Source organism: Bacillus sp. FSL W8-1127 (genome assembly GCF_038006725.1).
Classification (GTDB): domain Bacteria; phylum Bacillota; class Bacilli; order Bacillales; family DSM-4216; genus Bacillus_O; species Bacillus_O smithii.
In genome coordinates this window covers 1-56,783 of sequence record NZ_JBBOVU010000002.1, presented here as the reverse complement: position 1 = coordinate 56,783, position 56,783 = coordinate 1, and the positions used below count along the sequence as shown (strand labels likewise).

75 protein-coding genes are annotated in these 56,783 nt (G+C 35.6%); 15 read left to right on the top strand and 60 right to left on the bottom strand.

Annotation, left to right across the window (positions count from 1 at the left end):
* Positions 1-48: 48 nt before the first annotated feature.
* Positions 49-267 (bottom strand): hypothetical protein, encoded by a 219-nt coding sequence (locus NST12_RS16715; protein WP_341102518.1) that lies wholly within the window; start codon positions 265-267, stop codon positions 49-51.
* A 127-nt stretch (positions 268-394) separates the two neighbouring features.
* A complete protein-coding gene (locus NST12_RS16710) occupies positions 395-1,177 on the bottom strand; it encodes a hypothetical protein (protein ID WP_341102515.1) in 783 nt (260 codons plus the stop codon).
* A gap of 504 nt (positions 1,178-1,681) precedes the next feature.
* Here NST12_RS16710 and NST12_RS16705 point away from each other — a divergent pair.
* Both NST12_RS16705 and NST12_RS16700 read left to right on the top strand, forming a co-directional pair.
* Complete coding sequence (locus NST12_RS16705; protein ID WP_341102512.1) at positions 1,682-2,179, top strand: hypothetical protein; 498 nt, start codon at positions 1,682-1,684, stop codon at positions 2,177-2,179.
* Positions 2,176-2,634 (top strand): hypothetical protein, encoded by a 459-nt coding sequence (locus NST12_RS16700; RefSeq protein ID WP_341102510.1) that lies wholly within the window; start codon positions 2,176-2,178, stop codon positions 2,632-2,634. The genes NST12_RS16705 and NST12_RS16700 overlap by 4 nt, the downstream gene beginning before the upstream one ends.
* A gap of 218 nt (positions 2,635-2,852) precedes the next feature.
* Here the strand turns inward: NST12_RS16700 and NST12_RS16695 are convergent, their stop codons facing one another.
* From NST12_RS16695 to NST12_RS16610, 18 genes are all read right to left on the bottom strand, one after another.
* On the bottom strand, positions 2,853-3,287 hold the full coding sequence (locus NST12_RS16695; RefSeq protein WP_341102508.1) for a hypothetical protein: 435 nt from the start codon (positions 3,285-3,287) through the stop codon (positions 2,853-2,855).
* 146 nt (positions 3,288-3,433) lie between these two features.
* On the bottom strand, positions 3,434-3,673 hold the full coding sequence (locus NST12_RS16690) for a hypothetical protein (RefSeq protein ID WP_061778536.1): 240 nt from the start codon (positions 3,671-3,673) through the stop codon (positions 3,434-3,436).
* 35 nt (positions 3,674-3,708) lie between these two features.
* Positions 3,709-3,930, bottom strand: coding sequence for a hypothetical protein (locus NST12_RS16685; protein ID WP_341102503.1), 222 nt, complete (start codon positions 3,928-3,930; stop codon positions 3,709-3,711).
* 129 nt (positions 3,931-4,059) lie between these two features.
* On the bottom strand, positions 4,060-4,374 hold the full coding sequence (locus tag NST12_RS16680) for a hypothetical protein (RefSeq protein ID WP_341102500.1): 315 nt from the start codon (positions 4,372-4,374) through the stop codon (positions 4,060-4,062).
* A gap of 155 nt (positions 4,375-4,529) precedes the next feature.
* Positions 4,530-4,796 (bottom strand): hypothetical protein, encoded by a 267-nt coding sequence (locus NST12_RS16675; RefSeq protein WP_341027945.1) that lies wholly within the window; start codon positions 4,794-4,796, stop codon positions 4,530-4,532.
* Positions 4,797-4,835: 39 nt separating this feature from the next.
* Positions 4,836-4,988: a hypothetical protein gene (locus NST12_RS16670; protein WP_157404840.1), complete on the bottom strand. Its 153-nt coding sequence runs from the start codon at positions 4,986-4,988 to the stop codon at positions 4,836-4,838.
* A gap of 103 nt (positions 4,989-5,091) precedes the next feature.
* Positions 5,092-5,517, bottom strand: coding sequence for a hypothetical protein (locus NST12_RS16665; protein ID WP_341102495.1), 426 nt, complete (start codon positions 5,515-5,517; stop codon positions 5,092-5,094).
* The gene (locus NST12_RS16660) at positions 5,514-6,203 is read right to left on the bottom strand and encodes a hypothetical protein (RefSeq protein WP_341102490.1); all 690 of its coding nucleotides are present in this window, start codon (positions 6,201-6,203) and stop codon (positions 5,514-5,516) included. Before NST12_RS16660 ends, NST12_RS16665 begins: the two co-directional genes overlap by 4 nt.
* The gene (locus NST12_RS16655) at positions 6,200-6,352 is read right to left on the bottom strand and encodes a hypothetical protein (RefSeq protein WP_341102486.1); all 153 of its coding nucleotides are present in this window, start codon (positions 6,350-6,352) and stop codon (positions 6,200-6,202) included. The genes NST12_RS16660 and NST12_RS16655 overlap by 4 nt, the downstream gene beginning before the upstream one ends.
* 117 nt (positions 6,353-6,469) lie before the next feature.
* Complete coding sequence (locus tag NST12_RS16650) at positions 6,470-6,817, bottom strand: hypothetical protein (protein WP_341102484.1); 348 nt, start codon at positions 6,815-6,817, stop codon at positions 6,470-6,472.
* Between the two features lie 4 nt (positions 6,818-6,821).
* Positions 6,822-7,247, bottom strand: coding sequence for a hypothetical protein (locus NST12_RS16645; RefSeq protein WP_061778527.1), 426 nt, complete (start codon positions 7,245-7,247; stop codon positions 6,822-6,824).
* 185 nt (positions 7,248-7,432) lie between these two features.
* Positions 7,433-7,708, bottom strand: coding sequence for a hypothetical protein (locus NST12_RS16640; RefSeq protein WP_061778526.1), 276 nt, complete (start codon positions 7,706-7,708; stop codon positions 7,433-7,435).
* Positions 7,709-7,774: 66 nt separating this feature from the next.
* A complete protein-coding gene (locus tag NST12_RS16635) occupies positions 7,775-7,951 on the bottom strand; it encodes a hypothetical protein (protein WP_157404839.1) in 177 nt (58 codons plus the stop codon).
* 200 nt (positions 7,952-8,151) lie between these two features.
* Positions 8,152-8,301, bottom strand: a complete 150-nt coding sequence (locus NST12_RS16630) for a hypothetical protein (protein WP_341102478.1) — start codon at positions 8,299-8,301, stop codon at positions 8,152-8,154.
* 38 nt (positions 8,302-8,339) lie between these two features.
* Complete coding sequence (locus NST12_RS16625) at positions 8,340-8,501, bottom strand: hypothetical protein (protein WP_341102474.1); 162 nt, start codon at positions 8,499-8,501, stop codon at positions 8,340-8,342.
* Positions 8,502-8,514: 13 nt separating this feature from the next.
* Positions 8,515-8,961: an ArpU family phage packaging/lysis transcriptional regulator gene (locus NST12_RS16620; protein ID WP_341102471.1), complete on the bottom strand. Its 447-nt coding sequence runs from the start codon at positions 8,959-8,961 to the stop codon at positions 8,515-8,517.
* Positions 8,962-8,984: 23 nt separating this feature from the next.
* Positions 8,985-9,104, bottom strand: coding sequence for a DUF3789 domain-containing protein (locus tag NST12_RS16615; protein WP_341102468.1), 120 nt, complete (start codon positions 9,102-9,104; stop codon positions 8,985-8,987).
* 126 nt (positions 9,105-9,230) lie between these two features.
* Positions 9,231-9,416 (bottom strand): helix-turn-helix transcriptional regulator, encoded by a 186-nt coding sequence (locus NST12_RS16610; protein WP_341102562.1) that lies wholly within the window; start codon positions 9,414-9,416, stop codon positions 9,231-9,233.
* A gap of 273 nt (positions 9,417-9,689) precedes the next feature.
* Between NST12_RS16610 and NST12_RS16605 the strand changes: the two genes are divergently transcribed.
* Positions 9,690-10,085, top strand: coding sequence for a helix-turn-helix domain-containing protein (locus NST12_RS16605; RefSeq protein ID WP_341102465.1), 396 nt, complete (start codon positions 9,690-9,692; stop codon positions 10,083-10,085).
* A gap of 251 nt (positions 10,086-10,336) precedes the next feature.
* A complete protein-coding gene (locus tag NST12_RS16600; RefSeq protein ID WP_341102461.1) occupies positions 10,337-10,876 on the top strand; it encodes an ImmA/IrrE family metallo-endopeptidase in 540 nt (179 codons plus the stop codon).
* A gap of 155 nt (positions 10,877-11,031) precedes the next feature.
* Here the strand turns inward: NST12_RS16600 and NST12_RS16595 are convergent, their stop codons facing one another.
* The 4 genes from NST12_RS16595 to NST12_RS16580 all read right to left on the bottom strand — a co-directional run bounded on the left by NST12_RS16595 (position 11,032) and on the right by NST12_RS16580 (position 14,773).
* Entirely contained in the window at positions 11,032-11,859 is an 828-nt protein-coding gene (locus NST12_RS16595; RefSeq protein WP_341102459.1) for a hypothetical protein, read from the bottom strand.
* A 499-nt stretch (positions 11,860-12,358) separates the two neighbouring features.
* Positions 12,359-12,898, bottom strand: coding sequence for a MerR family transcriptional regulator (locus NST12_RS16590; protein WP_341102457.1), 540 nt, complete (start codon positions 12,896-12,898; stop codon positions 12,359-12,361).
* A 247-nt stretch (positions 12,899-13,145) separates the two neighbouring features.
* Positions 13,146-13,565, bottom strand: a complete 420-nt coding sequence (locus NST12_RS16585; protein WP_341102455.1) for a hypothetical protein — start codon at positions 13,563-13,565, stop codon at positions 13,146-13,148.
* On the bottom strand, positions 13,562-14,773 hold the full coding sequence (locus NST12_RS16580; RefSeq protein WP_341102452.1) for a ParM/StbA family protein: 1,212 nt from the start codon (positions 14,771-14,773) through the stop codon (positions 13,562-13,564). The genes NST12_RS16585 and NST12_RS16580 overlap by 4 nt, the downstream gene beginning before the upstream one ends.
* A 484-nt stretch (positions 14,774-15,257) precedes the next feature.
* Between NST12_RS16580 and NST12_RS16575 the strand changes: the two genes are divergently transcribed.
* Positions 15,258-15,602 (top strand): hypothetical protein, encoded by a 345-nt coding sequence (locus NST12_RS16575; RefSeq protein ID WP_341102450.1) that lies wholly within the window; start codon positions 15,258-15,260, stop codon positions 15,600-15,602.
* Positions 15,603-15,748: 146 nt separating this feature from the next.
* Here the strand turns inward: NST12_RS16575 and NST12_RS16570 are convergent, their stop codons facing one another.
* Positions 15,749-16,111 (bottom strand): YolD-like family protein, encoded by a 363-nt coding sequence (locus NST12_RS16570; protein WP_341102447.1) that lies wholly within the window; start codon positions 16,109-16,111, stop codon positions 15,749-15,751.
* Between the two features lie 175 nt (positions 16,112-16,286).
* Here NST12_RS16570 and NST12_RS16565 point away from each other — a divergent pair, with 175 nt between their 5' ends.
* From NST12_RS16565 to NST12_RS16520, 10 genes are all read left to right on the top strand, one after another.
* Positions 16,287-16,625 carry a hypothetical protein gene (locus tag NST12_RS16565; protein ID WP_341102444.1) on the top strand — a complete coding sequence of 113 codons (339 nt, stop codon included), beginning with the start codon at positions 16,287-16,289 and terminating at the stop codon, positions 16,623-16,625.
* Positions 16,626-16,639: 14 nt separating this feature from the next.
* Positions 16,640-16,987, top strand: coding sequence for a hypothetical protein (locus tag NST12_RS16560; protein WP_341102441.1), 348 nt, complete (start codon positions 16,640-16,642; stop codon positions 16,985-16,987).
* A gap of 282 nt (positions 16,988-17,269) precedes the next feature.
* Complete coding sequence (locus tag NST12_RS16555) at positions 17,270-17,857, top strand: hypothetical protein (protein ID WP_341102438.1); 588 nt, start codon at positions 17,270-17,272, stop codon at positions 17,855-17,857.
* A gap of 14 nt (positions 17,858-17,871) precedes the next feature.
* Entirely contained in the window at positions 17,872-18,204 is a 333-nt protein-coding gene (locus NST12_RS16550) for a hypothetical protein (protein ID WP_341102435.1), read from the top strand.
* Between the two features lie 4 nt (positions 18,205-18,208).
* Positions 18,209-18,592 (top strand): hypothetical protein, encoded by a 384-nt coding sequence (locus NST12_RS16545; protein ID WP_341102433.1) that lies wholly within the window; start codon positions 18,209-18,211, stop codon positions 18,590-18,592.
* Between the two features lie 63 nt (positions 18,593-18,655).
* Positions 18,656-19,018, top strand: a complete 363-nt coding sequence (locus NST12_RS16540) for a hypothetical protein (protein ID WP_341102430.1) — start codon at positions 18,656-18,658, stop codon at positions 19,016-19,018.
* A 133-nt stretch (positions 19,019-19,151) separates the two neighbouring features.
* Entirely contained in the window at positions 19,152-19,370 is a 219-nt protein-coding gene (locus NST12_RS16535) for a hypothetical protein (RefSeq protein ID WP_341102427.1), read from the top strand.
* 140 nt (positions 19,371-19,510) lie between these two features.
* Positions 19,511-20,890 (top strand): DUF2325 domain-containing protein, encoded by a 1,380-nt coding sequence (locus tag NST12_RS16530; protein WP_341102423.1) that lies wholly within the window; start codon positions 19,511-19,513, stop codon positions 20,888-20,890.
* 61 nt (positions 20,891-20,951) lie between these two features.
* Entirely contained in the window at positions 20,952-21,155 is a 204-nt protein-coding gene (locus NST12_RS16525) for a hypothetical protein (protein WP_341102420.1), read from the top strand.
* 94 nt (positions 21,156-21,249) lie between these two features.
* Positions 21,250-21,417: a hypothetical protein gene (locus NST12_RS16520; protein ID WP_341102417.1), complete on the top strand. Its 168-nt coding sequence runs from the start codon at positions 21,250-21,252 to the stop codon at positions 21,415-21,417.
* Positions 21,418-21,460: 43 nt separating this feature from the next.
* Here the strand turns inward: NST12_RS16520 and NST12_RS16515 are convergent, their stop codons facing one another.
* The 35 genes from NST12_RS16515 to NST12_RS16345 all read right to left on the bottom strand — a co-directional run bounded on the left by NST12_RS16515 (position 21,461) and on the right by NST12_RS16345 (position 56,720).
* Positions 21,461-22,096: a hypothetical protein gene (locus NST12_RS16515; RefSeq protein ID WP_341102414.1), complete on the bottom strand. Its 636-nt coding sequence runs from the start codon at positions 22,094-22,096 to the stop codon at positions 21,461-21,463.
* A gap of 179 nt (positions 22,097-22,275) precedes the next feature.
* Positions 22,276-22,737: a hypothetical protein gene (locus NST12_RS16510; RefSeq protein WP_341102411.1), complete on the bottom strand. Its 462-nt coding sequence runs from the start codon at positions 22,735-22,737 to the stop codon at positions 22,276-22,278.
* A gap of 28 nt (positions 22,738-22,765) precedes the next feature.
* A complete protein-coding gene (locus tag NST12_RS16505; RefSeq protein ID WP_341102408.1) occupies positions 22,766-24,274 on the bottom strand; it encodes an LPD25 domain-containing protein in 1,509 nt (502 codons plus the stop codon).
* A 24-nt stretch (positions 24,275-24,298) separates the two neighbouring features.
* A complete protein-coding gene (locus tag NST12_RS16500; protein ID WP_341102405.1) occupies positions 24,299-25,096 on the bottom strand; it encodes a hypothetical protein in 798 nt (265 codons plus the stop codon).
* A gap of 3 nt (positions 25,097-25,099) precedes the next feature.
* Positions 25,100-25,360: a hypothetical protein gene (locus tag NST12_RS16495; RefSeq protein ID WP_341102402.1), complete on the bottom strand. Its 261-nt coding sequence runs from the start codon at positions 25,358-25,360 to the stop codon at positions 25,100-25,102.
* Positions 25,357-25,905, bottom strand: coding sequence for a hypothetical protein (locus NST12_RS16490; RefSeq protein ID WP_341102397.1), 549 nt, complete (start codon positions 25,903-25,905; stop codon positions 25,357-25,359). Before NST12_RS16490 ends, NST12_RS16495 begins: the two co-directional genes overlap by 4 nt.
* A 146-nt stretch (positions 25,906-26,051) precedes the next feature.
* Positions 26,052-31,358 carry an SNF2-related protein gene (locus tag NST12_RS16485; RefSeq protein WP_341102395.1) on the bottom strand — a complete coding sequence of 1,769 codons (5,307 nt, stop codon included), beginning with the start codon at positions 31,356-31,358 and terminating at the stop codon, positions 26,052-26,054.
* Between the two features lie 119 nt (positions 31,359-31,477).
* Complete coding sequence (locus NST12_RS16480; RefSeq protein WP_341102392.1) at positions 31,478-31,846, bottom strand: TnpV protein; 369 nt, start codon at positions 31,844-31,846, stop codon at positions 31,478-31,480.
* Positions 31,847-32,623: 777 nt separating this feature from the next.
* Complete coding sequence (locus NST12_RS16475) at positions 32,624-34,705, bottom strand: type IA DNA topoisomerase (protein ID WP_341102389.1); 2,082 nt, start codon at positions 34,703-34,705, stop codon at positions 32,624-32,626.
* A gap of 36 nt (positions 34,706-34,741) precedes the next feature.
* Positions 34,742-35,194, bottom strand: a complete 453-nt coding sequence (locus NST12_RS16470; protein ID WP_341102387.1) for an ATP-binding protein — start codon at positions 35,192-35,194, stop codon at positions 34,742-34,744.
* 115 nt (positions 35,195-35,309) lie between these two features.
* Positions 35,310-36,167, bottom strand: coding sequence for a hypothetical protein (locus NST12_RS16465; protein WP_341102385.1), 858 nt, complete (start codon positions 36,165-36,167; stop codon positions 35,310-35,312).
* Positions 36,168-36,189: 22 nt separating this feature from the next.
* Positions 36,190-36,450, bottom strand: coding sequence for a hypothetical protein (locus NST12_RS16460; RefSeq protein ID WP_328201326.1), 261 nt, complete (start codon positions 36,448-36,450; stop codon positions 36,190-36,192).
* Positions 36,451-36,499: 49 nt separating this feature from the next.
* Complete coding sequence (gene mobP2 / locus NST12_RS16455) at positions 36,500-37,717, bottom strand: MobP2 family relaxase (RefSeq protein WP_445662353.1); 1,218 nt, start codon at positions 37,715-37,717, stop codon at positions 36,500-36,502.
* Between the two features lie 20 nt (positions 37,718-37,737).
* Entirely contained in the window at positions 37,738-38,145 is a 408-nt protein-coding gene (locus tag NST12_RS16450; protein WP_341102379.1) for a hypothetical protein, read from the bottom strand.
* Between the two features lie 16 nt (positions 38,146-38,161).
* A complete protein-coding gene (locus NST12_RS16445; RefSeq protein WP_341102376.1) occupies positions 38,162-38,419 on the bottom strand; it encodes a ribbon-helix-helix protein, CopG family in 258 nt (85 codons plus the stop codon).
* 362 nt (positions 38,420-38,781) lie between these two features.
* On the bottom strand, positions 38,782-39,639 hold the full coding sequence (locus NST12_RS16440) for a hypothetical protein (RefSeq protein WP_341102373.1): 858 nt from the start codon (positions 39,637-39,639) through the stop codon (positions 38,782-38,784).
* Positions 39,640-39,672: 33 nt separating this feature from the next.
* Complete coding sequence (locus NST12_RS16435) at positions 39,673-40,335, bottom strand: hypothetical protein (RefSeq protein WP_341102370.1); 663 nt, start codon at positions 40,333-40,335, stop codon at positions 39,673-39,675.
* A gap of 27 nt (positions 40,336-40,362) precedes the next feature.
* Positions 40,363-41,352, bottom strand: coding sequence for a C40 family peptidase (locus tag NST12_RS16430; RefSeq protein ID WP_341102367.1), 990 nt, complete (start codon positions 41,350-41,352; stop codon positions 40,363-40,365).
* On the bottom strand, positions 41,352-43,322 hold the full coding sequence (locus tag NST12_RS16425; protein WP_341102364.1) for a VirB4 family type IV secretion system protein: 1,971 nt from the start codon (positions 43,320-43,322) through the stop codon (positions 41,352-41,354). Before NST12_RS16425 ends, NST12_RS16430 begins: the two co-directional genes overlap by 1 nt.
* A gap of 18 nt (positions 43,323-43,340) precedes the next feature.
* A complete protein-coding gene (locus NST12_RS16420; protein WP_341102363.1) occupies positions 43,341-44,003 on the bottom strand; it encodes a hypothetical protein in 663 nt (220 codons plus the stop codon).
* A 2-nt stretch (positions 44,004-44,005) separates the two neighbouring features.
* Positions 44,006-44,326, bottom strand: a complete 321-nt coding sequence (locus tag NST12_RS16415; RefSeq protein ID WP_341102360.1) for a DUF5592 family protein — start codon at positions 44,324-44,326, stop codon at positions 44,006-44,008.
* 5 nt (positions 44,327-44,331) lie between these two features.
* Complete coding sequence (locus tag NST12_RS16410) at positions 44,332-46,545, bottom strand: pLS20_p028 family conjugation system transmembrane protein (RefSeq protein WP_341102358.1); 2,214 nt, start codon at positions 46,543-46,545, stop codon at positions 44,332-44,334.
* A gap of 17 nt (positions 46,546-46,562) precedes the next feature.
* The gene (locus NST12_RS16405; RefSeq protein ID WP_341102356.1) at positions 46,563-47,306 is read right to left on the bottom strand and encodes a hypothetical protein; all 744 of its coding nucleotides are present in this window, start codon (positions 47,304-47,306) and stop codon (positions 46,563-46,565) included.
* 68 nt (positions 47,307-47,374) lie between these two features.
* Positions 47,375-47,869, bottom strand: a complete 495-nt coding sequence (locus NST12_RS16400; RefSeq protein WP_341102354.1) for a hypothetical protein — start codon at positions 47,867-47,869, stop codon at positions 47,375-47,377.
* 191 nt (positions 47,870-48,060) lie between these two features.
* Positions 48,061-49,182: a CpaF/VirB11 family protein gene (locus NST12_RS16395; protein ID WP_341102351.1), complete on the bottom strand. Its 1,122-nt coding sequence runs from the start codon at positions 49,180-49,182 to the stop codon at positions 48,061-48,063.
* A 17-nt stretch (positions 49,183-49,199) separates the two neighbouring features.
* Complete coding sequence (locus NST12_RS16390) at positions 49,200-49,910, bottom strand: flagellar assembly protein FlaJ (RefSeq protein ID WP_341102348.1); 711 nt, start codon at positions 49,908-49,910, stop codon at positions 49,200-49,202.
* Between the two features lie 18 nt (positions 49,911-49,928).
* Positions 49,929-52,208, bottom strand: coding sequence for a VirD4-like conjugal transfer protein, CD1115 family (locus tag NST12_RS16385; protein WP_341102346.1), 2,280 nt, complete (start codon positions 52,206-52,208; stop codon positions 49,929-49,931).
* 14 nt (positions 52,209-52,222) lie between these two features.
* On the bottom strand, positions 52,223-52,576 hold the full coding sequence (locus NST12_RS16380) for a hypothetical protein (RefSeq protein ID WP_341102559.1): 354 nt from the start codon (positions 52,574-52,576) through the stop codon (positions 52,223-52,225).
* A 29-nt stretch (positions 52,577-52,605) separates the two neighbouring features.
* Positions 52,606-53,010 carry a hypothetical protein gene (locus NST12_RS16375; protein WP_341102342.1) on the bottom strand — a complete coding sequence of 135 codons (405 nt, stop codon included), beginning with the start codon at positions 53,008-53,010 and terminating at the stop codon, positions 52,606-52,608.
* 24 nt (positions 53,011-53,034) lie between these two features.
* A complete protein-coding gene (locus NST12_RS16370; protein ID WP_341102340.1) occupies positions 53,035-54,291 on the bottom strand; it encodes a toprim domain-containing protein in 1,257 nt (418 codons plus the stop codon).
* Positions 54,292-54,302: 11 nt separating this feature from the next.
* Complete coding sequence (locus NST12_RS16365) at positions 54,303-55,265, bottom strand: hypothetical protein (RefSeq protein WP_341102337.1); 963 nt, start codon at positions 55,263-55,265, stop codon at positions 54,303-54,305.
* The gene (locus tag NST12_RS16360) at positions 55,253-55,828 is read right to left on the bottom strand and encodes a hypothetical protein (protein ID WP_341102334.1); all 576 of its coding nucleotides are present in this window, start codon (positions 55,826-55,828) and stop codon (positions 55,253-55,255) included. The genes NST12_RS16365 and NST12_RS16360 overlap by 13 nt, the downstream gene beginning before the upstream one ends.
* A 36-nt stretch (positions 55,829-55,864) precedes the next feature.
* A complete protein-coding gene (locus tag NST12_RS16355; RefSeq protein ID WP_341102331.1) occupies positions 55,865-56,188 on the bottom strand; it encodes a hypothetical protein in 324 nt (107 codons plus the stop codon).
* 111 nt (positions 56,189-56,299) lie between these two features.
* Positions 56,300-56,533: a TrbC/VirB2 family protein gene (locus NST12_RS16350; RefSeq protein WP_341102329.1), complete on the bottom strand. Its 234-nt coding sequence runs from the start codon at positions 56,531-56,533 to the stop codon at positions 56,300-56,302.
* 1 nt (position 56,534) lies between these two features.
* Positions 56,535-56,720 carry a hypothetical protein gene (locus NST12_RS16345; protein ID WP_341102327.1) on the bottom strand — a complete coding sequence of 62 codons (186 nt, stop codon included), beginning with the start codon at positions 56,718-56,720 and terminating at the stop codon, positions 56,535-56,537.
* Positions 56,721-56,783: the final 63 nt, after the last annotated feature.

Here is a 56,783-nt window from a genome sequence, read left to right as displayed (position 1 = left end):
TTTTGGACAGTTGGTCAAAAAAAAGATCCCTGACGTCAGTCAAGGATCTTAGTTTTTTTTATTACTTCTAATTCCCTTAAGCTCATAATTATAGATGAATTCCGACGAATATTTATCTTTATCCCAAACATCAATACGATTTTCGTCTACATCTACATCTCTTACTTGTACAATATCACCATTTTCCCATGTTTCATCACCTCGTTCTATTAACTCAACATTAATAATCTCAATGAAATCATTTACTTTAAAATCCTTAATATCCACGATTATTACCTCCTTGTGTCACAACATGAATAATCTACATTAGATTGCCTGATTTTTAATTATCCTTGCACTTTACACAAAGTCATATCAAATTATAGAGTTTTTATTTTTTTTAATAGATATCCTTTCATAAATTATTCAAGTAATTCAGGAGCTTATTTTTAAGACGCATGTTTCCATACACTTTTCTGTACTCTTCTAAAGCATTATTTAAAAGATCATCAATTTTTTTACTTTGAGATTCATTGGATATGAAATCAATGAGCTGATTTACCACGTCCCTCATGATAGCACTTCTTGAAACACCTTTATTTTGATACTTACCTACATAGTAATCGAGTAAATGAAAGGCTTTTTCGCTTATATAAATGTGTAAAAATTCTGGATTTTTAGGTTTTTCCTGAAGAACTTCAATAGGACTAGGAATATATTTTTCTAAGATAAAGTCCTCGATGACCGTATTTCTTTCTTTATATTGAGTAAGCAAATCTAAAGTGTAATTAATTTTTTTTTCAAGTACAACGGGAAGAGCCCTTTTTCTTTTTGATTCCGATTTTGATTTTGTGTATAGTTCTGTTATTTTTATTTGCTTATTATTCAGCCGGTTGATTAAGTCATCAATGAGATGCCGAATAATCAAAGAACGGTTACATGGAAGCTCATCCTCTTTTACTATTTTTACTAAATGATTCAGTCTTTCATTTGCTTCATTATTAAATATAAATTTTACCGATTTAGGTTTAGTTCCCCTTTTCATTTCATAAAGCTGCAATATGCTTAAATCTTCGGGTAATCGATAATGATATAAAAGATAATTTCTCAAAACGGTTGACTTTATTTTTTTGTCAACAAAAGATAGATATTTTTCCATCTGACCAGGAAAAAGAGAAAAGGATACTTGAATAGACATGAGTACCTCCCTTTCACAAACCTATAGTTTAATTATACCGTATAAAAATATAAAAACCAAGTGAAATTCCATATAATTCATGGTATAATATAAATATAATAGATATGGGAACTCAAGGGTGGTCGGCTAACCTACCCCTAAGAAGGGGGGTGATGCCGATGACAGTGTTTGAAGCACTAATGTTTAGTGTCGCTTTTGCGAGCTTAGTTGTTTCTATACTGTCTTACAATCAAAAAAATAATCCACCCTTGAGTTTATAGGCCACGGGTGGATTATTCTGCCTAAGCCGATCCCCTTGTAGGGACCGTATCTATTACGTGACCGATGGTGTTGCAGCACCGTCGGTCATTTTATTTATACGAACTTTCTGTATTTATTATACATCCTTTTACTCATTTTGTCCAAAGTCCATTTTTTTAATTTTTTGTTGACTAGGTACGAATTCGTATCATATAATAAAGACAAGAAACGATACTAATTCGTATCAAAAAGGAGTGTAGACGGATGAAAAATATAATGAAACGCGCTTGGGAAATCGCTCGTGAAGGTGTTAAGAAGTTCGGCGGAAAAGTTAAGGAATATTTTGTAGTTGCTCTAAAATTAGCGTGGAAAGAATTTAAAGACACAGTTGCAAACGAAAATGGGTACGTGAAACTCGTTGGTTCAGAAAAACAAGTAAAATGGGCTAATGATATTCGCGAAGATATTAGCAAAATGGTTCGCACGGTTCTCGATTACTATAGCGTTAACGGACGCAACATCGATAAACAAAGAGACCGATTCAATAAAGTAGTTGAACTAATTGAAGAAAAGGTTTTAAATAACGAAAAAGCCGACTTTTTTATCGGTAATTTTGCTTACACGCGTGATTGGGATTCAATCGGAATTATTTTCGAGGACCTTGAGTGGATGACTGGTATTAAAGAAGATGAAAAACTACTTATTATGCTCCGTAAAATTGCGCGCAGCGTTAAACATATCAACAAGGAGGATTTGAGATGAAGCAGGCTCTATACAAAGTGGCGACACTTAAAGAAATTGAAGAGGAGTTAAACCTTCCCGAAACTACCGTAAGACGTGACATTTCTCGAAATCGTTTTTGGTCCCATGAGCTACGAAAAAGTGGGTCAACATGGTTAATTATGAAAAGAGAGGCATATCGAGTGTATAAAAAAGAATATGAAAACGTTAAGGTTAAATGTGACTTGAGAGCAATCAATGAGTACGTTTATTCAATATTAAACGATGACGATGAACTATATGAATTAGCGTCAGATCTTTTCAAGGAACAAGACATTAAACAGCTTTGCAAACTCGTTTCCGAATCTTATGCTGATGCGATTAATGACGCTGGCTTATACGAAGATGGGAAAGTGGTTGAGTATATATGCGTTGAACAATATTTGTTTTTGTTAAATGAAGAAGAAAAGAGCGCAAGCAATTTCAAAAGGAATTAGAATAAAGTTAAGTCATTCAATTACACAAAAGATAACGCCCCGACTAACAACTGAGGCGTTTTTCTTTTTAAAACGGTATTCTTGCGATTTGTTTATACTGATCCTTGTTACAAGCGATATGAATTTCGTGTTCCGTTCCGTCCTCGTCGACTTCTTTATTTTTCCTATCTCTTAATCCAGTTTTGTATAATCATTTAGCCCACCCCTATTTTGATAAACTAACGCAAAGTTGACATAGGAAAAAAGATAGGTGTAAATATTGATGTGGAATAAGTGGCTCCGTACATGTTTTCTTCAAAATCCTTATTTTTCTCTTGGCTTTCCAAAGTTTTGACTACTTGAGGAGACACTTTTTCAACTCCGCTGATTTTATCGTCTGCAGCAAACGAAACTAAATAATTTTGATGATCTTTTGCTGCAATCACATCTCCGTTACTTAAAAATTGGCTGACAACAGCTTCATTTCCCAGTTTACTGACGATAGCTTTTTCTTTGGACTCCCTTTCTTTTTGATATTCTTTGGCTAATTGTTGAAAATCATGTTCTTCAATTTTAAAAGTTTTGTGTACTTCAAATAATCCCCAAGCAAAAACAGCTAAGATAATCAATAGAAATGTGATAACTAAAATGCTAATACTTTTCATAGAATCCATTAATGATCATCTCCTTAAATGATGGTTCAATAGGATTACCTCCTTCGATTCCTTTCAGTTCTCACTGTCAACTTCTGTAAAGCTATCATTAATTGCCTTCATAACAGTATCATCGATCATTTTTGCAAAGAACATTTTGATACGTTTCATTTTGAATCCTCCAATACTTGTTCCGCCCATTTTCTGACTTGCAACCGATCTTCCATTCTTTTTCTTTTTTCCTTCTCAATTTCATCACTGGTGGCCATTCTACATTTATCCAGTAAAAATACGTCGCCACAGTCTATATAATTATCCCTTAACACACAATCACCCCATATTTTTTCTACTCGAAAAACATCACCTGTAGGTTCGTGTGTTAACCAATCACCAATTTTGTAACTCATACATAACCTCCTTTTTATTCTCCACGGAAGGGCAGCTAAACCGATTCTAAAAAACCGTCTAATAAGTTTGTTGACTTAATAAGCCCATCTTTTTCGGATCGATATATTACTTCATACCAAACACCATTCCGATCTAACCTAATACTATTGACATAGCCTTTAATTGGATAACCTCCGTTGATTCCCTCAAATTCTCTTTTTAGCTGGACTTTTTGGTCCACTTTAAATCGAATTAAAGGACTATCTTGTATCTTCATTGATTTTTGCACCGGAGTTAATTTCAAACCATTCACCCCTTTTTAGACAATGGCCATAACTACATATCCTTCTTGTTGAGCGTAGTCTGTTATATAAGTGACTTTTCTTTCAACAATTCGACCAGTTAATTACAACGATTTAATTAGCTTATATAACCCAACAACCATCACAACCATCAAAGCGAGAGAAATAATAATACATGCCAATCCTATTTGATAACTGAAATCATTGTCATCGCTGTTTCCACTTGAATGGGTTACATGTGCAGATGTTGCAGTAGAATGAGTTGCGATATGATTTATTGTTGGATGATGAATTGGAACACTATGGCTAGTCGAATGAAAACTTTCTGATTCTTCAACATGCGGTGTAGTAGTAGTTACATGAGGTTCGGAAGGCACTGAAACTGGATGTGCCCCCGAAACAGCAATTCCTAATTTCATTTTTGATCTTTCCCTTCTCCGATTTTCATTTTGTAATAATCAGGTTATTCTATAGTTTTGCTATATCGCGCTTTGCCTTTTCGATAATCCCCTCATGGTAAAATGAGATTGGGCAGCCAGGAGAGATCCTGGCGTTTTTGTACATTAACAGTTCGTCAGACCAATGCAGGATCAATCAATAAAACCGAACTTTCCTCACTTTGAAAATCATCAAGAATTTCTGAAATAGGAATTTCTTTTCCGTCTTCTGATAACCCTCTGCTATACTTTGCAAGAGCGTAATCGCGCTCAACCTCTTTCATTTCTAAGTGCAACGTACCATCATCATCTGCAACAAACTTTACATATGTTTTCATAGCATCCTCTTTATTCTCATCCTTAACTAGTGCGTAATATGGATAATATGTTTCAAAATATTTCATTGTTTAACAACTCCTTTTTTAAAATGTTCCTGGCGTTTTTTATTCAATTAATAGAATTTCTTTTATTCGATAATGTGCTGTTTCTGGATTCAATCGAATTTTTTCTTCTGCATCCGTTGTACTGTCTGCATTTATTTCTGTATGAAAAATCCCTCTCATGGGTGGAACTTCATACACAACTAAAAACTTCATTCTCCCTCCACTTCCTTGTGTTCAACGTAATACCCGCAACAGATCTTGATCACCGGTTTAAAGTCCCAAACTTCCCACCCGCAGTCGGGGCAATAGGAGATGATCACTTTTCTACCTCCAATGCTTGTCTCGCTATATCAAAACACCGTTGTACTCCTTTTTGTGTTCCTAATTCATTCAAATCTTTTGGCACTGGTTGAGAAAAATCGAAATAGGTATTCCAATGATTCAACACCTTTTCATACTGTTCCACTTTGCCTTGTGTTTGTCGGAGTTGTCTTTGTAATTCATACATTTCCTTTGTTTGATTCAGCCCAGCTTCCCAACTTGCGAGATCTTCTCGTAAATGTTCAATCTCTTGTTGTTGCTGTTCAGCTATATTCATAAATTTTGTTAACCCATCGACAATTCGATTAGCTACATCAGGATAGATTTCGTTAGTCGAATAGTAGTCGATTATGACTTTTTCGTAATATCTTTTTTCTTTCCACAATTCCACTTCATCATTCAAATACCTTTTATTACTCATTCCGCCGCCTCCAATTCAATGTTCACCCCTACCGAAGGCTTCTTGTGCTTGTTGAAGTATTCCATTCCCTCCTCTTTGAAATCCAACAAATCTGCAATATTATCTAAATATTGTCCTGTTTCTTTCTCTGATCTACTCCAAATAGATAACATTCTGTGGGCTTCTTTTAATGCAGAATCGAATTGCACTACTTCTGCGTTGTCATCCATAAGAGAAAGCATTTGATTCGCCACATCGTAATCAGTTAATTTGCGATCCCAAAATAAATCGTTCAATTTCTTTACAAGAGTTTCGCTATTCATTTCTTCCGATCCCTCCAATGTTTGTTGAACTTGTTCGTATATAACTGTTAGTAGACTAGTCATTTCTCCAAGTGCAATTTCTTCTTGTGTGTAATCTGTTTCTATGTCGTTTTTAATTCCTTTCAACGCCTTCTCATATCGTTCAATTTTTGCTTGCGCTTGTTGGAGTTGTTGCTCTGTCTTTTTCAATTCATCCATGTAGAAATGCTTGTCGTTAAGAAACTGTTCCGCCATCTCCGCTGCATCATTTAACGATTGCACTAGCTCCTCTGCTTTCTCCACTTGTTCGATGAGCCAATCAAAATGTTCCCGATCAATTTTGGCTAAATGCCCCTCACTTACCCAGCTTTCTTTTATTTCTTGTAAACGCTCTTTATCGCTCATTCCGCCACCTCCAATGCTTTTTCATATTCGCGCCAAGCAAAAAGTTTTTCGAAAAACAAAAAATCACGGTCAATCTTTTTGGCATATTTGTCCTTCAATTTGTCGTATAGTTTTCGATAATCAATGATTTCCCCCTTTGTTTCGCTCATTTCGTTCCCCCCGTCATTTTGCAAGTGTGCTGAATATTCTCCAGATATATCCTGACCACATATTAATCTGTTTACTTTTCATAACTAAAAACCCGAAACTTAATTTCTCTCATATTTTCACCCCCGATTGTATATAGCTGCCTCCATTACTCGGTTTCTATCATCGATGGAACGCCAAATCCAATGACGCCCCTTGTTTTCATACCAGTCGAACCAATGTGGTTCAAAGTCCGTTCGTTGTCCATATGCAACTCGATTTTTCCCATCATGATATAGTTCTGCGTGGACCATTTTGAATACACCATCATGATGGACAACAACTGTGTAGTCATCACTTTTTCCCCATTCCCATGCTCGAACATATCCAAGCACTTCCCAATCAGGAAAAATGCTTTGTAGTCTACTTAATATGACGTTATCGACTTTTCTTCCATCTTCTACAAAATCAAATATTGTCATTTGCATGGAATCAGCTCTCCTTTTGTGATTCTATAAATCGCTTGATTCTTGCATCCGCATAAGGTTTGCCCGACCAACTAGAAATTTCTTCAAAATAGAAAGGCTCATTGCATCGAGGACATATCGGCACCATTTTTCGTCCACGGTAACGTTTTTCTATTTCTTTAATGACGGTTAAATGCGGCTTATAGCTTGCGATCTGTCTTTTCTGATTTAACAACTGTTGTACCTGTTTTTCCATTTCTTCCCGTTTCTCCGCAATTTCCAAAAGGGCATCATACGGATCAACAACGGCCCCACAGCTGCTACATGTGACTCTCCTATTTGTCGTATCGATGACAAAATTCCGTCTCTGACATTGGCATATCTTTTCAAGCCCACGATTGATTCGTACTTGATCCAAAGACACTAATTTATCCGGTAATCTATCACTCAAGATAATCCCCCCGATAGCACTTTGTAATCAGCCGCGAATTTTCCAGCCCTTACGTAATCTAGCATTTAGTTCATGACGCTGTAACCGTTCATACAGCCAAACACGATTTCCGTTCTCACGACGATATAGTAAATACCATCCAGGTTTTCTCTTCGCTTTTCTCATACACTCACCCCGGAATTTTCCTATTTTTCTGAACTATGTAAAACTAAAGCCTGGCATAAAGTGTCGTAATCTAAATCAAAAATGGATGTACCCTTATATTGTTGAATTCCTTGATCTAACAGTCTTCTAATCGCTATTTGTTTTTTTAGTTCTTGACTGAAAGAAATTTTTTGATAAATTTTATTGTCTAAACGCAAACTGTTCCCAACATTTTTTCGAGGATGTTCATTTTGAAAACGAGTGTCAGGATAGAGCTGCATATCAAACGGTTTTGAAATTTTTACTGTATTCTTCATTTCTACACTCCCTCGCAAGGAAATTAAAGATTCAGCCAACACTTAAAAAACCACAATACTTCAACATCACTTAAAATTCATCAAATAAATAACCGCAGCAATCTCAAAGACTGCAATGAAAACGTAAGCAGCCCATCTTTCTATCACATTCAAATGATCCAAATTTTTAAACAAAATGAAGAAAAAAGGGATGATGACAATCGAAGAAACAAAAATTTCAAAAAGAATATTTGCAGTTAACATTTTTTTCACCTTATCATAAGGATTTAATGACTAATCTTGAAAAAATTAATAGAAAGCATAAAAATAGCAACAATACACAAAGCCCACAATGACCCTATCGTTAAGAACAGGTATTCTTTTCTTAATCCAACTGAAACCCCAATGATCGACACTATCCCGATAATGACAGCTATTGAGATAGGGAATACAAACGACAATTTTTATTTCTCCTTTAAGTTTTCTTCAAAAAGGTTTTCTTCAAAAAGACGAGCTAACTCATCGTCTTCCTTATTTTCCCAATATTCTTTTGTATAACCCGTCATGGCATATAGCCACTCAATAATTGTCTCTCGTTCATTATCTAACAACACGCCGCAAAACCTCCCTTCAGAAGTGGGACCTTCGATCTTCATTCCTCCAACTCAATAGCGTCCATATATTTTCCGCATTTTGGACAAGTTTTTTTCGGAATAACTCCATACAAAAGTTCCGATACCCGACATTCATAGCAAACGTACTCAATCATAGGCTTATAATCTTCCTTTGTTGATTTTCGAATCGTTCCGATCAACACTATTCCCTCCTCAATCATTTTCGGTTTCTGATTCATCAATTTCCTCGACAGCAAACCCCATCGCATATCCCAGGATGATAAGAGCTGTCCGTTTCATTCGATGAAAATGAGATGGCGTAATGTGTAATTCATTGCAAATCTCTTGAACACTACGTTTTGGGAGCCGTAAAAAATATTCATAGATGATGATTCGATGATCTGGTTTTAAGCGTTCTAATTTTTTTAAAATAGAAGCACAAAAATCGTATGCTTCTATATTGGCCATAGCATGGCTTTCCGTTGAAGAATAAGAGTTATATACGGGTCTTTGGGATTCATTCAAGGTGTAGCTAGATGTGATTTTCGGATAATGTTTATCACCCAATACCCAAAGACACCGTTCATACTTCTTAAATTCATTAAGAACCTTTTTAATAATCATGTCTTCTTGTTCCTTAGACGGTTCAATTAGCAACAAGTGCATCATCTCCTTGGACGTTATTATCGTTGGAAACGTTCATCAGCACTTTTCGCAACGAACATAAGTGACATAATAAAAACTCCAGCCATTCCACCTATAAAAAAACCTGTTAACATTCCCCAAAAAAATGATGTAATCATATCCATTCCTCCATTTATTTTCATAGGAAACAAGACATTTAATGTCGTTATTAAACACATTCTATACGACATTAGATTTCGTGTCAACGCAATATGGAATTTACAAAAATCAACTATAACCAGCAACTATATGTTGCCATCTATATCAAAAAAAATAGTCCAAGAGACTTCCAAGACCGGACCTAGCTTTTTGGCCACTTTTATAGACGGAGATCTTACACCGTTTTCAATCATTCCATAATACTGTCGCGAAATACTTGCTTTTTCCGCGACAGCTTTGTGACTTAAGCCTTTTTTGGCCCTTTGAGTCATTAAAATGGTTCGAAGTTCCTGTCTAGTCAAATTCCATAATCATCCCCTAATAACGCCACTTTTTGTTTCGTGTAAAGTAAAAGTTCACAAACGAACGAAGATTTTAGCAATTTTCACTTACCTTTATGTAGTATGATATACATTTTTTTTATGGACTGTCAATATTTGTTGAACATTTTTTTATTCATTTGTTTAAAAGTAACCTAAAGTTGCGGTAAAATAAATTTATGTATATCCAGTACACGTATCACTGTCAAAAAAAGGAGGAAGTTTATGTTTCCTCAAAGGCTTAAATCTTTAAGACTATCAAAAAAATTATCCCAACAAGATATGGCAAATCTTTTAGGCATTACTCGTCAAGCATATGGGAGGTACGAAAGTGGTCAGTCTGAACCTGACATTGAAAATCTGAGAAAACTGGCCAAATTTTTTGATGTAAGTATTGATTACTTACTAGATGGCCAAGAATATAAAAAGGTAGTCGTCGCCGGAGAAGAGATTCTACTATCTGAAAAAGAATATAGAACCTTTCAAGAAATGAAAAAATATTCCATTCTGTTTCACGATCTTGCCACTGCTCCAGAAGCAAAGGTAAAACAATTAATTAAAATGTGGGAAATAATCAAAGAGGATTACGAAGAAGAACAAGAAACAAATAATGATAACTGATAAAAAAATATGGGGAATTATTTGGATTATTGTGATTAATATGTATACGTTGAACTCACTATATTAGTGGGTTCTTTTTTATTTTTAAATCCTTTTTTAAACCCATGCCCGTCTATTACATACAAATTTTGCATAAATTCCATATTTTTTATATTATTTCTTTATCAAACACAATTAAGCCAAAAGTTATAGATCAATAGTATCAGGAATGGTGAATATCCAAATATATTTTGTACAAGGAAGTGGTGACTTTGCAGCTAAAAGAACTATTACCTCATCAATTAACTTTCGATATTTGGGAAGAACATGCAAACGATGTTCTTTCTCAATTCAATTTTGCATCACATGATGAAATTGACCTCTTCGAAATTTGTACAAGGTATGGCATAAAAATTAAAAGCATAGATAAGAGCAATTATGCCATAAAATCTTTTGCCATTCCGAAAAAAAAGGGGAGAACAGGAACCATATACATATATCCTGGGCTTAACGCTATTGAAGAAAGAATCCTTCTTGCAGAAGAATTTTGTCACTGCTACTTACACAATATGAATCAACTACAGTGTAATAAACAAAGCCGCAACAAAACAGAAGCGCAAGCAAAGAAAATGTCTGCATACCTGTTAATTCCCAGTTCTTTTTTAGAGAGCATTGATCTTTCTGATGACGAAAATGTATGGAATACCGAAATTGCCAACCATTTCATGGTGAGTGAAGAGTTTGCTAATTACAGATTGAAATTAATCCGCCAACGAACACAGTTCCCACATCAATATGTTGCATACGCATAATGCTCGATAAAATAACTAAACATCCGCACAAACTGTTATTTGACTCTCTTAATTTAATTAAGAGAGCTTTTTTAGTGCAAAAATTCTATGCACATCGGTATAAAAGGCACAGTTCTCCCTTTGCTGCAACGATTGGAATTATTTGGGGTCTACGGTTAATAAACGCCTAGCGCGTCCAGATCGGCGCTTTTCGGCTTTGGTTTTTCGTTGAGCCAGTCGTAAAAAACGACCCGAGGCGAAGGCTTAACCGTTTGTTGTTTTAGTTGTTGCTTGCGTTTAAGTTCTTCGAGTTTGGCTCGTCTCATTTCATCGGAAAGCACACGATCCACATAAGCCGATAGATACTTAATACCATGGTTATTCCGTTTTTGTGCTTCATCGACCTTAATTGCTATGTATTTTACAATTTTTTCAAATGGATGTATTTCTCCTTTTACATAACTATTAATCTTGTTATTAAAAGGTAATCCTAAAATGGTAGCAAACGTTTTAAGCGCTTCATCCCTTGTCGCTGTAGGCTTTTCGGTGTTTTCTACTTTTTCATCTACTTTTTCATTTAACCCCAAAATAGAAGCGATCTTGTCAAAATTTGCATGGTTGCGGAAGATGACAACCGGAGTTTTTAGGCCGTTGCTTTTCGGATTTTCACGGTAACAAACGACAACCTCGCCGGATTCTTTAAGTAGACCGATTGCTCGGCTAATCGTTGATGTCGATACACCGAGCTTTTTTATCAAGGTTTCGTAGCCGTTAAATGAAAAGCCGCGATCGGTAGCCTTCCATATGATCTCGTCGATGACAAGGATCGTTTTTTTGGCTTTGCGGAGTTTGCGGCCAAGCGCGTCGGTAATACGGTCCATCAATTCGTCTTTAATTTTTTTGCGCTTATACACATACGTTGTAACTCTTTCGATGTTTTTTAATTCGGCGAATTGTTCGTTAGGGATAATATGCACATTTCGTTTTGATTTTTTTGAAACCATATAAAAAACCTCCTAATCCCCCCTGAACACGAATTTCCAAAGGGATTGAGAGGTTTTTCCATACTCACAAACAATGTTTACAGGACATCTAAAAGAACATCTAAAAAAACTAAAAGAAATCCTGTAATAATAAGATTTTAGGGTTTACATTATCACCATTTTATCGTAAAATAAAGACAGTGATAATCCTAAAAATCTTAAATAGTTTTGTTTGTTTCTCTCAATCCCTGTTTAAGTGTATTAGTGTTTCGAGACGCCAATCTTTCCACACTAATACAGCCGGCAGGGGTTTTATTTTTTATTAATTATTGAAATTGACAAAAATTACAAGTTGTCCAAAAAATGTCAAAGTTTGTCAGGAAATTTTTTGTTGCCTTTGTGTTTTTTATTCTATCATTCTTTTTTTCATTTTACAATAACCATTATTTCTATTATTTTGATAAAATGGTTATTGTAAAATGAAATTCACAGTAATTCTACTATATCTCTAATACGTAATCTAATTTTTTTTGTCCTTTTTTGCAAACAAACGCGCAAAAAAGCCTTTTGGTGTCTCTTTTTCTGCTGCTGTCTGTTCAATCATCATTCTTCTTTTTTCAAGACTTTGTTTAAGAGATTCCAATAAGAATTTGTCTCTTTCTTCAAGTCGCTTATTAATGTATTCGTTTTGCTTTTGGATCTGTTCGAGTAACTGTTTATTAAATTGTTTCTGTTCTTCTAATGACTTCTTAATATCCTTTAATTCTTCGGCCACATTAACGGTCATCCATTCATCATCATCACCTTGAACCGTTATGGTCATCGTAGCTCCACTTGTTGCAAGGATATTTTCTATTTCTTCCGCATTTTTACCTTCCGCATATAGTTGCCTAATTGTCTCCAGTACAGTCAAAGAGTCGTCATGAATCAGATACTTTTTATGCATCTTTTTAACTTTCAAATATATAGAAAACTGTCTTAGATAGCGTCTTACCGTTTCAACAGGAACATTTATTTTCTCGCTGCACTCTGAAACAGTCATCCATTCTTGATCGTTCATTGCTTCACACCCTTTCATATATCGGTCATTCAAACATACGTCATTCGATTATACTCCTATATTCGTTGAAAATAAAAGATTTTCCTGCTAAAAAGTCATGATTGGCTACAAGGATCAGCGATACAGTCATAAAAAAATAGATCATTCAATTAGGTGGTCATGAACTACACATGAACGATTGACTTTTTAATAGAAGCATAGTAAAAGAGACAGTGCAAAAGGTCTGTCTCTTTTACTACATGCGTTATCAAAAATTTTCCAGGTCAAGACTTGAGAAGTCAATTTTATTTTCTGTATTTTGTTGATTTATCTCTTTTTGTTCTGTAGCTAAGGTTGGCTCATTATAAACGATGTTTGTATTTTCGTCAGATTTAGCATTGTTGTTCTTGTTGTCAGCATTATCATTACTTTTGATCTTTGGATTTGGAATGAATTCTGGGAAGAACTCTCCATCTTGAGAAAAGACTAGCATTTCTGTATGCAGTCTTTTCTCGATTTCATAATCTGTCACATCACAATATCCGAATCGGTAAATAGCGTGTTCAATCAGCTTCAAAATACTGTTTTTGTAATTTAATTGGGCGTCGACCCATTGATTAATTTTCTTTTTTTTCTCGTCATTCAGATTGTCTAAACCTATCAAAAGCTGTTTTCTTTCTTTTGTCATGATTGTGGCACTTCCTTATTCTCAAACAAGATTTTTGCTAATCTCAAGCAACCACGACTGTTCAACGAGGCTGCATATTTTTTCGGGATCCAGACGACTTTTGCTTTAACTTGGTTAGCGAAATTAACCAAGTTATCATACATATCTTCCTTAAATACAATACTACCTCCACCATGTACAAAGAAAAATTCGGCTTCACTAGATGTTTTTGTTTGAAAAGCTTCAATAATGGTTTCTAATATTCGTTCAGATTGAAGAAAAGTCGCTTCTTTCATTTTTTGTTTAGCAATTTCAGCACGTTCCCCATCTTCACTCAAGAGTTTCATATAGTGCTGCCGTGTGATGTCTCCGATGTGATTACCCAATTCCTCGCGATAAAGTCGGATCGCTTCTTGAGTTGCGTGTCCGACACCTAAGTGTCGACCGAAGCTTCCATTAGGAACAGGGTTCATTCCAATGGTGTAAATAAATTCAGTTGTTCCATCGCCAATATCTGCATGCAATACTCGCTTATCCACGAAGTCTTTTACAGACATTTCTATTTTTTTCTCACTTTCTTTGTTGTAAGTTTCATGGAAGATGGACAGGATGTCCTCGCCACTTTCCAAAAAGGCAAGCATAGTCGTTTTGCCTTCCTCTGTTACTTTTACCCGACTAAATTGAACTACTACTTGAACTGGCCGATCAGCGACATAAACTGTTATAAGATGTTCTCCCGATAGAAAACGATCTTCCAATATTTTGGCGTTCGTTTTCGTAAATTCGCTAGATGGTATGGCTGTAGCCATATCACATTCTAGCTTTAGAGGAGAACTAGGCAACTCTCCATTTTCTTCATAATAGTCAAGAATGGCAATACCGGCCAGCATTGAAAGAGACATTATCACGGGTATATCATGTTGATGCTTATTTCCAAGTTGGATATTCATGTTCCGAATATTTTCGGGATTTTTCAAGGCTTTATTGCCTATGTAAAACAAACCGTCTCTTTTAATCGCCTTACTAGTAATATGCACTAGTAAATTATCGATTAAAGTGGCTATCGCTGCTTTTTCAGAAATGTCACTTGCATCAGGCTTGGACAAAAGAAAAGAAACGACGGATGGCTGCTTAACGATACGAATTTCCTTTTCATTCTTTCCATGTTCATAGACTATTTCAGTTTTAGCATTTCCAATATCGGTACCAATTAAATATTTCATATCCATTTTAATCGCTCCTTTAAAATCATTTTCTGATTTCATTATAATCCAATTCATTAGTTTTGTCTATATTTTAAATATATTTTTTATATGTTTTCTATATTATTGGAATATATTTTTTAATTTTTCCCGTTTTTCCGGAACAAACATATCGATAAATATCTTTTGAATTTATTTTATATATTAAATTGATATAATATTTATATGTTTTGAATATAAAATGTATATTGTATACTAATGAAGACTATTTTTAAACTTGAATTCACTAAGGATCCTTTCTTCCGTTTGAAAGGCAAAAGAAAAAAGAAGAAAACCAAAATATAAAAAATAAAATTAGTTGCAATGAAATTTTGACGTCACCATTAGGTGGAGAATTTTTAGACAGTCAGAAAGATGTTCTCAAATGGGAAGGGTTTTCTTTTTTTTAAAAAAACAATTCATAGATAGGTTTAAAATGAAGATACCGAATAACGAAAGGGGACCGGAAAAAATGGCAGTAAAAGAAGGGAGCATTAAACTTAGCAAAAAAGAAAGATTCATCCGTATTGGTCAGCTTGAAAGGGAATATCTTGAATACGATGAATTTGTTCTTTATGAAGGTGAAATTTGTATTGATCGTGAAACAGAAAAGGCGATTAAAATAAAATTCACTGGATCAGCAACTATCTTAACGGATTCACTCGAAAATGGTGGGAAAAGAACTGATGAAGTATATGAAAAAGTTAAATCTGTTTGGCTGCCAAAAAGTCAGTGCCGTATTGAATCTGATACGATCATCATTCCGTTGTGGTTAGCAGAGAAAAATGATCTCTGCGCTTACCTTATGGAGGCATAAAATGTGGGAAACCGATAACTATATGACACTAAAAAGCTCTTCTCAAATAAGAAGGGTTTTTTCTTTTTTTAAAACCACCGAAACAGTGGCCAAAAGAAAAATATATCTGCTTTGGAAAAGTGGAATGTGGTATGCACCTCAAGATATTATGTTTCTTCTACTTCCACGTTTATAACGTTTTCAAATTTCACACGCTCCACATTTCCCTCTTTGTCCTTCACTCTTATCTCTTTCTGTATTGGATCCAAATAGTGAATATATCCACGAACTTTCTCTGTGAAGCCATCATACCAGATTTCAAATTGCACCGGGAAATGGTATTCCACAGCATAGTGGATCTTTTCCTCTATTTCCTGCACCTGATATGGATCTAATAAAGGTTTTGGTGCTTTGTAATAGTCCTTTTCGTTAAATTCACGTAGCAATTCCATATGCTCTGGAATAAAAAACGAAGTCCATTTCTTTTCGCCCCGATCGTAATGAAGATATCTTGTATCCATCTTCTTCATTGAACCACCCCAACAAGAACGTTTGTTCTTATTATATTACGAACATAGGTTCTCATTCAAGACGAAAATAACATCAAAATATAAGAAAATTACAGAAAAATTTAAAAAAGATGTTGACTATATAATTATATAAATGTATAATAAAGATACAGCAAGGGAGGTTAAATAAATTAAAATGAGAGTTGAAAATATCGCCGGAATTGAAGTAAATGTCGATGAAGCGTTGCAATTCTTGCTTGGTGTTGGTGAAACAAAAATAGATCAAGAAGATGGTTATTATCTTTTGAAGTTTGACGATGAAGGTTATCGTTTAGTCTTAACAGTTGACTACGAGCGTACCGTTGCCGATCCCGAAAAAGGATTATCGGCCATCGGCCTAAATACTGTATTTAATGAAACATATTTTGTTGATGAATTTTCGTTTGATCAGCTTATCGAAGACTTACATGCTCAAAACCTCGAAGATGTAGAGTTTTGGGTATTAAATTCCCTGGAAAAACAGCAAAAATTTTGAAAGGAGAATGAAAAATGAATTTTGTAAATTTGACACCTCATACATTGACTATCGTTGATGATTCCGGGCGCGCTATTCTTTCCGTTGCTCCTAGCGGAAATGTTGCTAGGGTAGCAACACAACAAACGGTTGTTGGAAACGTTGCAGGAATTGATGTTGTTCGCACTGTTTTTGGTGATGTTGACGGATTGCCGGCACCGCAACCGGACACTGTGTATATTGTCTCGACGCTTGTTTTGCAAGCGCTGAAAGCGAATGGTGTTGATCGTGACGATGTTGTTGCACCAGATACGTCACCGACATCCGTTATTCGCAATGCTGATGGGCAAATCGTCGGCGTAAAAAGATTTCAAGTATTATAGGCATATGGCTTCGTGCCATGCCTCCAATATATTTAATTATGAAGTGTATTGGAGATGTGGCATGAAGACGCTGAGTAGATCCTGGAGGGCGTACCAGGGTTCGAGTCCCTGGCAGGAAGAAAGGCTATTCGCTTCATGCGTGGGGCCAGTCACAGGGTTGGTAGGTTCGACTCCTGCCATCGCTAGAACAGTAGTTAGGGACTGGTAGCAGTGAAAAATCCGTTCAGGGTAAGTGACGGTCAGGTGGGAGACGCTGCAATAAGATTTCAGAAGGTGAGAAAGATGTTATTACATAGAAGTATTTCTCTGGTAGAGTTGGCGAAGCTCTACCGAGATAAAAAAGTAGATCCGAGTTTCGAGTTTGAAAATGAAGATAGCACGTACAGAAAAGAATTAGGAGCTGTTACGTGCTGGTTTACGGAAGCGTATTCGCTTCCAAACCATCATGGTTATGACTTTGTTGTTGTTGCTGATATTTCCGAATCTGAAATTGTCGGATTCGGAAAAGGAACATATACGCGCAAAAAAGTATGTGGAGATGACTTTGATATTGCTATGATCGACGAGGTATATACGAAGGGATATACCTTGTCACAAGTGAAGGAAATCTACACAAATTACTTTGATTGGGATGTGATTTTCGGCACTATTGCCGAAAACATTTCCGACTGGACAGGAAAGACATATTCCGAAGTGTTAGATTTCTTACGTGAAAACGTCGATGTCATGTACAACGAAAATTTCGTCTGCTGCTATTACAATTTTAGCAGTAAAGAAAATGAGGATTTCTTCGCAGCAAGAGAGCTTGTCGCGAACCATTTCGATCAACTTCAAAAAATCAAACCCGGTTGGTTTGTTCGACCGGTATAGGGGAGGAAATAAAAATGAAGATATACAGAGTGTGTACTCTTTCGAAAGTAGACGAAAAGATCGAAGCTAGTATTGGAAATCTTCCGGGATGGCGAAATTCATTCACAGGATTTTGGACATCTTGTTTTCATGAAGCAAAATCTTTATTGGATGCCCGCAACGAAGCAGCAGTTGCGGCAACCAATGGACTATCTTGGTCAGTTATCGTAGAGACCGATATAGAAAATGTGGTCATCGATGATGACCACGAAAAATATAAGGTCTCACACGATTCTAAATATGATTCTCATGAATTATTTGTTTTGAAAATTCGTGATGAATCAAAAATAAAATCTGTGAGGGGATAAAAATATGATTTTGAATGATTGTGTGGTATTTTACCACGCTTCTCCCGTTCCAAACTTAAAAAAGGTTGTTCCAACGAAAGATATTAAGAACAATCATAACGGGAGAGTTCCTGGTATGAAATATGCTTGTTTGGCTTCTTCACCAACGCAAGCATTTTATTGGGCAAATGCCTTAAGAAACAGAAACAGAAGCAAGCAGTGGTACATCTATCAAGTCCGACTCGAACACCAAACGATTGTTGAGGATTGTCAAGGTGGATACCACTTTGAAGGAAGTGGGAGGATTACAGAAGCCATCAATGTAAACGATCACGAAAAAATGGATGGCGAAGTAAATGTGTTTTCACCTGTACCAGTTACAGGTTTATATGCAACAGTAAAATTTTAGGAATAGGAGGAATTACAAGGGACTACGGAATAAATAAAAATCGAAAAATCGGGAGGAATAAAAATGAGAAGTATAGAAGAAATGCAAGAATCTTTAAATAAACGGAAGGAATATATTAAAAAATTGATGAAGGAAAAAGGATATGATTTTGTAGGATATGACGTATTGGATTCAAAATCGTATGGGGATTTACTTGAACAGCATGGTAAAGATTATGAATCTATAGCGTATCAGGGGGAAAGTTTCTATAGATACAAAAGCGAAAATGGATATGACCTTTATGTTTATGAACAGTATGCGGGAAGAGATGTAGACGCCTATTATAATCGTGTTGTTGTTTTAAAATCATTGCCAGAAGTTGATGTAACAAAAGTTTTTAATGATTATGATGAATGCTATGAGGTTGCCCTTAAAATGTATCCTTAATAAAAAATTAACCGTTGCCAAGACAGGTTGGCAACTTGTTTAAAGGTGTTGGCTTAAAGTCAGCACCTTGGCAAAATAGGGGCGAGGATACGAGGATATACCTTAACAAAGAAAATTGAAAGGGGATATAAGAATGTTTATTCCAGTAGGAACAATTTTAAGGAATAAAGAAGATGTAAAAAAGTATTGTCATGGCTCTGATATTTCAATCAGAGAGTGTTGGTTTAACGACAAAAAAGAATTTTTAGTTTCAGAATATTACTCGTCATATTCAGCTATACAAAGTCGTGAATATACAGTAAGATGCCAACCTACAGAAGAAGGATACAAGGTTATAAAAGTTATTAGATGAAACGGAACAGCTCCGTTAATTTATGCAAATTCTTTAGAGATACTACCAAAAGTATCTCTTTTTTTGTAATCTAGCGAATTAAATTAATATTCGATATGATTTTAAATAAGTATGTATTCTATCTTTTGGAGGGAATGTCAATGGGTGATATTAGACCATATTTTAAAGTAAAGACACATGTCACAGTTTGGCTTCATGGTCGTTGTAAATATTGCAATTTTCACAACGAAAAAAAGATATATGATTACGGAGTATTAACTTTAGAAAATCTCGAAAAGAAAATGGATGAGGTAAAGCATCCAATTGTAAATCTTGTTTGCAAAAAATGTGGATCAGAAAGTACACCGGAGGCCCTCATATATCGAGATGAATTGAGTGGGCAGATAATCAGTGATGTAACGATCAATTATGGCCACACAATTGAAGGCGTTCAATCGCAAGAAGTGGAAAACGCGCATCAAAATCGATATAAAATTTTCGAAAAAAACAAAGATGAATTTTGGGAAAAATACACGGATTATGCTATAGCGAATTGGCGTGATGTGGTGAATGAATTGCAGGATTTTGAGATTCGTGAAGCTTATCAAAAATTAGGAATTGGAGCAATAAATGCGCGCACTGTTTTGCAGTACCGGAGGGATGTGTTGAATCGATTCAAAACGATAGAAGAAAAACAGAGTTTTTGGAAAGCAGCAAATGAGTATTTTGTTTATACACATTTGTTAGACATCGGCCCACTCGGATGGATCGTTAATGAGGATGCGAAAGAATTCGGACCAAAACGTATGCGATTTATCGTCCTTCATTTCCCGTTGGGAGAAGCGTTGGAAGGAATGCGTACTGAATGGATCGGACAGCTTGTGAGAAAAGAAAAAGGCGACAATGCCTTTTTATTTCGGCGTATTGCTATGTTGACCGATGAGTTGAGTCGCACACGTCAAAAAATCACAAAATACGTCCATCAAATCGAGGAACTGAAAGCCGAACAAGCAAAATTGCAAAATCGATTGGCTTCTGCCTATGAAGATATACGGAAATTACGGGAAGAAAAACATGTTTTCACTCGCGATCCTGCTGATATTCAAAAAATTCATGAATTGAAATCCTTTGTTGGTGAATTAATCAATGAATTGAAGGAAAAGGACCGACTGATTCATGAATTGCAGCCGGCGCAAGAAGAAATTGTTGTACCTCAATTAGAAGAAACACAAGGTGATGTAGAACAAGAAACATTAGATGTTCTCTCTGAAAAAACCGTTGCTATCATCGGCGGCCGTCGCCAAGAACAAGCCAAAAGAGAATATTCTTGTACCATTTTAACACACACAGGAGAAACATTTGATCCAGATTTTTATCAAGCTTTGAAACAGGCCGATATCATTATCGTTCTTACTCAGTTTATCTCCCATTCTGCAATGTGGGAAGCTAAAGCATTTGCGATTGAAAATAATGTGCCAATCTTTTTCCTAAAAGGTGTGAACATTCCCAAATTATTAAATGAAATATCTGCGATGATATAATTATAAAAAGGAGGTATAATAATTATATAATTGTATAATATGGTTTCGGAGGAAAGTAATAATGAAGATGACCAAAGAAGAATTTTTAGAACAGCTTATGACGAGACGCGAAGCTGAAAGCTATGTTGGACTATCAAGCGTGGCTTTTCAACACCACTTGCGACAAGGAAATATTAAGCCAGCCAAAGAAAGTGGTCACGGTAAAGGTAAAGTCCAGCTTTTTTGGAAAGAAGATCTGGACGAATTGAAAAAACTATTGAAATAGCTAGAAATAGCTATTGACTATATAATTATATAATTGTATAATAAAGATACATCAAGGGGATCGCATAAAAAATAAAAAACAGGAGGATTGGAAGATGGCAAAAATATTTTATGAAGACATTTTGGTAGGGGAAGTTTTAACGAATCGCTCTTTAACGGTAGATGAAGCGCTTGAACTGGTCGGATTTGACGAAGAAGCATTTGTTGAAGAACATCATTTTGACGGTATTGACTACAACGACTTTATATTGGTTTATGAGTAAGCCCTTCTCTTTTGTGAAGGGCTTACTTTTTTAAGCATTTACCTCATCTATCTCGTTCTCCTAAGTTTAGATTGCGTCTATTTGTTTTTTGATGGTGGGCTGCTTTCGTCAATTCAAGGACTTCCTCTTCCGACATTTCTTGCACTTGTTCTGTTCTGGGATACTCGTTCGAAACCTCGATCCCCTCCAATTTTAAACGATCCAGATCCAGTAAATCTCGCAAGTCTAATTCTGCTATATAATGCTCTAAACTTAATTTTGCCCATTTTTCCTTGAATTCTTCCCATTTTTCTGGGAAGTATTTTTCAAATTCATAGGTTTGCAGCGCAGCTTCTTTTTCATCCTGTAAAGTTTCGCCCGTTTCTTCCTTGTATTTTTCGATAAAGGATTGTAATAAATCCTTGTTTTCATATAATTCCGATTCCAACCATTCGGATAAATCTTCGCCATCCAAAGGCTTAAACCATTTTTCTGTATATAAACCAACAATATTGTCGCCCTCAATCCAGCTATTGTGACCGGCGAATGTTTGAGTGAAAAATTCGGTCACATATCCAGTTTTCTCGTCGTAACGAGCATATAATTGGATTTCCCCGCCTTGATTCCCCCATTCCCCGGCATCTTTCACAACCTGTGCAATTTGTTCTTGTAATTCATCCCGATTCAATTTAATTTTCATAATATTTTTCCTCCTTAGATATTTAATGACGTTCTATAAGTTTATTATATACGACATTTAATGTCGTGTCAATTTATCTTTTTGTTTTTTCATAATATTTTATCTAATTTATTAATCGTTCACTTTTTGGTGTAAAAAAAAGAAAAGACCATTCTCAAACGAGAAGGGCCTTTTTCATCTTATAGGTCTCTGTCATTGGCTTTTACCAAAGGTTTATCAAAGTTTATTAAATTTTTCAGGTGTTTATTATATTCTTCTTCTGTGATCTCTTCATCCTCGAATCGCTCGTATGCTTCAAACACTTTTCCCATAAACTCGACTGCATCTAATTCAGCAATCGTTTTTTCACAGGTAGCAATATCCTCCCAATCGCTTCCCATACCAATTTTCTTACCTTCAAAGATCGTTACTTGCATTCCTTCAAATCGACTAGCAGTAGTAAACCTGGCGATGTCGTACCAGTATTGACGAAGGTTTTCAATTCCTTCCGACTTATTTTTAAGTGAATAGCAGCTTATTCCATCTTCCCAGGAAGATTTCTTTGTTTCATGGTCCCACTCGCCGGCTAAACCATTCTGACTACTTCTATGTTCCCTTCCTTTCCAATGCCCCACTAAATCAATTCTGATAAATTTCTCCATCATTTTACCCCACACTCTATCTTTTTAGTTAGTAAGACATTTCAAAAGAAAGGGTTTTTTTCTTTTTCTCACTTAACGAATTCTGTATTTGTTTTTCCTGTTTATCTGTTAGTAATCGATCTTTTTTTAGTTGGTCCATAATATCGGTATAAAATCCATCTCCGATGTCATGACGTTCAGGATTGATGAGATTTAGACCCATTTCCTGATCCGGTAATAAGACCGAATATCGGGTTTTATAGTATCCATCTGATTCCAGTTCTTGTTTGTTCAATTTAGCGAAAAGCTGATTAGCTTCTTTAAACGAGAATAAATGGTTGCTTGGGAGAAGTTCATGTTCGGACCAACGAATCAGCACCATAGGTTCTTTCAACTCGTTTTTAGGCAAAATAAAAAAGCGTTTTTTATATTTTTCGTTGAACGCTTGAATAAATTCCTTATTGTCTAATTCGGGATAGTTTATTTTTTCTCGAATTTTGGATAAAGAAACAGTCGAGGCCGTCATGGATAATGCCGATCGAGTCATATTAATTAAATAGACTGGATCGTCTTTCTTTTGCTGTACTTCGTTCTCCTTCCTTATCTCGGCGTTTTTCTCTTTGGTAAAGTGTTTTTCAATCGTATCGATGAACTCTTTGGATGTTTCTCGAACTTCTTTAAGTAATTTAGTCTTGTCTTTCAGCTCCTTTCCCTGTGTCCAGTGGCTTAAATAGGACAATGATTTTCTTTCTTTCGCACCTTCTGCATTGTCCAAACCAAAATAGGCAGAAACGACATAAGAGACCATTTCTGCCTGGAATTCTTTTTCACTTGTAGACGTTTCGTATAATTTTTCTTTCGTATGCAGCTTGGCATGAGCTAACTCATGAATTAACGTTGTGACATTTTGCAGCTCACTATTCCTTGGATTCAATGAAATGACGTTGTCGAGTGGATAAAACACTCCCTTTGCTGCTCCTAATTCATGCCGTGGAGGAACAATTTTGACACCCATTGAGTCAGCCACCTTATTTAAGGCATCCATAAATGCTTTATAATTTTTGACTTCCCCTTCCAACCACTTATTGGGAAAGACCTTTGGCAATTCGCTTTCCGGACAGGTTGTTTGGCTTACATCAAAAACATGGCCGATACCAAAAACGGTTCGGCCAGGATAACTTTTCAACTTCTTTTGTTCAATAAGCTCTTTTTCTTTTTCAGTGGCTTCTTCAAGATACTTCCATTGTCCATTTTCGTCTTGGAATTTCCCTTTCACTTTTTGAGGAACCAAAATTTTGATTCCTTTTTCGCCTTTTTTAACGGAGTATCCTTGTTCTTTCCAAAATTTATAAGAACCTACTGCTTGTGCGCCGCGAAATTGACTTTGAATTAAGGCAGCGTTGCTGTAAGAATAGTTATAAAACTTGCTCATGTATGTTAAATATTCGAGTAAGTCTTCCTGCGATTCGAAATACTTTTCAACCGATTGATCCATCTGATCAATTAAAGACTGAATTTCAGCCTTTTTTTCTTCATTTGTTTTTTTCTTGTAGACCAATATTTGCTCCCCCTTTCAAATAATTTAGCGCTCCATTTCATGAGATTTCATTCTTTTGGTTATTCCAGCTTTTATTCGATTCACCAATCCCTTACCCTTCTCATTTTTGTCTTGATTTTGACTCCGATCATATGCTTGCTTTTCAGCGTCAAGGGCCTTTTCAATTTTTAATAATTTTTCCATTTGCTGCTCTGTCAAATTTAGCTGTTTCAACTCTTGCAGCACTTCTTTTTTCAACCGATAAACTTCGTCAAACGTGTGAGTTTCTTCAAAACGTTTCATTGCCTGCACACGTTTTTCACGCTCTTTTTTTTCTTGTTCAGGATCTTTGATCTCCTGTTTTGTTTCCTTTGCTTCCTCCTCCTTTTCGTCCCAGTTCAACATAGAAAGGATTTCTTGCATGTAATTCAACTTATACATCTCTTCTTCTTTTTTCATTTGGTCTATTTCGTCGAGCACATGATCCCGATAATTCTCTTTAAACTGTTGTTCGGATTTCGATTGCAAATCTTTACGCATCAGTTGAATTTTTGATTGAGAATTCAATTCTTTTATGGAGTATCCATGGGCTTCAACAGAATCTTTCATGATTTCAAGTGCATCTTGGAAGTTATCGCACCATTGAATCCCATTTTCTCCATCAGATATGTTATATTGAGGCAAACGATCATCATTTTTATAAGAATGCCCCCAGACGAACGCAAAACGTTCGTCACTTTTTACGACACGATATACTTCACCATCAATCGGAAAGTCATCTATCATCACAACATCTTCAACTTTCACAGGTTCTAATTTTTTAGAATCACTCACTGCTTGCACGAATTATTCCTCCTCTTCTTCTAATTCATCTGTTGCCCCAAGCAATGCCGGATTTTCAAGTTCTCCTCTAAATTCATTTTCATCAAAATCAATAAGTTCTAATGTCTCTGTGTCCACTTTTAAAAGAACCGGTTCCCCCTGATCTAAAAGATTGGAAAACAGGTTAACTTGGGATTCTGTTGCCGGGACCCGTATCTCGTTTCCTTGCGACACAAGAACTAACTCATTGTTATCGATTCCTTCTAAAAAGCAAAATTTTCTCATGTTATCCTTTCTTCCCCCATTTTTACAACGTTTTTTTCTTTTTCAAAATTGGCCTTGGCTTGAAAATATTCAGCAGCCGTAACGGATTCTAATTCCTCATGTTCTACCGGGATTCTCATTTCCAAGTAATAATATCCATCCATTTCAGGATTGACTAATTTCAGGCTATTGAGTGGAAAATTCCAGGCGTAATGGCTTATTGAGAGTTTAAGAATATCTTTCTCCATGCCTATATCCTTTAGAAATTGAACCCAGGCTTTATGAGGATTACTGTTCTTTTTGAAAAATCGGACCCCATTCACAGGATGTTTTTTAAACTCATGCTCCCTATCTTCATAAAGATGAAAAAAACGAGTGTTAATGCCAACACCACTAAATTCAGCCGGTGCCGCAATAAACGACAAATGCTTTATGTCTTTTAAACCGAGTAATTTTTTGATTTTCTGCTCATGAATAGATAAAAACTGATCACCTTCAAAAAGGAATCTTGTGTCTTTTTCCAAATTAGATCCTTTTTTCACGCGGTAATAAAAAGTATCAGGCACTCAATGAACCCTCCTTCCTTTTCATTTTTAAGAAACATGGTATTTGTTTTTGAACATCACCTCCTTTCATGAAAATATCCATGAAAAAAATCCCCTATCTTTAGATAGGGGATTTTTCACCATATAAACCGAAGAACCGGAATTTTTCATCTTTCTAATTCCTGCAATGGTTTGTGAGAATGTGAGATTTTTTTGCTATTTCCTTGATCTTGCTCCATAATGTCAGAACTAAACTCCATTTTTAAGTTCAATTCTGTCTGTTTTTTAAGCAATTTTTGATACTCATCTTCATAAATAAATGGTTGCTTAAGTTCGTTTTCAGTGTCTCTGATTTGTTGTTCTGTTGACTGAATTTTTTGCTCGATTTTCTCGATTTCTTGAGGAAATGTTTCTACCAATTTGGTTAACCGTAGAATATTCCCCTTTTCATCTTTCAAAAATTTGCATTCATAACTTTTTTGGCCTTTTAAACCTATCCGTATTTCATCTAAAACGGTTCGGGTTACATATACTTCTAAACCTTTATACGTTCCAACAGGTACCATATTTCCCTCGTTAATGGCCTGTTTATTGATTAATTCACGTAAGGCAACGCCTGCCTCTTTTGCATCAAAATAATGATTACCGCCAATGGTCATTTTGAAGTTTTGGTCTCCGTGTTTCTTCACAGTTTCTATATCAGACAAAATAGCCTGTTTTTGTTTCGCATAATTTTTCAACCGTTCTGGATATACTTTTTCCAAATTTCTTTGCATGGCGGCTTTTTCATTCAACCAACGATTTCGAATGAGACGCAATCGATTGACTTCATTATCGATGGTCATCTTTTCAAGTAAAAATGGATTATCCGTGGCAATCGCCTTCACTTCGGCTGCCGTTAAAACCGTTTCATCTAAATCATCAGCAGAACGAGTAATACTCTTTCCAGTCATAATTTGAGAAATGTATCGATTTTTTTGCTCTTGAATCTGCCACAGATAGGCATCAAACGTACCTTTAGTAACATAACGATAAATTTGAACTTTTTTGTTCATATTCCCCTGCCGTAAAATACGGCCATCGCGTTGAGTTAAATCGGCTGGCCGCCATGGACAATCAATATGGTGTCCTGCGATCAATCGATCCTGAATATTGGTTCCCGTACCGACTTTACTCGTACTTCCTAATATCACTCGGACTTCACCGTTACGCACTTTTTCAAATAACTGATCTCGTTGAGCTTCTGTTTTTGCGTCGTGGATGAATGCAATTTCTTTTTCAGGTATGCCTTTTTCCATCAGTTGTCTCTTAATTTCGTCATAAACATTAAACTTGTCAGGTCTTGGTGTTCCACTATCGCAGAAAATGATTTGTGTGGACTTATTTTCTTTCGTTTCATTCCATATTTCATAGACTTTATTGGCACATTTGCTCAGTTTTGAATTTTCATCTGCAGGCGCATCTTCATCGATCAAACGAGGATCAATGGCCATAAGTTTCGCTTCGTGCGTGAGTTTTAACATATTATCCTCGGACGGATCAACCATGCCATTTCTAATCGCTTCGGAGCGCTCAACAAATTCATCCATTTTGCGTTTTTGATAATCGGAAATGGGGGACACAATGATTTGTGCTTTACCACCTTCCAATTCAGGTCTAGGTAAATTCAACATATCAGCCGTTTGAATATCTGCCACTAAACTAAAGGTGTTCATCAGTTCAGGTAAATTATGGAATTTTGAAAATCTCGATTTCATTCGATAACCCGAACCTTCAGGTGTCATTTCAAGAGAAGATGTAACTTCTCCAAAAGTTCCAGCCCATTTGTCGAAAAACTCTAGTCCCATACGTTTTAAGGTTTCTGGCTGTAAAAAGCGTTGCATAACATGAAGTTCAGACATACTGTTGGTGACAGGTGTTCCCGTTGCAAAAACGACTCCACGTCCTTGATTTTGCTCTTGAATATATTCACACTTCATTTTCATATCCGTTGCTCGTTGACTACTAGAAGTACCAATTCCAGCAACATTTCTTAATTTCGTAACAGTATATAAATTTTTATACAAGTGCGCTTCATCGACAAATAGAGCGTCCACACCTAGATCTTCAAAATTCAAAATATCATCTTTTTTATAATCGGCTTGTAATTTTTTTAAACGGTCCTCTAATTTTTTTTGAAAGATGACCAATTGTTTAACGCTCCAATCATTGCCATCCCGTTTTTTTGCTTCTTTGATTTCATAAGTTAGCGTTGCGATTTCCTTACGCAAAATGCTTTCTTGCCGTTCCTTGGATAGTCTTATTTTTTCAAATTGGCTATGGCCAATAATCACCGCATCATATTCGCCTGTCGCAATTTTAGAAACAAAACGCTGACGATTTTTCTTTTCAAAATCTTTTTTCGTGGTCACTAATATATTGGCATTTGGATAAAACCGCATGAATTCATTGGCCCATTGTTCAATGGTATGGTTCATCACGACATACATAGGCTTTTTAATAGCCCCAATTTGTTTTAATTTCATTCCAGCTGCTATCATGGCAGCTGTCTTACCGGCACCTACTTCATGAGCGATGAGGGCCGTTCCTGTGCTTAAAATCCTTGCCACCACATTTTTTTGGTGTGGTCTTAGTTCCATTTCAGTGTTCATATCCGGAAAGGTTAGGAAACTACCATCATACGTTCTAGGGCGAATCGTGTTAAAAGTATTGTTATAAATGTCAAGCAATTCTTTACTGCGTTCAGGATCCTTAAATAACCATTCTGAAAAGGCCCGTTGTATATCTTGTTGTTTGGAACGTGCAATCATGGTTTCTTTAGGATCAACTACGTATCTCACTTGTTCACGTCCGTTTTGATCAATATACGTTTCAGGATTACGGACCGTTGTGTCCTGCAAGTTTAAACAATCCTCAAACAGTTCATAAGCATTTTTTCTGCTTGTCCCATAAACGGAATTCACTTTTACCGAAGTTGGCTCGGCGTGTTTCCCTTCTACTTTCCATGTATTAGTGTATTCCGAATAATCCAGATAAATAGTAGGATATTTTCCAATGCGATTATATGGTTCTGTCCCAAACAATTCATACATAAATTCTTGATAATATTTTTTAGGAATCCATGATGATCCAATCCTAAAATGTATATCCCCCGGTCCTAAACGTGGTGGTTGAACATCTTCAAGAGCTTCTACATTACGTTGGAAAAGTTCAGGATGTTCTTTAGCTTTTTGTTTAGCATATTGCAACTTATCATATACGTTGCCTGTCAAGTATTCATCTTTAAATTCCCAACCCGTTGTTATATCACCAGTGTATTTTTCAGGATTCAAATAGATCAAATCACCGAGTTCATCGATGATTGTTTCAGGATCTTTGCCATATATTTTAGACATATATTGAAGATCCACTTTCATTTTATTGTTTAAAGACATTTCTAGCGCTTCTTTAGCGCTATCAGCTTTCGTTTTTATTTCTTGTGGACGAATGGTTGCCTTATAAAAAATGGGGGCTTTTTCATACGTCTTATCTTCGGTTAAATTCTCGATCGAGAGTAATAAAGGCAGCTGATCATCTTCCATAAAAGCTTTTTGATTTGCGCGATCATTAATGTAACCAAACTTAGATACAAAATCATCGTATCGTTGGTTTAACACCTTCTGAAGCTCTTTTAATGTTTCTGGATCATATGGCTTGGTTTGAATATTAATTACGTCTCGCAGCGCTTCTCTAATTCCACATAATCCTTTTATGCGTTCTGTTGTTTTTTGACTGAAATTTTGAGGAATTAATTGATTATTTTCAACGTAATAAAGTTCATCATTATGAACGATATAGGTAAAATTTTTGGCACCTTCGGGTGCTCTTAAATATGCCTTAGAAGGAACTGTCGTTTCCTCATATTCATTTTCATCGGTTTTGGCCTTAAAAGTACCTTCTATACGTTGAATGGCGTTGTCTAATAAGGGTAACAATTCTTGATCTTCTCTTAACACACAATCATATTGACTGGAACCATTAAAATAACCGGAAAACTCCATCTCACCTAACATCATTTCTTTGTTTTCAGCAAAATACCGATTGATTTCTATACCATTGGGCAGTTCCACGGTGTCAATCCAAAGAGGCCGTTCTTCTTCTAAATTACGTGGAGTTTCCCGTTTCTGTAAAAAGAGAATATCCGTTGTAACCTCTGTGCCGGCAATAGCTTTAAAAGCATTATTCGGTAGTCGAATGGCGCCAAGTAGATCGCTTCGTTCAGCAATATATTCTCGAACGTCTGTATTTTTTTTATCCATTGTTCCCTTTGACGTGATGAAAGCTACGATACCGCCCGGCTTCACAACATCTAAGGATTTTGCGATGAAATAATCATGAATTAAAAATTTATACTCATCATATCGTGCATCCGGAATTTTAATATTGTTAAACGGAATATTGCCTATCACCACATCAAAATAGTTATCTGGAAAGGAAGTTGTTTCAAAGCCTTGAACCTTTATATCAGCTTTAGGATAAAGTTTTTGAGCAATTCTCCCCGTAATGCTATCCAATTCTACACCGGTTAATTCCGATTCTTGCATGCTTTCAGGAAGAACAGAAAAGAAGTTCCCTGTTCCCATTGCCGGATCTAAAATTTTCCCATTTTCAAAGCCAAATTGATGTAAGGCACGATACATCCTTTCTATGATGGCAGGATCGGTGTAAAAGGCTGTAATGGTACTCTCCATAGCTTCTCGATATTCTTTTTCTGTAAGAAGCATTTTGAGTTCTTGTTGTTCATTTTCCCATTTCGGATTATCTGAAAAAACATTGGCTAACCCACCCCATCCTACATATCGGGCAAGGATTTTTTGTTCTTCTAAAGTGGCTTCTCTTTTTTCAGATTCAAGCTGTTTCAGCAATCGAATGGCAGCTACATTGTTTCTATATTTTGTTTTTTCTCCACCAGGATATAAATTATCTGACTCATCGTAACGATAATTTTGTACTTCAACTTCTTCTGTTGCGTTATCAGGACTAATTTTTTGTTCCTCAACTTCATCAGTAGAAGATTGATTGGTACTTTCAGCTTGTTCAGTTAGATTTTTGGCTGAGTTTTCTACTTGTTTTTGATGATAAGATTCCAGTTCCAACTTTTCTTGAGGGCTAAGATAGCGATCAAGAATAATCAATTCTCTTATACGTTTAGCAGCGTCTGACCATTTAACCGTTATTTCATCATCAGGCTTAACTAGGTCTCCTTTAGTAATAGTGATACCTTTACTATCATGTGCGACATTCAAAAGACCAGGGCCACCCCATCCCCCGGTGCCATATTCATTTTTTAAGAAAGTAACGGCTTCCTCATTAGTTGGATTGGTTGCATAGAAATCAACTATTCGATACTTTCCATTCTCAAATCCTGACCCCTGAACTAAAACATCATCAATTTCTTTTTGAGAAATAGAAAAAGCAGTGGTTTCTTCTTCCACTGCTAAATCAACACTATTTTGTTCATCTTCACCATCTTCACCGACAGAATCCCAATCATTGAATAAGTCTAGTTGTTCGTCAATTTGTTCTGTTTCGTTATTTTCTTCCGTTTCTGTTTCTAATTGGTTTGAGTTTGATACAATACTTCGTTCAAGACGATTTCCTCGGCTTGAAGATGAATTTGATTCAAATGACGAGTCTTCTCCAGAATATCCTCCGTCGTCGGCACCGGATTCTCTAGTAGTAATTGTTCCTGAAGATTGAGGATCTTTTCCTTGATCATGTCGTCCATTTTGTGCATTTTCTCGTGGAGTGTCCCGTTCATTTGAAGTTCCATGAACAGAATTGGATCCGTTTCTTGAAGATAGGTCAAAGCCATCCTCCCGTATTTCCCGATCGGACGATCGTCCTCCGGATTGTTGCTCGTTTGAATATTCGGAGCTAGATAGCCTTCTTTTGTTTTCTTGTAAGTAAATTCGACTGGCATTGAATTCATTCCTTTCTCTTTTAAAGGATTTTTTTAACTCTGCAACACTACGCATCACATTTTGAGTCGTTTGCTGCATTACATATCCAACAGCTAATAGGGTTTTTCCTTTCTTCAAGTCTTCTAAAAAAGAAAAATCCATATCTTCTAAGGAAGGTTGTAATCCGGAGCGTTCTCTAACCATGAATTGAGCGCTTTGAATTACAAACTTTGTAAAAGCTCGTTCATCAATTTCACTTACATCAATTAGATTTTGGATGTCTCGTATGTAAGTCAAAGCTATATCTGCTGTTAAACGGTCCATTTTTCCTTCTAACGTATTTTCATCATAATTTCTTTCTTCGTCAATGTAACGGAAAATATAATCTTTTTCCTCTTCTAAAATCTCCCACTGAGGCCGTTGAAGGGCTGGACCTGACGTTTGAGTGACATCGAATAGCAACTCCGTTGTCTGTTTGCCAGAAACATACTTAAAAACCATGATCCCTTTTGCACCTTTATTCACAGTGCGACCTACTTTTTTCCAAATGGAAGGTGAAGCAATCATTATCGCTTTGGGATTTTGTGCATACGCTAAAACTGCTGCATTAAACGGATACTTATGAATGCGAGCATGATAGCGTAAATAAGAAATCCAATTTTCCGGTGATGAAATGATTTCTGACAATGTCTTTTTGTAAATGTCCAAAAGATGTACTGCATCCAATTTATCTTTCACTCCTATTTTACCATTAAATTACTTATTTTCCAATATCTCCGCGCTGATGGAGAGAATTTTTACTTTATAAATTCTATCCATTGTTTTTCTGGATTATATCGAACTTCCTTTTCATATGGATTACCGGATTTGCTTTTTAACTTCACTTTTATGATTTTACCTTCCAAAAGTTTTTTGGCTTCTGTTTTGGAAATTTTCTTTTTTCCAAAACGTTCAAGGCCATTTTTCCAAACCGTAATTTTGCATCCTTCTCTAAAACCACTACAACTATAGGCTTTGCTATTTTCATACACTGGCTTTCCGCACTGAGGACATTGGCAGATTGCTTCTTTTTGTTCACTAGCAGCAGATTGAATGGGCTTCATGTTAGCACGTATTTCATTGGCAATCGTTTCGATTAGCACTTTTAATTGATCGTAATATTCTTGTTTTGTTAAAGTTTGATTTTCAATCATAGACAGTTTTGTTTCAAAATCGGCTGTCAGTAATGCTGAATACAGCGAAAAATCATCAGGCATCATATGAATCAATTCACGGCCAAGTGGAGTAGACACTAAATGTTTTCCTTTTTCTTCAATGAACTTGCGAGTTTTTAAAAGTTCTATAATCTCTGAACGAGTAGCCGGAGTACCAATTCCTTCAACCTTTTTTAGTACAGCTTTATCCTCTTTTCTTTCTACGAGTTTAGCTGCGTTTTTCATATCTTCAAGCAAGGATTTTTCAGTGTATCGCTTTGGTGGTTGTGTTTCTTTTTCACGAATTTCATAGTCTCCAATGTCTTCTAATTGAAGAGATTCCAATCTGGCTGTTCCGGGTTTTTTCCCTTCCAAAACCAAAAATCCTGGTTCAATCAAAACCTTTTCCCCGGTTTGAAAAGTTTCTTCTCCATCTTGGAAAGTAGCAGTATATTTTGTGTATACAGCTTCTGGATAGAAGCTCTGTGCAAAACGGAGCATGATTTCTCGATACAATGTTTTTTCATCCTCAGATAAATCGACACCTGCAGCATTTTTCGTTGTAGGAATAATGGCTTCATGATCCGTTACTTTGGTAGGATCTATGAAAGAAGGTTCCATTTTCCATTCATTGGCCACAACTTCTCGAAGAAATTCATGATCTTTATGGGCGGCTAAAATAGCCGGCAAATCTTCATCACTGGCCAAGTGTTCAGCTTCGGTCCGAGGATAGGTTACAAGTTTATGTTTTTCATATAACGCTTGTAAGACAACTAATGTTTTTTTGGCGGTAAAGCCATACTTTCCATTCATGTGCATTTGTAAAGTGGTTAAACTAAACAAATTCTTAGGTTTTTCCTTCACCGTTTGAGTTTCTAAGTTATAACGAGTCCGATTCGCTACAGACAGTCCTTTCAAGCGTTCCATTGCTTGGTCTTTTGTTAATTTTTCATCTTTCTCCAATTTCATTTCAAAGACTTTTTTCTTTCCTTCTTCGTCTTTAAGACCAGTTGGAGCGACTATATTGTAATGTTTCACACTCTTAAAATTTTCGATAACTTCATCTCGTTTGACGATCAGCGCCAAAGTGGGAGTTTGTACTCGCCCAAAGGAAATGACGTGCTTGCTGCCACTTAGTTTTGTGGCCAGTTGAGTGGCGTTCAATCCAATTAGCAAGTCGCTTTCTTCTCGTAATTGTCCTGCTAACGTCATTCCAGCATAATCTTCATTATCTTTCATAGCAGCATATGCTTTTTTAATGCCGGATTCCGTTTGATCTCGCACCCAAAGCCGTTTCACTTTTTTCCCTTTTACATTGGACAATTTGTAAATTTTCATAAAAATGTGTTGACCTTCACGTCCGGCATCTGTTGCATTTACAATAATGTCGGCTTTTTTCATCCAATCCACAATAATCTTAAATTGTTTCTTGATTCCATCATCCTCTTTGATTTTTAAAGGAATATCTTGAATAAAAAAAGGAAGGTGACTGATGTCTCCTCCCCATCCCCAATTTGGATTGATTTCTTCTGGCTTTTTAGCTTCGACTAAGTGGCCAAACGCATGAGTATAAATACGTCCATCCATTCCTTCATAATATCCATTTTTACGTTTGATCGATTTACTCAATGCTTTTCCGATGGTTTCTGCTTGACTCGGCTTTTCACACACAAATACTTCTAACAATTTATCTTTCCACCTTTCTGTTTTTAAATTCCTTCATCACAATGCGGGAAGAGTTGCAAAATCCGGCATTTTTATGACCGAGAAGGAAGGGAAATATGAAAGGTCCGGTTGTTCTTGAAAAACTAAATAAATATGCTTAATGGCTCCTTTTTGAGACAAAGTACGGAACTGTTCATAATCCGACATTTTTTTAAAAAGAGAATCTGCATGATCAATAATAAGATAATCAACGGAATTGTTGAGGTTTTTAAGAAAAGCTCCCATATCAAAATCCTGTTGTGGAATCACACGATAAGAACGATTGTCGTTAAAAGGTTGAGTATAAATAGAAGGAACATAAGAAGCATAAGCATCACATTCGTCTATAATAACAACTTGATTTTGTTCCCTGTCCACTCTCTTTAGTAAAGATTTAATAAAATGAGTTTTTCCAGTTCCTTGTCCCCCGATAAGCATCAAATAACGTGGATTTTTTCTTGTTTTTTCCATGAATCACAGCTCCTTTAATATGATTTCATACTATCAGTTTACTCTTTTTTTAGGCTTTCGCCGTACCAAAAAAGTATCAAAAAAATTGCACGAAAATCTCACGAAAGTTGCATTTTCATCTTCCCATAGAATTTTCTCTGATTTTTTCACAAAAAGCAGAAAAGGGCATATAGCGATTTGGATAGGGAGTTGGTTCTTCCCACTCTCGATCTATATTTTTCTTCAAAAGATAGTATCTTTCGTCTTCTTTTAGCCAATCCATTCCTTTCTTGGCTTTTCCCCATTCTTTAGCAATTTGTTTTTCCTTTTTCATGGTGAAAATGGTACAAAAAAAAGAATCCTGTGTTTCTACGTCTGTTAATTTTACAGCGTACACATGGATTCTTTTATTGGCAGCCAGTTTACCCATAGGCTGTATTTTGTTTATCCTCAACAATGAATGTTCCTCATGTTCATACATACATTTTCCCGAATCGGTTGAAAGAAATTTTAGTTTTTCTGCTATGATAGCTTGTTCAAATATCTCCATTGCCTTTTGATGATGGGGAGACTCTTTATTCATAGTTTTGACATAGATAGGTATGGTCATGATATGTTTGTATCGTTTTAACACGGCTATTTTAGTTTCAAGATCAATAGTCGTTAATGGCTTAGAAATTTCATCATCATCAAAGAACTCAATTCTTTCAGTTTTGATAACACCATAGATTGGAACACGTCCTTTTGACCGTTTGAAATAAGTGACACCTTCCGGTATTCTAACTTCATCCTCCCTCAAAATATAATCAGGGCGTTGTGTTTTACCTTGATGAGAAACAATTTGCAAAATTGGTAAAGCGACTGTTGAGTTGTTCCCTGCATTAATCACAAGACCAAATCGGTTTTTACCTAGATTATTGTTTCCTTTTTGCATTACTTTTGGAGTATACGGATAAAAAACTCGTACAATATCTCCTGAATGATACTCAATCACATTGGAACTCCTTTCTTTTTAATTAACGATCCAAGAAAATAACATCGTCCGGATTAAAGTCATCATCTTCTTCCATATCTAATCTTTGAAGGATATAGCGATCTAAATCCCAACCTGTAAATTTCTTTTGTGGAGCAAGTTCTCTCATGGCATCTTCTAAATACACTTGCTCATAATCAGGAAGAGCCATTTCTTTAATAATTTGTTCTTTTGTCTTTCCTTCCCAAGAATAAGCACATAGAAACTCAGCTGATTTAGTATAAGACGATCGATTATTCTCCATGATTGAACCCTCACCCTCGTTTCAATTCGTTTTTCATATTATACACCATCTAGCGTTCCAACTCCTCTTGCAATTCTTCATAAGCTCGTTGGTTTTTCCAGCTTTCATATTCGGAATTCATAATGTAATTGAGTCTTCTAAAACTCTTTCGAAGCATAAGATTTTCCCGAAATTTTTTTCGCTGGATCTTTAACCTTGAACGATGAATAGCATTTTGTTTTTTAGCATATTGTTTTTGCCATGTATCGTAATTTCTCATTTCAGCTAAAATAGCATTTCCCAACCTGGTGTATAATTCTTTTATTTTATTGTCGTAATAATCAAGGTATCGATTTTTTTCTTTATCTCCTTCACCGTACGCTTCTCTTTTTAATTCAGTTTCAATCATGAGTCTTTTTTTCAGTTCTTCAAACTCTTTTTTATGGTATTTTTGAAGGTAAATAGTAGATAATTGATCGATTTTAGGCCGTATATCTTTTAAACTGTTGTAATTATATTTCCATTGCCTTTTGTCTTTAGGCAGCTCTCTCATGATTTCAAGGAACAGTTTTTTTGTTTTTTTATCTTCCAGCAAAGAGACTTTTTCTTTTTTATGTTTGACGATGTTTTTTCGAATCAATTCATCTATTTTTTTTAATTCTTCCCCCCGATCCATAATCTTATTGATCACTGTTGCTTTCATCGCTTCGATGGATTTTTTCTTACGGCCTCCGCGATGAAGACCTTTATATTTTCCTTTTTGAATGATTCTTTCTTTACTCGGAAAAGGTTCGCACATGGCAATATGAACATGAATGTTATCGGTATTGTAATGGATTGCTGCACTCCAAATAGCCGTATGAGATAAATTTTCTTTTTCCATCATCACCTCCATGGCCGAACGAGTGACCTCTTTTATTTTTTTTTCATCCAAAATTTTTGTTTTGCTATCGTAAATTCCATGTTTTTCGAGCCATGCATTGTTAAAACTTATAACATCTTGCCACATGACTGATCCATTTTTTTGAGCTTGCAGAAAAGCCTTTTTTAATTTTTTCTTTCCATCTGGCGAAAGATGATCTTCATCTTTTGTAAAGAGAGCCGTCGTTTTTTCTTCATTGGCCATGTAGTCTTGATAAGAAGAAAAATCGTTTTCTTTTTTATTTACGGCTTCTTTCCTTTCAATGTATTTTATATAGTCGTCATATGCTTTTCGATGATTTTGTTTGTATTTATTTGAGGAAAACACAAACTTTGATTTAATGACTACACCCGGTGGAGTGGACAATATCATCACTCCTTTTATGATTATTCATGAAGCTGCCTTTTTTGTTCCCGTTCTAATTTTTTTAGCCGTGCTTCTGCAATTTGTTTTTTGACTACTTGTTCAGCTTCTATAATTGCACGTGATTTAAATTTCTCTGTTGTAATCAGTTCTTGGTGTTTTTTTGCGACAAAAAAATGGTTCATAAATTCTAAAATCATTCTGGAGTTTCGATCAGCTAAATTGGTACCGGCCCTTATTCGATTCAAGTCTTCTTGAACAACTTCTTTTACTGCCAGTTTGATTTTTTCTAACAGTTCATTGTTTTGTTTGGCATGTTCTTTTACAATTTGGGATAAAGCTCGACTTGGTTTAAGATTTTTTTCTTTTCCATACTGTTCAATGTATGAAATAACAGATTCATCAAGATAATAATTTTTTTGCTTATACATTTTTGATATCCCCTTTTTATTCCAATTCTTCGGTCATTAATTCCTCAATAAGCTCTATCATTTTGTTCATTACTATTGTATTTTTTTGAATGACCTCTAACGTTTTGTGTTGCAATTCTTCATATTTTTGCTGCTGTTCTTTGATTTCTTTTACAACAGATAAATTGGAAATGTAGCGTCTTAAATATTCGTTGCGAGAAAGATTTTTGGCTTTCGCTAGTTCATCAATGTGACGAACAACGGCAGGATCAAGTTTTCGAATTTTAATATCCACAAACGCTCTTCCTTTTTGAATTTTTGTTTGTTTTTCAAACGGTAGAGGATGGTGTTTTGTTCTTTTTCTCTAATTGTGTATTTATTCCAAATTCGGTGTTTTAGAAAAATGCAAGAGCATAAGGAGTTTTTGCCCCCACCGAAGGTGTGGGATCAGGCAGTGCCTGATAAAACGATGGGGTCAAAAAAAGTGAGCTTTCTATATAGTTTCTATATAGTTTCTATATGAACTCTACACATTTTCTATATAGTTTCTATATAGTTTCTATATGAACTCTACATATCATTCCACATGGTTTCTTACACTTTTTTTCAAAAATCGGATTCTATTTTGTGAAAACGGTAAACTTTTTTTCATCTTCTTTAACTACCAAATGTATATTTATTTTGTTCATCTTCTAGCTGTTTTTGAAGAATGGTGGCTTTTTCTCTTGCTTCGTTTAGTTGATTAAATAGCTCTTGTTTTTTCATTTCTATTTCCATAATAGTATTTCGTTTAGCTTGAATATCTGCATCACTTTTCTGCTTTTCAGATTCTGTTTGATACATTTGCTCTTCTTCTATTTTGTTAATATCTTTCAACAATTGATTTTTCAAATCATCTTGAAGAGAAATCTTTTTTTCAAGTTTATGAATCTCTTTTTCTTGTAATTGAATATCCATTTTAATTTCTTCTAATGCGTATTCATGCTTTGATTTTTTCTCTAAATGTGTTTTTTTCACTGTTCGATAATCACAATAAAGGACAGCTGTGTCGTCTAAGCCTTGTGTATCTTGCGTAGCTTCTTGATCATCTGATAGTGGATTGGATTCTGTTTTTTCCCCAATGATCAAACTAATTCTTTTGTACTTTTCAGGGATGTTTTGAATCCAAACCACATATGTTTGATCGTTGTGATACACAACTTTAACTGGTAATTCTGTTAAAGTGTCTTTCTCTCTTGCTTTAAAAGTTAAAGAAGAATTTAAATCACCTACTGTATCGTCTGCATCAATTTGCACTTCCATTAAATTCTTTTCCGGATCATATACCCACTTTCTCAATGTGATCGTCGTATTTGTTAAGCCCGTTACTGATTCATTAATTTTGGTTTGAACAATTGGATCAGCGTCAAACATAAAAGTTTTAGACAAAATAAAGAACATAAAAAGAGCCAAAAATCCAAACAAGATGGTAGAATAAATTTTATTTTTTCGCCCATTGGTTACTTTATATGCCACGCGATCACCTCCTATTTGATCTTTATTTTTTACTTAACTATGAACGATAGGGTCGAAATTTCCTCCATATTCAAGGGAAACAATTTTAAGGTTTTGTTGGTCTTTTGAGACTTTCACTCGGTATATACCGTTTTGTTCAACCGGATCTGCTCCTTCCACTTTATAAGAGCTTTTGACGATTACTAAAGCTGTGGTATCATCTTTTGGATTCATATAAACTTGCATGTCTTTTACTGTGTTTTGAAAATTAATTTTAGGCGTTGTTTGAGACATAGCTCCTTTTAAACTTTCTACTACTTCAGGAGTGGCTGCTTTGCTCAAATCATCATAACGAGTCAAATAATTTTTGTTGTTGTAGTTGAAAAAGCGAGTAAAGGTGTCAGTAATAAATGTTTCTGTCGCATTATTTTGAATCGGTTTGACTACATTTTCTTGCTGATTCAATGGTTGTTTTGTCTCTTTTGTCGGAACTGTTTTTTCTTGTTGTTTTGATTCAGTCGGAGTATTTCTGACGCTGGAAGATGGAATGTTGATAGCATCTAATTTTTGATCTTCTAATTTTTGTTTCAATGTTTTTATTTGTTTATTGGCTGTTGCCAAATCATTTGATACTGTATGAGTCGTATGGACTTGATAAAAAAAAAGCGCTGCAAAAAGCAACGCAATGGAGGATGTAAAATATAAAACTTTTTGCATAATGCTCCTTCCTTTCATTTTAAAGTTTTATTGCATAACTCTTCCAAATCCAGCAAAATGAGCAGCCCAATATGGATTCGATAACGATGAATATTCAATCCCTGATCCATTGGAATTGTAGAATTGATCATTTCCAACATATATTCCCACGTGTGTAATTGGAACACCCGCGTTATATGTCCCTTGGAAGAAAACAAGATCGCCAGGCTGCGCCTCGCTTCGAGAAATCTTTTTAGAAACGTTATATTGTTCATTGGCTGTGCGAGGAAGATTGATTCCTATTTTTTTGAAGCACCATTGCACGAGTCCCGAACAATCAAAACCAGTAGTAGGGTTCGAACCACCGAAAACGTAAGGTTGTCCTTGATATTTCAATGCTTCAGCCATTACAGCTTTAAAAGCTTCACTTCCCTTCAATGCAGGAGTTGATCCGGGAGTACACCCCCCTGTTAAACCACCTAAACTGGCAGCAATTTGTGTAACAGCTGGAACCCAGTTTGCATTTAAATTGTTTGGGTCATTGGCAGCACCAATTGGCGCATACACAGAACCTAATTTTTCAATTGTATTCAAGCCATCTACAACAATTCTGTTATGTAGGGTTTGTCCCATTGCTTCAATGCCGGCGTCTAAGGTAGGGAATACCATCAGTCCTCCACTCCCCATTAATCCGCCCGGATTATTTTTTTCAATGACAGCTTGGGACTTTCCATACCCCGTTTCATGCAAAGAAATGGCCGCAAATAAAACAGGGTCAATGCCCTGTTTTTCTGCTACTGAAATAAATACATCTTGTTTTCCACTTAGGACACCTGCGTTAGCAAAGACTTGATCCCATGCCGATTTATTAATTGAACCACTACTGGAACAATAACTTCCAGAAGAATCATCTTGATTGTTTTCGATAATGATTGTGAATGCAAAAAACAACATAAGCAGCACTAACAATGCTGGGATAAGGGTTGGTGCTAGCCAAAGAAGAAGCTTTTTTTTCAAAAGTTGCTTTGCAATTTGCATTACAAACCACCTTCGAACATCATTAACTCCTCATTCGAGGCTTCAATTTGCATGGTCAAGTTTTGAAGTCCATTAATGGCCAAAACACATTCTCCTTGGCTTAGATAAGGAATCTGTTTTAACTCACTATCACTTAATTGTCCCTGGAATACGCTCGCCAACGTGTCTAATGAGTTTGGATCTTGTTGCATGATAAATTTATATTGAGTTAATTCAAAAAGAACCTTTATCTTATTGGCCACCACACTGTCATGAACATCTATGACAAAGTCACGAATAGATTGAGAAGCAAAAATCAGCCCACCAAAATACTTACGAGCTTCCCGTGCAAACTCGGTTAAATAGTTCACAGCTAATGGATTTTCTGAATTAACAAAAAGGTGTGCTTCATCAATCAGAACGAGAAAGCGTATGACCGAATCAATATCAAAACCATCTTTATAAATAGCTTTACGTTGAGGTTCACCTAATTGGATTAAGTGGTCCCAAAGCATAGTCAAAGTGTTAAACATTTGAGCGTTGAAGGCTTCTTTTTCTAAGTTACGTAGGGATTTCACCGAGAAAAAAACAATTTGTTCCTTGGTAATATCCTGAATTGTGGTATGGCCATCAAACAAATGACCAAACCCATGAACAATTCCATCAATCACTAATTCTATTTTTTCCAACCTTTCAGCTCTTGTTTTGGACATATCACGTTTAATAATCTTATTTTCGACATCTTCATATAAAATATTTTTTACAAAAGTCAATAATTCAGAGAACGTTGGATATTCTTCATTATTCAGTGTAGTAACACCTGTTGTTTGTATTTTTTCCAGAAATCCAAGAGAATCATAAAAATCTCTTAATACTTTTTTAAACTCTTGAATATCACTATCATTAGAATTCGGAGACAAAAAACGATAGAAATTAGCAACTTTAGATAAATGTTTCAAAAACGCATGTTTTTCTTGATTTTCAAAAGACATTATCTTTCCGTCAGTATGTGACCGATAAATTTGCAAAGGATTAATCATTCCATCGGTTCCATCTAAGGCTATGATTTTTCCATTTAACTTAGTAACCAACGTCTCAAACTCTCCCGTAACGTCAAAACCTCTGATAAAATTACCACGCAAGGCGTTATCTAAAAGTAATTTTTTCAACGTGGTACTTTTTCCCGATCCCATCTGTCCAACAATAACGGCGTTATAAAATTTTCTTTTTTTGTCTTTATGAAAAAGGTCAAACAACACATTTCCGCCTGTAAAGGTCGTCCCCAAATAACTTCCGCGAGGATCATTTAACTCGGCATAATGAAAAGGAAGGCCGGCTGCTAATGTGATGGCTGGCATTCCCCTTCCTTCACGATGATTAATTTCTTTTGATTGTTCAGAATAAGAACTGGTAAGTGCCTTGAATTCATATTCTTGTTCATTTAGAAAGACAGTCCCTTTAAATCCTTGCGCTTGTAATTCTATCAGAATATCCTCAACGTTTCGTTCTAATTCTGATACTGTTCTACCATGTACGAATAGCCGAATATGAACCTCTTTAATGACTTCTCCCAATTGGGAGATTTCTTGGTACAAGTTTTGTAATTGTTTTTGAGTATTATAAGCATCCTGTTGAGCTGTGGCTTGCCTTTCGTTCATTTGACGCATTTTTTGTTCAAGGATAGATTTATTGATGGCTGCAATAGTTTCACTACGATCCATGGTAGATACATCCACAACAGATACAATATTTTTCATAGTGACGATTTTCTTTAACCATTTATCATTTACACGAGAAGGATAATTGTAAATACGAATGCACGCTTCATAACCATCTCCTTTTCGAATATAGTTTTCTTTAAACGAAACCCCTCCTTGTGGTTGGATCGCTTGTATAAATTCAAGATCATATTGTTCTTTCAAATTCTGGCTTTGCGATGATGGATCGTCTTTCTTAGTTAAAAAAGGCAGCTGAAGTTGTAAACTAGGCATCATGCTGTCTCCTTTCTTTTATAATTTTGTATTTTGGTTGTATAAAATAAACAATATCGATTTTTTCTTTTCTGGAGTTAGCTCTCGCAAAGGGAAAGAATTTTTGAAAAAGTTTTTACAGATCCTTTTTCTTTCCGACAACTTGTATTTATCCTCTGCATATATAAAAAGGAAGAACTCACGATTAGTGCGTTCTTCCTCTAAAAACTTTAATTCATATAATTTTTGATCAATGAACTTTAATCTTTGTTCATCTGTTGTTTGTTCCCTTTTTTTTAACCAATATTCCTGTTGAACTTTTGTGTTGGAAGGAAAATTCATAGAGACTTCTTTAAAATCAAATTGATAACTTCGCAAAAAACGAGTGTTTTCCCAAATAAGTCGGTTAAGATCATGTTGGCTTAATGATTCAATATCCAAGCTGCTAATCTGCAAAATATCCATAACCCCTTCTTTTAAAACAATATGATCCTCTTCGAGCTTGACAAAAGGTAAAATATCTATTGTTCGTAAGGGTACACGTGTTTTTTTCTTCTTTTCCTTCTTTTTTTGTTTGGCTGCGTCCTTAGATTTATTTGATATTGGAAAAGGAACAGTTATCCTCTTTTTTTTGAGCTTTTGTTGTTTTTTCTTATAGTTAGAAACCTCCGGATCAACAATAATTGGTTTCGGTTGTTCCATACTTATGTCTCCTTTCGAAACAGTTTATCATTCAAGACTTTGTTAACATCCATTGCATGATACGTAAACCTGTTTCTTCTTAATAAAAAGTAAAAGGTGTGATAATATTTTTTCCCTGGATTAGTGGTGGAATTGGCCAACATGAATAATAAAAATCCAAACCCTACGATGTAGTATGGGATTTTAAACCAAGCATGGACGTATTCACTTGTGACATTTAACAGAATAAATGCCCCCATGAGCAGAATGAAAAAGTCTTTGACATAAAGGGAAAAAAACAGTTTAGGCTTTGTTTTAATTTCCTTTGGGATTTCATATTGCATGACTCCTACTCTCCTTTCTGATCAAAAGGACTTTTTACATGTTCCGGTTCTTTAGGTTCTGTTGGTTTTATAGGTTGCACATGATTATCTTGATCCTGGAAGGGTTCTTCACTCATTGAAAAGGTTCTACTGGCATAATTTTTTAGATTTTTATACTTTTGCCCAACGTATTTTCCAGCCTTAATGGTTCCTTTCGCAACATCGTATCCACCATTGTAGCCCATAGCATGTTGATTTTTGATATTCTGCATCGTTTTTGTTTGGCCCAGTGGTGTTAAGTAATGAGTTGGTTCGATATGTCCTGGTTTCAAATAACTTCCTGATCGGGAAAGTCGGCCTTCTTTAGCTGCTCCATTGTTTCCTGCATTGTCAGAAGAATTATTTAAATTTTGCAAATCTCCTTGTTCATTGATACGTGGAGCAAAAATCTCAGCTTCACTTAATTTAGACTGATCGGATTCAGACTGTGGCATTCCCTGTTCTGTATCAGGATTAGATCCAACAGTTTCTGGGACTGTATCTGCAGCTTGATTCACTGAACCGCGATCGACACTATCGACGTTAGATACCATAGATGGAACGCCGTTACTGTTAGAATCCATAGGCTCAATATTAGATCCTATAGAATTATTTTCAAGATGTTCATCACTTGATGGATTTTGTGTTTCTGTCATTCCGGCATCTGCCGAGTCTTTACCCCCTAGGGAAGGAATAGATTTCGTAGAGTAATCTCTGGAGGAGCCAGGTAGATTGGAAAGTTTATTGCCCTGTTGTCCTTTTTTCAAGTCTTGAGGCAATTTAGGTTTATTATTGGTATTAATAGTTCCAAGGCCTTTTCCAGAAATTGATTTTTCGGCTGCGTTTGGACTAGGCACATCTTCTTTTCTTCGAATCCCTTCTTTTCCCATACCTTCGACAGCCTGATCACCACTATTGCTATTTCCACCCGAACCTAATCCATTCTTTGAAGCGTATGGAGATGGAGCATTCCCCATTTCATCTTTCCAGGCTGACCTCACACCTTGAATTGCACCAACAGTAGACGCTACTTTTCCTGCAGCCGAGTCCATAAGTGCTTTTCCACCTTTTGCAGCCGATCCGGCCATTTGAAGCGCGGCTGCCGTACCCGTGAGTGCTTTCCAACCACTTTGAAGTCCGGCATCAATACCCAGTAACCGTTCCACAATATTAGGACCATCAATGACTAACCAAGAACCACCAATCAGAATGAGCATATTCCCCCATCCCAACGCTCCAAATTCCTGTGAAGCTGTCCATGCCGTAAAGATAGTGTAGATTTTCAGCAACAAAGCGATACAAAAGACCACGGCATAAGTTGAGAAAATTTCATTTAAAATCTTTTTCAATCGCTGTCCGCCCGAAATATCAGTGGCCGCGACTAACATTCCAAAGATATTGTGGAACCCCATTTCCATGGTTAATCTCGCCAACTTGATAATCGTCATAATCATCGTGAACGCAGCAACTAAAAGCGAAATAATAACGGTAAACCAATTGATATGCCAACGGTAATATTTTTCATCATATTTAAACAAACCTGAACTTAGTTCTTCAAGTTTCTGTTTATTATCACTGTCGATGGTAATTTTATTTTTCATAGCCTTTTGCGTCTCATCATTAGCATCACTGATCAAATCATCATCAACCGGTTCAGTAAAATCAATGTACCGAATATTGTCGGGGGAAATATTGTTGTATAGTTTTTTATCAGGAGGATCAAGTTCAAAGTTCTTTTTCACATAATAATCAATATCAGCTAGATTGTTTTTCACAATCTGTTCTCCACTCGTTCCAACTTTCCCATTAAAAACCGCATTAACTCCAGCACTAGTAAGTTTATTAAGATAATCCATTAGCAAGGGACCACTTATGATAAACATGAAAGCTAACAATCCATTTAAAATCACGTTTGATCGCTTTTCAATTTTGTTAAAAATAAGTTGGTACCCTATAAGGACTAACGTTAGCGCCAACAACGCCCATACTACAGCCGCCATTCCCGAACGAAATTCAGTTAACTGACCGTATTTGTAAAAGTCATTCGTTGTAATAATCTTTTCGACAACGGTTTCGATCCCATCGTTAACATACAGTAGCAATTTCACAATCCATCCACCGCAGGTTCGAAACATGTCTTCTAAAAGCCCTGAATAACTTAGTATGTGATCAAATTTTTTGAGTATATCTTCCCCACTCAAATCGACACCCCCAAGACTTAGACACGAATGTTAATGTCATTCACTTTTTTTTGCACCGTATGAATGTTCCAAAGAAAACTAAAGTAAAAGATCAGTAAAATAATCGACGAAGCCGTACGTACCTCCAAAAATTGGTCATACAAGTGGGCCACAATAAACGTCATCATAAGGGGAATAGCGCCAACCAAACCTACGTTAGTGTAAATTTGCGCCGCCATTCCTCTATTCTTTCTGTAATGCTCGTCACGCTTCGTAAGTTCAAAGTTCATACTCTTGATGACTTCACTAAACATCCTTTTTGCGGATCCACCATGTTCATATTTAATTTGTAAAATCTGATGAAATTGATCCAAGGCAGGAAAGTTATACTTTTTAAAGTGACTCGTATCCAATCGGGCTTCTTTTTCCAAAATATCAATGGTTTTTTGAATATCCTTTTGAATGATAGGATCAACCGTGTTTTTTGACTCTTGAAGAGAATACAAAACATTTTTATCCGATTGCAGCAAAAACACCATGTTCGAGGCATACTTTAAAAGCTCCGACAGTTGGTGTTGATACACTTTCGTTTTTTGGTTTCGAACGACAAGAGAGAAAAAAAGAACAATTGCCCCTATTATTCCCACCACGACACTTAGAAATAGATCTTTGGCAGTCAAATAAAAATATCCAAAGTTTAAAAAAAACAGTAATAAAAGAATGACTGTCATTCCTGTTCCGTTAAATAAGGTTTTTGCTTCTTTCCATTTAGATTTTTTCATTTACCGAATTTTACCTCCTTAATTGAATAATAAAAAAAGAACCTATTCCGAAATGGTAATAGGTTCTTTTAATCTTTTCTTAAAGCGATTCTTATGTCCGTCCCAAAACTTCCTGGTTTGGCAGAATTATCCGCACTGAAAACATTAGTAGAAATTACTTTGCCATTATGAATGCAATAAAAACGCGAATATAGCCCACCATCGGCCCCTAATTCCTTTTCCAAAAGTTTAGCCCATTTTGGATTACGGGAATCTTTTATATGATCCTTATTGATTAAGAAAGTTTTTATTTTGTATTTTTTTGAATCTTGGTCTAACACGACATCGTAATTGGACCCAGTTAAAGATCTCGTGTTTCCAACTAACAATATCGTATTTTTCTGCTCTTTGATGGCCTTTATCAATTCTGGAATATCCGTCATTTCTACTAATCCTACATAGCCGTTCTTATTTTCAGTAGCAATTCCCCTTTCATTTTTTTTAGGTTCACAGCCAACCAAAAGCATCACACAACTAAAAAAAGCGAGAAGACCCATCCATATTCTTTTCCGTTTTTTATGCAAATATTATCTCTCCCCTTTTATGGGTTTCTTACCAAATTATTGTAACATAAAAAGGAACACAGCGCTTTAAGCCGTGTTCCTTTTTATCCCACACTATCATAATAGCAGATTTTTTTCTGTTTTCCGTACCAAAAAAGTATCAAAAAAATTGCAAAAAACTATCCAAAAAATCTCACGAAAGTTGCATGAAACTAGCATTTAAACACGTCGGGTAATAAGTGATACAATTCTTTTTCAATTAAGTGTTCTTTTGTTTTTTCCGAAACGGGATGAAAAACATCTTCCGTACTGTATTTTCCTGTTTTTTCATCATATCGTTTTTCACGCCGGAATAAATAAGTATATTGTGCTCCCTGATCTGTAAAATCGGTAAATTCTACAATTTCCTTAGGGAAACGTTTGATTTCCCCATTTTCAAACTTTTGTTCCATATGAACGCCAAAAGGCAAAAGCTCTACAATATCCTTTCCAAGTAACATATCTGTAGTATTTGCATAGGACGCCGATTCACGTATCATGGAAATCAGTCGGGTAGGAATGTTCGCTGCTCCTTTGGCATGAAGTGTAGTAATAAGGGAGTGATCTGTTTTTGCGCCATCCAGCATGTCGGCAGCTTCCGAACCTCGCGTTTCTGATACAATGAGCCAATCCGGATTATTTCGTAAAGCAGCCTTGATTAATTTGGAAACCGTGATTTTATTCGTCCTTGTTTCATCTGTCAGTGATTGCCAACTGTTAATATCTAATTCAGGATACAAGAGCTTAATGTGACTATCCCTTGTGTCTTCAATCAAAGAGATTTTTTGATGTTTCGGAATAAAAGAAACCAATAGCTTCTGTAATTCTGTTTTTCCTGATCCTGTCGCCCCTGATATGAGGATATTACTATTTGACCTTATTAACAATTCTAACAGCTTTGCTACATTTTTATTAGAAATATCTTCTATTTCCGTTAGAGCTAATCGTGCGCGAGAAACACGAATACTAAATGTCATTCCGTACGGTGCAGCCGCCTCATGAACGGCATTCACTCGTAAAAAACCAAACTCTGTATCCAGGATTGGTTCACCACTGGTAAATTCTTTTCCTTCCACATCCGCAATTTGTTTCACAAGAGATCGTACTTGTTCAATAGTAGGTTGTATTTCGGCTTTCATACGCCCTTTTTGATTATGCTGCAATCGCAAATCCGTTCCATTCCAAGAAATATCTGTAATCCCTTCGTCTTCTAAATACGGCTTTAAAAAACTATTATTTATGATACGCTCTACTGTTTGCTGCTTGTTTTGTTCATTCATTGTTATATATTCCATGCTTTACGTCCTCCCTTTTATTGATGAAACGCTTGATTTACGTTGACTGAAATACCTGTCCAGTAATGGACTAATATCGTTCCAGCAAAACCTAGGATGAAAAAGGTACCTAGTATAATAGCTGGAAAAGAATAAATATCCATGGATCGTACCTTTCTTTCAATTAATTCGTTAATTTTATTTTCTTGTAACTTATCGATATATGACGCCAATTCAGCTAATGTTTCTTGTTTAATTCCTACTTCGGTAAACTCATAGATCATACCCATAATCAATTGAGCTTCATTGTTGCCAATAAAGTCAGCAAACTCCATGTACGCCTTCCGGTCATTTTTTTGCTCAATTTTTTTTACTAATTTTTGAACTTCCGATCGCAACGGTTCTTTCAAATAAGGAACCGTTGCTTGTAATGTGAGATATACATTTCCACTTGTATGAATAAGGCTAAGAAAGTACCTCAAAAATTCAGGAAATAAATAAGACTTGAGTAAATCAGATCGTTTTTTTTTCATGACCATTTCAAAATAAGGATACCTGAAAGCTATGAAGCTGAATAAAGGAGCCAGTATTAGCAGCCAATATTTTTTGATGAATAAAGCACCGAGTGCATAGATCAGAAAAATCAAAATCGCCAAAGTCCATTTCAATATCGTATAGTTTTTCTTTTTCTTGTTGAAATATTCCAAGTAAACTTCAAGGTCTTTTTCCAATAATAGATTCATGAACACAAACATCATCCCTTCTTTCTATACTTCGTGGGACTCTCCCACTGCTCTTTTGATCCAATCATCATACTCATGAATTTCAACATTACTTGGAGCCTCATTTTCTTCCGATTCTCGTAATTTGGCAGCTTTTTCTTTCCAAGTTTCAATCACCGATTTTGGCAAATAGGCTCCCATGTACTTAAAAATATCCAGTCTGGATCGCGTTGATAAAGGAGCATAATAACAAATAAATGAAAAAAATTGTTGGAACGTAAAGAGATCCAACATGTCCAGCATTTGTATACTTTCTTCTGCATTTAGGCGAATTGAATTGGAAAGATCTTTTCTAATTAAAGATTTGAGTCTATTTACAGTCGTAGTGTCTAACATATCCCGCATTCTGACATAAACATCTTCATCCGATTTTGCAGTATAAACGATGTCTTCCAATCGAATTTGATCATGATTAGAAACAATGGGAAGATCCAAGAAAGACTTACTATTGTCGAAGTCATCTGCTAAATACTCATACCGGGCCTTAGAAGCCGTAACACCCGTATTGAAGATGGGTTTTGGCACAATTTTACGTCCTTTTTTGTCTTGACGTTTATTAGCACGGACAACTACACTTTCTCCTTCTTTCAATTTCATCAATTCATCAGGCATTAGAAGAGCACGTTCTTTTAAACTTTCACTCACACTTTTATCGGTTGATAAAAATTTTCCACTCCGTGAGCGATCCGTAATGGTTTTCTTCCCAAGCATGGATGAAAAACGTTCTGCTGTTGATACATCTTCCGTTAAAATGTACAGTTGGTTCGAACAGTTCCCAATGATGGTATCAGCGTCATCACCATACAGAGTCTTAATTTGGCCATAGGATTGAATAACTAGGTTAAACCGAAATCCTCTACCTGCACCAACAGTAACCATACTTGCCATTCCTTCTATCGGAGGCATGTTTCCGAATTCATCTAAAAGCATCACCACATTTCGTTTCATTTTTCCTCCTGGAGTCATGGTGGCCTTTTCAGCATTCATCCGATACAGTTGGCTAACAAAAATCGAACTCAAAACGTGATTACTCTTATCTTGGTCAGGAATCACCATAAAAATGGCAATTGGTTTTTCTCCAAACCCTACTTCTGTGAGATCCAGCGAGTTATAAGAAGTGAATTTAGCATTAGGGGTCAGCGTGAAAATTTGTAATTTGTCCATCGCCGTTGAAAAAATACTGGCTCGTGTATTTCCAGCTGCAAAATTACTTGTTGCATACATCAAACGGGCAGGATTGTTTTCATCTCTAGCCCTAAAAAATAAATCAAGTTCATTCTCATCATTTTCGTTATAAGCGCTGCCTTTTGTGTTTAAGAAATGGGCTACAGAATACATGTTAATTCGTTCTTCTTTTCCGAGTTTGATACAATCTTCTGTAATCGCAAGAATAATCGCGGTAACTAACGATTTTGCAGAGTTATTCCAAAAAGGATCCTTTGCATTCGGATCATGATACAAAGAGAATGCAATACTGTTCGCATATTGTTGTGCCAAAGATACATCCCCTTTTTTATACGCATCGATCACTGGTTGCAAAGGATTAAATCCCATCGATTTGCTTTGCTTAATAAGATTAAAAATATAAACATCGTAACCTCGTTTTTTCAAAGTATCATAGGATGCCGCAGCCAGTTCTCCTTTCGGATCATTAACAACCATACTAGACTTCTTACTAGCTCTTGAAATGACATCAATCATAGGGAAAACCCAACGTTCCCCTTTACCTGACCGAGTAATCCCAATGATTAAGGTATGCACAGGACCCGTATCGATAAGAAGTTTATAGTCATTGGTTTTTTTATTGAAAAGTATTTTAAAACGATTGTTTTTTTGAATAGCCGATACAATCGCCCCACTATCTCCCTCATAAGGTTCCTTGCTTCCTGGTATAATTTTGTATTGTTGTTTCAACTCTTTCACTGTCGCAAACTCACTTGTTCCATGTTGTCCTTTGTTTAAATCCCCATAATTCATTTTCATATTAATGATGAACTTCAAGAGTATAAATAGAACGAGACCATAAAAACCGATATAAAACGCTTTTAGATCCGGCTGAAAATGGAGAAAATCTTGAAAAGAAACATGTAACCTTCCTAATTCACTCGTTTTAGCAAATCGACCAATAAACCTTAATATCTCTTGCAGCAACGAAAGAACAAAATTGGCAATAAAAAAAGAAACAAAGAGAACTACCAACGCAATCACGAGGAGAACCTTTGTTTCAGCGATTTTTTCTATGGCCAAAAACTTTTTATGATTCAAATTCAACCACCTTCTTATTCTCTTCGATTAATTTTTGCGAAATCGGTCGTTTTTAACGTCTGCTCCTTATAAACATTGTTATACCTGTACAGATAATCAATCTTTATAACTGTTCCAGGCGCTTGAGTTCCCACAACGCTCTGACCTGTTTGACTATTAATGAAAGAAATCTCGTAACCTTTTTTTCTCAAACTATCGACAACTGTTTGCACTTCATCCGTTACACCACCGTAAGACTCTACCATTTCCTGTACTTCTGTGGTCGTTTTTAAAAACGCATTTTCTTGTAAGCTCTGTATACCAAAATAGAGCAAAAACGGTAGAATAAATAAAGAAAAAAGAATCATAGAAAGAACAGCGCCTTTCATTTCTCCCAAGGGTGAATCATCCTTTCCTTTTAGGATTGAGGAAGTTCATTTAACGACAATCGTTGTTCTGCCGTTGAACGTACTTCTTGTTTATCGTTTAAATATTCAATTTTGAATTGAACACTTGTGATGCGATCATCATCTTCGGTCGGTTGATTATTTTTATCTAAAAAAACATAACTGATTCGAATATTTTTTCCATGATTTTTTTGTTCTTTAATCACATTAGAAACGAGATTGGCAACAAACTCTTTTTTGTCTCCACCTATGGAAAGACTATCTCTCATATCCCCCACGCTCGCCGATGACAGCATGGTTTTTACTTCTTCAGTCGTTCGTGTATTACTATTTTGCGTAATTCCAAAATAAGAACAAGCAATGATGATAACCCCTGCGATAATGGCAGCAAATAAATACTTTAATCCAGAAAACAACGGAAATACACCTTCTTTCTTGAATTACGCTCGTTCATATTCATACAACCTTGTTTTTCGTTTTGTTTTTTTTTCATACTCTTTTACCTTTTGGATTAAAGATTGTTTAAAATCCTTATCATGGACTGAACATAAAACCGTTTTGCCACGTTGCAAAATAACAGGATTTTTATCATCATAAATAGAATCGATTACAAAGCTCCCTTTTGTTCCATCCTCCCCTTCCACTTCAATGTACTTAGAATAGTCATCTTTCTTTTTATAAAAACGAATTTGACTGGTATCCTTTTGCAACTCTAATAGTTTTTTAGTTTCTTCATAAACTTCTCTAAATTCTTCACGATTGAACAACAAATATTCATTCGGATCTTTTATATTTAACGGAAAAGACAAGATATTAACGGAAGAATAGCCTTCTTGAGACAATACATCATGAATTTCTTGATAAGCTTTTCGTCCGGCTTTATCTTGATCCAAAGCTAAAATAAATCCTTTTGTTTTCAATTGCTCCTTATTTTTAACCAAATATTCTCTAACTTGCCTTGTCCGATTAGTGCTCGTCAATCCTATGATTCCCACGTCTTTATCTATTTCACGGAATGATAAGGCGTCCAAAAGGGATTCACCTATGACGACATATTTAGATGTTTCTGGAATATCCATAAAAAAATCCCTGGCGTCTTTGCCGGGATTAATGATAAGGTTAATTTCTTTGCGATTTATATGTTCAATATTGGATCTTAATAGCATTCGCTCGATTAAGCCATCTTCTCCATAAACGGGGAAGATCAAATTTCTTTTCGTCATAAAATCTGTTTTGGAGTAATCTTTCCCAAATAGCTCTTTATATTTCGAAAAAAGGTGGGCGACTACCTTTGGATTTTGAAGGTTAGCAATAAAAGGCTCCGTTACTTCCCTTTTCAATCCGCGATAGTTATCTAAATTATTTTCCGTATGAAATTGAATATGTTTGATAAACTTTGTCATTTCTTTTAATTGCTCTTGTTGAATCGCCGTTAAGCCTTTCCTTTTTTCAGGAATCGAGTTTTTTTTCAAAACGACAGGTTTTGATCTTTGATTAAATTTTAAATAAAAGCGCGCGCCACACTTATTTTCCCTATTACATTTGAGAAAATGAGGATTGTTTTTATAAATAAAAGCTTCATGATGAGAACATTCTGGACACTCACAGATATAATAACGTCCTTTATCCTCCGCATTTAGATACGAAAGAGCTTCCTCTAAATTACGATATGTGAGGGTTTCATAATCTTTATTCATTGGTCCTTCCCCTACCATCTTGTTTCAATTCGCACTAAAGATTGGCAAAACGCTTTTTCTTCTTCCGTAATATTTTCTTGTTCCAATTCTTTTTTCAAAAACTCATTTAATACCTTTTGAATAATCCATTCCACTACTTCCTTTTTGTTAATCAAAGTACCTTCCATTAGTGATTCCGTCCAAGCCTTCTGTAGTTGTCTTTGAATATCTGAATGAACGTTCAAAGCAAGTTGGAAATCTCGAACGGCTTTTCGTTCAAACAAATAATCTTGAACGGATTGATACAATTTATCTTTACTAGCGAAAATAGGAAGATTTGATCGATTAAGCGAAAAATAATCAGCCGTTACAAAACGAGTAAATTCCATAAACTTTTCATCATTATTAAAGTGATTTGCCTTGGCCTGTTGGATTTCATCATGAGTACCCTCAAGCAATTCATAATAGTCTACAATCTGTAAATAAGACTGATAAATGGAATCCACAATATCTTCTACATGGGAGAAAAAACCACCTGAAAGTTTGGCATATACATTTTGAAACAACTGCTCTAATTGAGACAAAGAAAAAAGCCAATCGGCTTTCTGTTCAAACGTATCACGCATTAAATAAGCAAATACACGAAATTCTCGATTTAAAAAACATTCTTTTTCCCTTTTGACTAATTCCGAAAATTCTTTCAATTTTTCTTGCCGATAACTTTCATCCCATTCTTCTGTATATTCCAACATCACATGTCGTATCTGATTTTCCAGTGAATCCGGATTTGAGAAAACCAATTTTGTATCAATTAAGTATTGGCCATTCAAATAAAAGCCGAATCTTTTTGGTTCTACTTCTCGTTTTTGATTTTTTAAGCGACTTCTCAACTGCTGCACTACTTCTTCGGCTTCGGTTAAAAAATAACTTTTATGTTCATTTAATTCGCGAAAACGTTCGCCTTCTGTAGAGAATCTGATCATTAACTCTTGCAAGGAACTTCACTTCCTTTCTGCTCGGAAAAACGATTCTCTAGCCATTCGTAAAAAGCAATATAACAATAATTTTTTCCATTTTCATCTTTAGTGGCTTCATTCAACAGATCATTCAAATATTCTTCACTCAGCATAGAAAGGTTAGATGGTGTAATGAATTTAAATGGATATTCATCCTTATCATCGATCTTTTCAAATGAGTTTTTGACATATTGATAAACTATTTTTTTCAATTTATCTCTTTCCACAATAGGAAACTGCACAAGATGATGAATTTCGCCAATCGTTGTTTTTAATTCTTTCAACGTAGACCATTCTGGATAACGAAAAGTAGCATTTCCTTTTTCATCTACTAATAATTCAAATGTACGAATGCCGTTTTCTTCTAAAACCAAAAAAGTACGTCTCTTTTCTCTAATATTTTTCAGAAATTCCTGAAAGTCAGTAGGATCGCACAAAAAATATGAAAACGTCACTTCTTTTCCGTCTTTTATTTCCCTTACATCGACAATACCACGATTAAATTCGTCAATTGTACAATAATTAATGTTTAATTGACTCATCTTCATACCACCTCCATGAAAAAATTGGGTATTCCCTTACAAAACCAAAAATGCTAACTTATTAATCTCATTTTTTTTAGACAAGATTTCTTTCGAAATATTCTTAAAAGCCAACAAATATTCATTATTACTATTTACTATTTCTTGCAATAAAGTAGTGAGAGTTAGTCCGTCTTTAATATGTTTAGCAGCTATTTCTTTCACAACTGCCCGTTGTTGTTGCTGAAAAAAATATTCCTGTTTCCCAATTAAAAACTCAAAAACCTTCACCAATTTATCAACTTGATTTTCTTCCTTAATCAATAATAATCCAGACATATTTATGACTTTTCCAATCACCAATTCATTTAATAAACTCATTCTGTAAAACCTCCAATAATGAAAATCAGAGCAATCAACTATTTCTTAGTAACAAATAATCTAATAATTAAAGAGCCTCTTAAAATATTAGAGGCTCTTTTTTAAAATTCATTAGCCTTTAGATATTAGACCTCCAAACCAGTTAACTAATGAGACAGCGATATAAACAATTGTAATTCCGACAGCAACATTAAATATCCATCCCATTAACTGTTGCTTTTTATTGGGATCATGTGCTAAAAAGTATGCAAAACCAATGATTGCCAATATTAGACCACCTAGTGGAAGAGCCAGTGGCTGAATACTCTGCGCTATTTGTTTAAGAGTAGCTATAAGTGCTTGCAAATCATTGCACCCCTTTCTTTTCTTCAATTAACAATCCCAGAAGATTGGAGTTAGTAATCACGACTGATTCAACCAATTGTTGATGTTGTTTGTGTAACCACTCATAATAATCAATCCCTTTAGCTTCAAGGATACTTTTAGCTCCATCTTCGTACTCTTTAAATCGTTCTGGTTTTTTTTTAGCCACTTATTTTCATGACCTCCTTCTTTTAAGCAATAAAAAAAGACCTTCCATTTGAAAGGTCTATTA

What these genes read in the sequence shown, in the direction of transcription:
- NST12_RS16710 (WP_341102515.1), bottom strand. Translation starts at nt 1,177, where the DNA reads ATGTCTATTCAAGTATCCTTTTCTCTTTTTCCTGGTCAGATGGAAAAA.
- NST12_RS16705 (WP_341102512.1), top strand. Translation starts at nt 1,682, where the DNA reads ATGAAAAATATAATGAAACGCGCTTGGGAAATCGCTCGTGAAGGTGTT.
- NST12_RS16700 (WP_341102510.1), top strand. Translation starts at nt 2,176, where the DNA reads ATGAAGCAGGCTCTATACAAAGTGGCGACACTTAAAGAAATTGAAGAG.
- NST12_RS16695 (WP_341102508.1), bottom strand. Translation starts at nt 3,287, where the DNA reads ATGGATTCTATGAAAAGTATTAGCATTTTAGTTATCACATTTCTATTG.
- NST12_RS16690 (WP_061778536.1), bottom strand. Translation starts at nt 3,673, where the DNA reads ATGAGTTACAAAATTGGTGATTGGTTAACACACGAACCTACAGGTGAT.
- NST12_RS16685 (WP_341102503.1), bottom strand. Translation starts at nt 3,930, where the DNA reads ATGAAGATACAAGATAGTCCTTTAATTCGATTTAAAGTGGACCAAAAA.
- NST12_RS16680 (WP_341102500.1), bottom strand. Translation starts at nt 4,374, where the DNA reads ATGAAATTAGGAATTGCTGTTTCGGGGGCACATCCAGTTTCAGTGCCT.
- NST12_RS16675 (WP_341027945.1), bottom strand. Translation starts at nt 4,796, where the DNA reads ATGAAATATTTTGAAACATATTATCCATATTACGCACTAGTTAAGGAT.
- NST12_RS16670 (WP_157404840.1), bottom strand. Translation starts at nt 4,988, where the DNA reads ATGAAGTTTTTAGTTGTGTATGAAGTTCCACCCATGAGAGGGATTTTT.
- NST12_RS16665 (WP_341102495.1), bottom strand. Translation starts at nt 5,517, where the DNA reads ATGAGTAATAAAAGGTATTTGAATGATGAAGTGGAATTGTGGAAAGAA.
- NST12_RS16660 (WP_341102490.1), bottom strand. Translation starts at nt 6,203, where the DNA reads ATGAGCGATAAAGAGCGTTTACAAGAAATAAAAGAAAGCTGGGTAAGT.
- NST12_RS16655 (WP_341102486.1), bottom strand. Translation starts at nt 6,352, where the DNA reads ATGAGCGAAACAAAGGGGGAAATCATTGATTATCGAAAACTATACGAC.
- NST12_RS16650 (WP_341102484.1), bottom strand. Translation starts at nt 6,817, where the DNA reads ATGCAAATGACAATATTTGATTTTGTAGAAGATGGAAGAAAAGTCGAT.
- NST12_RS16640 (WP_061778526.1), bottom strand. Translation starts at nt 7,708, where the DNA reads ATGAAGAATACAGTAAAAATTTCAAAACCGTTTGATATGCAGCTCTAT.
- NST12_RS16635 (WP_157404839.1), bottom strand. Translation starts at nt 7,951, where the DNA reads ATGTTAACTGCAAATATTCTTTTTGAAATTTTTGTTTCTTCGATTGTC.
- NST12_RS16615 (WP_341102468.1), bottom strand. Translation starts at nt 9,104, where the DNA reads ATGATTACATCATTTTTTTGGGGAATGTTAACAGGTTTTTTTATAGGT.
- NST12_RS16610 (WP_341102562.1), bottom strand. Translation starts at nt 9,416, where the DNA reads ATGACTCAAAGGGCCAAAAAAGGCTTAAGTCACAAAGCTGTCGCGGAA.
- NST12_RS16605 (WP_341102465.1), top strand. Translation starts at nt 9,690, where the DNA reads ATGTTTCCTCAAAGGCTTAAATCTTTAAGACTATCAAAAAAATTATCC.
- NST12_RS16595 (WP_341102459.1), bottom strand. Translation starts at nt 11,859, where the DNA reads ATGGTTTCAAAAAAATCAAAACGAAATGTGCATATTATCCCTAACGAA.
- NST12_RS16590 (WP_341102457.1), bottom strand. Translation starts at nt 12,898, where the DNA reads ATGAACGATCAAGAATGGATGACTGTTTCAGAGTGCAGCGAGAAAATA.
- NST12_RS16585 (WP_341102455.1), bottom strand. Translation starts at nt 13,565, where the DNA reads ATGACAAAAGAAAGAAAACAGCTTTTGATAGGTTTAGACAATCTGAAT.
- NST12_RS16580 (WP_341102452.1), bottom strand. Translation starts at nt 14,773, where the DNA reads ATGGATATGAAATATTTAATTGGTACCGATATTGGAAATGCTAAAACT.
- NST12_RS16575 (WP_341102450.1), top strand. Translation starts at nt 15,258, where the DNA reads ATGGCAGTAAAAGAAGGGAGCATTAAACTTAGCAAAAAAGAAAGATTC.
- NST12_RS16570 (WP_341102447.1), bottom strand. Translation starts at nt 16,111, where the DNA reads ATGAAGAAGATGGATACAAGATATCTTCATTACGATCGGGGCGAAAAG.
- NST12_RS16565 (WP_341102444.1), top strand. Translation starts at nt 16,287, where the DNA reads ATGAGAGTTGAAAATATCGCCGGAATTGAAGTAAATGTCGATGAAGCG.
- NST12_RS16560 (WP_341102441.1), top strand. Translation starts at nt 16,640, where the DNA reads ATGAATTTTGTAAATTTGACACCTCATACATTGACTATCGTTGATGAT.
- NST12_RS16555 (WP_341102438.1), top strand. Translation starts at nt 17,270, where the DNA reads ATGTTATTACATAGAAGTATTTCTCTGGTAGAGTTGGCGAAGCTCTAC.
- NST12_RS16550 (WP_341102435.1), top strand. Translation starts at nt 17,872, where the DNA reads ATGAAGATATACAGAGTGTGTACTCTTTCGAAAGTAGACGAAAAGATC.
- NST12_RS16545 (WP_341102433.1), top strand. Translation starts at nt 18,209, where the DNA reads ATGATTTTGAATGATTGTGTGGTATTTTACCACGCTTCTCCCGTTCCA.
- NST12_RS16540 (WP_341102430.1), top strand. Translation starts at nt 18,656, where the DNA reads ATGAGAAGTATAGAAGAAATGCAAGAATCTTTAAATAAACGGAAGGAA.
- NST12_RS16535 (WP_341102427.1), top strand. Translation starts at nt 19,152, where the DNA reads ATGTTTATTCCAGTAGGAACAATTTTAAGGAATAAAGAAGATGTAAAA.
- NST12_RS16530 (WP_341102423.1), top strand. Translation starts at nt 19,511, where the DNA reads ATGGGTGATATTAGACCATATTTTAAAGTAAAGACACATGTCACAGTT.
- NST12_RS16525 (WP_341102420.1), top strand. Translation starts at nt 20,952, where the DNA reads ATGAAGATGACCAAAGAAGAATTTTTAGAACAGCTTATGACGAGACGC.
- NST12_RS16520 (WP_341102417.1), top strand. Translation starts at nt 21,250, where the DNA reads ATGGCAAAAATATTTTATGAAGACATTTTGGTAGGGGAAGTTTTAACG.
- NST12_RS16515 (WP_341102414.1), bottom strand. Translation starts at nt 22,096, where the DNA reads ATGAAAATTAAATTGAATCGGGATGAATTACAAGAACAAATTGCACAG.
- NST12_RS16510 (WP_341102411.1), bottom strand. Translation starts at nt 22,737, where the DNA reads ATGGAGAAATTTATCAGAATTGATTTAGTGGGGCATTGGAAAGGAAGG.
- NST12_RS16495 (WP_341102402.1), bottom strand. Translation starts at nt 25,360, where the DNA reads ATGAGAAAATTTTGCTTTTTAGAAGGAATCGATAACAATGAGTTAGTT.
- NST12_RS16480 (WP_341102392.1), bottom strand. Translation starts at nt 31,846, where the DNA reads ATGCCAGTCGAATTTACTTACAAGAAAACAAAAGAAGGCTATCTAGCT.
- NST12_RS16470 (WP_341102387.1), bottom strand. Translation starts at nt 35,194, where the DNA reads ATGGAAAAAACAAGAAAAAATCCACGTTATTTGATGCTTATCGGGGGA.
- NST12_RS16460 (WP_328201326.1), bottom strand. Translation starts at nt 36,450, where the DNA reads ATGGAGAATAATCGATCGTCTTATACTAAATCAGCTGAGTTTCTATGT.
- NST12_RS16450 (WP_341102379.1), bottom strand. Translation starts at nt 38,145, where the DNA reads ATGTATAAGCAAAAAAATTATTATCTTGATGAATCTGTTATTTCATAC.
- NST12_RS16435 (WP_341102370.1), bottom strand. Translation starts at nt 40,335, where the DNA reads ATGCAAAAAGTTTTATATTTTACATCCTCCATTGCGTTGCTTTTTGCA.
- NST12_RS16430 (WP_341102367.1), bottom strand. Translation starts at nt 41,352, where the DNA reads ATGCAAATTGCAAAGCAACTTTTGAAAAAAAAGCTTCTTCTTTGGCTA.
- NST12_RS16425 (WP_341102364.1), bottom strand. Translation starts at nt 43,322, where the DNA reads ATGCCTAGTTTACAACTTCAGCTGCCTTTTTTAACTAAGAAAGACGAT.
- NST12_RS16420 (WP_341102363.1), bottom strand. Translation starts at nt 44,003, where the DNA reads ATGGAACAACCGAAACCAATTATTGTTGATCCGGAGGTTTCTAACTAT.
- NST12_RS16415 (WP_341102360.1), bottom strand. Translation starts at nt 44,326, where the DNA reads ATGCAATATGAAATCCCAAAGGAAATTAAAACAAAGCCTAAACTGTTT.
- NST12_RS16405 (WP_341102356.1), bottom strand. Translation starts at nt 47,306, where the DNA reads ATGAAAAAATCTAAATGGAAAGAAGCAAAAACCTTATTTAACGGAACA.
- NST12_RS16395 (WP_341102351.1), bottom strand. Translation starts at nt 49,182, where the DNA reads ATGGAATATATAACAATGAATGAACAAAACAAGCAGCAAACAGTAGAG.
- NST12_RS16380 (WP_341102559.1), bottom strand. Translation starts at nt 52,576, where the DNA reads ATGAAAGGCGCTGTTCTTTCTATGATTCTTTTTTCTTTATTTATTCTA.
- NST12_RS16370 (WP_341102340.1), bottom strand. Translation starts at nt 54,291, where the DNA reads ATGAATAAAGATTATGAAACCCTCACATATCGTAATTTAGAGGAAGCT.
- NST12_RS16360 (WP_341102334.1), bottom strand. Translation starts at nt 55,828, where the DNA reads ATGAGTCAATTAAACATTAATTATTGTACAATTGACGAATTTAATCGT.
- NST12_RS16355 (WP_341102331.1), bottom strand. Translation starts at nt 56,188, where the DNA reads ATGAGTTTATTAAATGAATTGGTGATTGGAAAAGTCATAAATATGTCT.